Source organism: Streptomyces sp. NPDC001732 (assembly GCF_053596315.1).
In genome coordinates this window covers 1-47,567 of sequence record NZ_JBSFFY010000053.1, presented here as the reverse complement: position 1 = coordinate 47,567, position 47,567 = coordinate 1, and the positions used below count along the sequence as shown (strand labels likewise).

Annotated in this window: 34 protein-coding genes and 8 pseudogenes; 11 read left to right on the top strand and 31 right to left on the bottom strand. The window is 69.8% G+C overall.

Translation table 11 applies throughout. The features are described 5' to 3' along the window. Positions 1 to 395: 395 nt before the first annotated feature. Complete coding sequence (locus ACWCXX_RS31995) at positions 396 to 1,559, bottom strand: ROK family transcriptional regulator (protein ID WP_451133368.1); 1,164 nt, start codon at positions 1,557 to 1,559, stop codon at positions 396 to 398. Between the two features lie 155 nt (positions 1,560 to 1,714). Here ACWCXX_RS31995 and ACWCXX_RS31990 point away from each other — a divergent pair, with 155 nt between their 5' ends. The 3 genes from ACWCXX_RS31990 to ACWCXX_RS31980 all read left to right on the top strand — a co-directional run bounded on the left by ACWCXX_RS31990 (position 1,715) and on the right by ACWCXX_RS31980 (position 5,661). Further along, positions 1,715 to 4,297 (top strand): hypothetical protein, encoded by a 2,583-nt coding sequence (locus ACWCXX_RS31990; protein ID WP_451133366.1) that lies wholly within the window; start codon positions 1,715 to 1,717, stop codon positions 4,295 to 4,297. 217 nt (positions 4,298 to 4,514) lie between these two features. Beyond that, positions 4,515 to 4,715, top strand: a complete 201-nt coding sequence (locus tag ACWCXX_RS31985) for a hypothetical protein (protein ID WP_451133364.1) — start codon at positions 4,515 to 4,517, stop codon at positions 4,713 to 4,715. 4 nt (positions 4,716 to 4,719) lie between these two features. Beyond that, the gene (locus tag ACWCXX_RS31980; RefSeq protein WP_451133362.1) at positions 4,720 to 5,661 is read left to right on the top strand and encodes a GNAT family N-acetyltransferase; all 942 of its coding nucleotides are present in this window, start codon (positions 4,720 to 4,722) and stop codon (positions 5,659 to 5,661) included. 764 nt (positions 5,662 to 6,425) lie between these two features. Here the strand turns inward: ACWCXX_RS31980 and ACWCXX_RS31975 are convergent. The 11 genes and pseudogenes from ACWCXX_RS31975 to ACWCXX_RS31925 all read right to left on the bottom strand — a co-directional run. Next, positions 6,426 to 6,635 (bottom strand): annotated as a pseudogene (locus tag ACWCXX_RS31975) (transposase family protein); the annotation flags it as partial. Positions 6,636 to 6,803: 168 nt separating this feature from the next. After that, entirely contained in the window at positions 6,804 to 8,396 is a 1,593-nt protein-coding gene (locus ACWCXX_RS31970) for a beta-N-acetylhexosaminidase (RefSeq protein WP_451133360.1), read from the bottom strand. Positions 8,397 to 8,410: 14 nt separating this feature from the next. Continuing rightward, a complete protein-coding gene (locus ACWCXX_RS31965; RefSeq protein ID WP_451133358.1) occupies positions 8,411 to 10,054 on the bottom strand; it encodes a DUF4127 family protein in 1,644 nt (547 codons plus the stop codon). Beyond that, on the bottom strand, positions 10,054 to 10,752 hold the full coding sequence (locus ACWCXX_RS31960) for an N-acetylmannosamine-6-phosphate 2-epimerase (protein WP_451133356.1): 699 nt from the start codon (positions 10,750 to 10,752) through the stop codon (positions 10,054 to 10,056). The genes ACWCXX_RS31965 and ACWCXX_RS31960 overlap by 1 nt, the downstream gene beginning before the upstream one ends. Next, on the bottom strand, positions 10,749 to 11,726 hold the full coding sequence (locus tag ACWCXX_RS31955) for an ROK family protein (protein WP_451133355.1): 978 nt from the start codon (positions 11,724 to 11,726) through the stop codon (positions 10,749 to 10,751). Before ACWCXX_RS31955 ends, ACWCXX_RS31960 begins: the two co-directional genes overlap by 4 nt. Further along, on the bottom strand, positions 11,723 to 12,562 hold the full coding sequence (locus tag ACWCXX_RS31950) for a carbohydrate ABC transporter permease (RefSeq protein WP_356091146.1): 840 nt from the start codon (positions 12,560 to 12,562) through the stop codon (positions 11,723 to 11,725). Before ACWCXX_RS31950 ends, ACWCXX_RS31955 begins: the two co-directional genes overlap by 4 nt. Then, complete coding sequence (locus ACWCXX_RS31945) at positions 12,552 to 13,514, bottom strand: carbohydrate ABC transporter permease (protein WP_451133352.1); 963 nt, start codon at positions 13,512 to 13,514, stop codon at positions 12,552 to 12,554. The genes ACWCXX_RS31950 and ACWCXX_RS31945 overlap by 11 nt, the downstream gene beginning before the upstream one ends. A gap of 2 nt (positions 13,515 to 13,516) precedes the next feature. Continuing rightward, complete coding sequence (locus ACWCXX_RS31940) at positions 13,517 to 14,800, bottom strand: ABC transporter substrate-binding protein (RefSeq protein WP_451133350.1); 1,284 nt, start codon at positions 14,798 to 14,800, stop codon at positions 13,517 to 13,519. 29 nt (positions 14,801 to 14,829) lie between these two features. Then, positions 14,830 to 16,425, bottom strand: coding sequence for an FAD-dependent oxidoreductase (locus ACWCXX_RS31935; RefSeq protein WP_451133370.1), 1,596 nt, complete (start codon positions 16,423 to 16,425; stop codon positions 14,830 to 14,832). Positions 16,426 to 16,430: 5 nt separating this feature from the next. Further along, on the bottom strand, positions 16,431 to 17,453 hold the full coding sequence (locus ACWCXX_RS31930; protein ID WP_451133348.1) for a LacI family DNA-binding transcriptional regulator: 1,023 nt from the start codon (positions 17,451 to 17,453) through the stop codon (positions 16,431 to 16,433). Positions 17,454 to 18,301: 848 nt separating this feature from the next. Next, positions 18,302 to 18,610: pseudogene (locus tag ACWCXX_RS31925) on the bottom strand (IS5/IS1182 family transposase); the annotation flags it as partial. Positions 18,611 to 18,630: 20 nt separating this feature from the next. Between ACWCXX_RS31925 and coaD the strand changes: the two are divergent. Then, positions 18,631 to 19,107 carry a pantetheine-phosphate adenylyltransferase gene (coaD, locus tag ACWCXX_RS31920; protein ID WP_451133346.1) on the top strand — a complete coding sequence of 159 codons (477 nt, stop codon included), beginning with the start codon at positions 18,631 to 18,633 and terminating at the stop codon, positions 19,105 to 19,107. A 584-nt stretch (positions 19,108 to 19,691) separates the two neighbouring features. Here the strand turns inward: coaD and ACWCXX_RS31915 are convergent. The 7 genes from ACWCXX_RS31915 to ACWCXX_RS31885 are packed head-to-tail and all read right to left on the bottom strand — an operon-like array spanning position 19,692 to position 28,055. Next, a complete protein-coding gene (locus ACWCXX_RS31915) occupies positions 19,692 to 21,356 on the bottom strand; it encodes an ABC transporter ATP-binding protein (protein WP_451133344.1) in 1,665 nt (554 codons plus the stop codon). Next, on the bottom strand, positions 21,353 to 22,555 hold the full coding sequence (locus tag ACWCXX_RS31910; RefSeq protein WP_451133342.1) for a serine hydrolase domain-containing protein: 1,203 nt from the start codon (positions 22,553 to 22,555) through the stop codon (positions 21,353 to 21,355). Before ACWCXX_RS31910 ends, ACWCXX_RS31915 begins: the two co-directional genes overlap by 4 nt. Next, positions 22,552 to 23,733: an anhydro-N-acetylmuramic acid kinase gene (locus ACWCXX_RS31905; protein WP_451133340.1), complete on the bottom strand. Its 1,182-nt coding sequence runs from the start codon at positions 23,731 to 23,733 to the stop codon at positions 22,552 to 22,554. Before ACWCXX_RS31905 ends, ACWCXX_RS31910 begins: the two co-directional genes overlap by 4 nt. Continuing rightward, positions 23,733 to 24,653 carry an N-acetylmuramic acid 6-phosphate etherase gene (gene murQ / locus ACWCXX_RS31900; protein WP_451133338.1) on the bottom strand — a complete coding sequence of 307 codons (921 nt, stop codon included), beginning with the start codon at positions 24,651 to 24,653 and terminating at the stop codon, positions 23,733 to 23,735. The genes ACWCXX_RS31905 and murQ overlap by 1 nt, the downstream gene beginning before the upstream one ends. Continuing rightward, the gene (locus tag ACWCXX_RS31895; RefSeq protein ID WP_451133336.1) at positions 24,650 to 25,537 is read right to left on the bottom strand and encodes an ABC transporter permease; all 888 of its coding nucleotides are present in this window, start codon (positions 25,535 to 25,537) and stop codon (positions 24,650 to 24,652) included. The genes murQ and ACWCXX_RS31895 overlap by 4 nt, the downstream gene beginning before the upstream one ends. Then, complete coding sequence (locus ACWCXX_RS31890) at positions 25,534 to 26,511, bottom strand: ABC transporter permease (RefSeq protein WP_389002213.1); 978 nt, start codon at positions 26,509 to 26,511, stop codon at positions 25,534 to 25,536. Before ACWCXX_RS31890 ends, ACWCXX_RS31895 begins: the two co-directional genes overlap by 4 nt. Continuing rightward, complete coding sequence (locus ACWCXX_RS31885; RefSeq protein ID WP_451133333.1) at positions 26,511 to 28,055, bottom strand: ABC transporter substrate-binding protein; 1,545 nt, start codon at positions 28,053 to 28,055, stop codon at positions 26,511 to 26,513. The genes ACWCXX_RS31890 and ACWCXX_RS31885 overlap by 1 nt, the downstream gene beginning before the upstream one ends. Before the next feature lie 246 nt (positions 28,056 to 28,301). On the opposite strand from ACWCXX_RS31885, the gene ACWCXX_RS31880 reads away from it, so the two are divergent. Continuing rightward, positions 28,302 to 29,168 (top strand): MurR/RpiR family transcriptional regulator, encoded by an 867-nt coding sequence (locus ACWCXX_RS31880; protein ID WP_451133331.1) that lies wholly within the window; start codon positions 28,302 to 28,304, stop codon positions 29,166 to 29,168. A gap of 244 nt (positions 29,169 to 29,412) precedes the next feature. Further along, positions 29,413 to 30,369, top strand: a pseudogene (locus ACWCXX_RS31875) (IS481 family transposase). On the opposite strand, the gene ACWCXX_RS31870 reads toward ACWCXX_RS31875, so the two are convergent. The 4 genes from ACWCXX_RS31870 to ACWCXX_RS31855 all read right to left on the bottom strand — a co-directional run bounded on the left by ACWCXX_RS31870 (position 30,366) and on the right by ACWCXX_RS31855 (position 34,458). Next, entirely contained in the window at positions 30,366 to 31,247 is an 882-nt protein-coding gene (locus tag ACWCXX_RS31870; RefSeq protein ID WP_451133329.1) for a nucleoside hydrolase, read from the bottom strand. The pseudogene ACWCXX_RS31875 and the gene ACWCXX_RS31870 overlap by 4 nt on opposite strands. A gap of 78 nt (positions 31,248 to 31,325) precedes the next feature. Beyond that, positions 31,326 to 32,192: a carbohydrate ABC transporter permease gene (locus ACWCXX_RS31865; RefSeq protein ID WP_451133327.1), complete on the bottom strand. Its 867-nt coding sequence runs from the start codon at positions 32,190 to 32,192 to the stop codon at positions 31,326 to 31,328. A 2-nt stretch (positions 32,193 to 32,194) separates the two neighbouring features. Then, positions 32,195 to 33,136, bottom strand: coding sequence for a carbohydrate ABC transporter permease (locus ACWCXX_RS31860; RefSeq protein ID WP_451133325.1), 942 nt, complete (start codon positions 33,134 to 33,136; stop codon positions 32,195 to 32,197). Then, entirely contained in the window at positions 33,133 to 34,458 is a 1,326-nt protein-coding gene (locus ACWCXX_RS31855) for an ABC transporter substrate-binding protein (protein ID WP_451133323.1), read from the bottom strand. The genes ACWCXX_RS31860 and ACWCXX_RS31855 overlap by 4 nt, the downstream gene beginning before the upstream one ends. Before the next feature lie 202 nt (positions 34,459 to 34,660). On the opposite strand from ACWCXX_RS31855, the gene ACWCXX_RS31850 reads away from it, so the two are divergent. Both ACWCXX_RS31850 and ACWCXX_RS31845 read left to right on the top strand, forming a co-directional pair. After that, positions 34,661 to 35,671 carry a LacI family DNA-binding transcriptional regulator gene (locus ACWCXX_RS31850; RefSeq protein ID WP_451133321.1) on the top strand — a complete coding sequence of 337 codons (1,011 nt, stop codon included), beginning with the start codon at positions 34,661 to 34,663 and terminating at the stop codon, positions 35,669 to 35,671. A 230-nt stretch (positions 35,672 to 35,901) separates the two neighbouring features. Next, the gene (locus ACWCXX_RS31845) at positions 35,902 to 36,159 is read left to right on the top strand and encodes a hypothetical protein (RefSeq protein ID WP_451133319.1); all 258 of its coding nucleotides are present in this window, start codon (positions 35,902 to 35,904) and stop codon (positions 36,157 to 36,159) included. A 1,158-nt stretch (positions 36,160 to 37,317) separates the two neighbouring features. On the opposite strand, the gene ACWCXX_RS31840 is transcribed toward ACWCXX_RS31845, so the two are convergent. The 8 genes and pseudogenes from ACWCXX_RS31840 to ACWCXX_RS31805 all read right to left on the bottom strand — a co-directional run bounded on the left by ACWCXX_RS31840 (position 37,318) and on the right by ACWCXX_RS31805 (position 45,380). After that, a complete protein-coding gene (locus ACWCXX_RS31840) occupies positions 37,318 to 38,478 on the bottom strand; it encodes a PP2C family protein-serine/threonine phosphatase (protein ID WP_451133318.1) in 1,161 nt (386 codons plus the stop codon). Positions 38,479 to 39,614: 1,136 nt separating this feature from the next. Continuing rightward, positions 39,615 to 41,250: pseudogene (locus ACWCXX_RS31835) on the bottom strand (IS1182 family transposase). A 283-nt stretch (positions 41,251 to 41,533) separates the two neighbouring features. After that, the gene (locus ACWCXX_RS31830) at positions 41,534 to 41,986 is read right to left on the bottom strand and encodes a hypothetical protein (protein WP_451133316.1); all 453 of its coding nucleotides are present in this window, start codon (positions 41,984 to 41,986) and stop codon (positions 41,534 to 41,536) included. 65 nt (positions 41,987 to 42,051) lie between these two features. Next, complete coding sequence (locus tag ACWCXX_RS31825) at positions 42,052 to 42,756, bottom strand: hypothetical protein (protein WP_451133314.1); 705 nt, start codon at positions 42,754 to 42,756, stop codon at positions 42,052 to 42,054. A 160-nt stretch (positions 42,757 to 42,916) separates the two neighbouring features. Continuing rightward, the gene (locus ACWCXX_RS31820) at positions 42,917 to 43,072 is read right to left on the bottom strand and encodes a hypothetical protein (protein ID WP_451133312.1); all 156 of its coding nucleotides are present in this window, start codon (positions 43,070 to 43,072) and stop codon (positions 42,917 to 42,919) included. A gap of 238 nt (positions 43,073 to 43,310) precedes the next feature. After that, positions 43,311 to 43,911 (bottom strand): annotated as a pseudogene (locus ACWCXX_RS31815) (IS5 family transposase); the annotation flags it as partial. Between the two features lie 102 nt (positions 43,912 to 44,013). Continuing rightward, positions 44,014 to 44,163 (bottom strand): annotated as a pseudogene (locus tag ACWCXX_RS31810) (transposase family protein); the annotation flags it as partial. Between the two features lie 260 nt (positions 44,164 to 44,423). Further along, on the bottom strand, positions 44,424 to 45,380 hold the full coding sequence (locus ACWCXX_RS31805; RefSeq protein WP_451133310.1) for a proline dehydrogenase family protein: 957 nt from the start codon (positions 45,378 to 45,380) through the stop codon (positions 44,424 to 44,426). 133 nt (positions 45,381 to 45,513) lie between these two features. Between ACWCXX_RS31805 and ACWCXX_RS31800 the strand changes: the two genes are divergently transcribed. The 3 genes and pseudogenes from ACWCXX_RS31800 to ACWCXX_RS31790 all read left to right on the top strand — a co-directional run. Then, the gene (locus ACWCXX_RS31800; RefSeq protein WP_451133308.1) at positions 45,514 to 46,518 is read left to right on the top strand and encodes a GlxA family transcriptional regulator; all 1,005 of its coding nucleotides are present in this window, start codon (positions 45,514 to 45,516) and stop codon (positions 46,516 to 46,518) included. 65 nt (positions 46,519 to 46,583) lie between these two features. Beyond that, positions 46,584 to 46,886, top strand: a pseudogene (locus ACWCXX_RS31795) (transposase); the annotation flags it as partial. Between the two features lie 50 nt (positions 46,887 to 46,936). Next, positions 46,937 to 47,567, top strand: a pseudogene (locus ACWCXX_RS31790) (IS5 family transposase); the annotation flags it as partial.

Sequence of the window (47,567 nt, the reverse complement as noted above, 5' to 3'; positions counted from 1 at the left end):
CGCGGGTCGGCGACGGCGACGAGCTCGGCGCGCTCGGGGTGCGCCTTGATCCACTCGGCGTACGTCAGACCGCGGTTGCCGGCGCCGACGAGAGCCACGCGGACGGGCCGATCGGATATCGGAAGGTGCATGGACATTCCCAAGAGCTCCCTGGAGGTGAAGGAGAGGCACGCGACGGACAAGGCGTACGGTCGGGTCGGGAGGCGTCTCCCGCGGCGATGTCTGGACGCGGAGCCGTCAACGGTTATCGGGTGCGGAGGACTGACAGGGGCCGGCTGCCGATGCATACGGCGCTTACCGGGGCCGCCTGAAAGCCGGAAGGCGGACCGCGCAGTGGTCTCTGCGATCCGGAACACGGGCTGTCCGGGTCGATGACGGGGGTCCGGAACGGCCGTTCACGGGCGCGCCGCCGTGGGCCGCCGGTTGTGCGCGAGATACGTCGTCTCGACGTGCTCGACGGCTCGGCAGATCGCACCGAGCGCGACCCGGTCGTCGCCGAGCGAGGAGGGCTGGAGATCGGGGACCCGGATGCACAGCGGCTCCAGACGGTTACGGAGGCGGGGAAGCAGGACGTCGGCGGACTGGGCCAGTCCCCCGCCCAGCACGACCCGTTGCGGGTCGATGGTCAGCACCATGGCCGCGAGGCCGAGGGCCACGTCGCTGGCGTAACGGTCGACGGCGCGCACGGCGACGGGGTCGCCCCGGCGGGCGGCGGCCAGCACATGGGCGGCGGCGTTCCGCGGGGATACGTCGGACGGGACGGCGGGACAACACGCCAGGCGGGTGGCGGCGGTCGCCCAGGGGGTGACGGGGAAGCTGCCGATCTCGCCCGCCGCGCCGCCGTATCCCCGGTGCACCCGGCCGCCGATGATCAGCGCCGCGCTGAGGCCGAGACCTGCGTGGATGTAGACGGCGTCCTCGATGTCCCGTGCCGCACCGTGGCGTTGCTCGGCGAGTGCGGCCAGCCGGGTGTCGTTGTCCACCAGGACCGCCCCGGCGCAGCGTTCGTCCAGGTGCTCGGCGAGCCGTACACCGGTCCAGTCGGCGGCCGCTCCCGCGAGTACGACGTCTCCCTCCGGGCCGACGACGCCGGTGGTGCCGGCGCTGATCGTCCAGATCTGGTGGGCGTCGATTCCCGCGTCGTCCAGGCACTCGGTCATCACGTCGCCGATGACGGCAAGCCGGTCGGCGCGCCGGATGTCCGGCGGCACCGTTCGGCGGGCCGTGGTGACGACCGTGCCGCAGAGGTCGGCGAGCACGGCGAGGACGCTGTGGGCGCCGATGTCCAGCCCGAAGACGTAACCGGACTCGGCCCGGAAGCGGTAACGGCGGGCCGGCCGCCCCACCGCGCCGGGCGCGGGCGGGACTTCGGCCGCCCACCCCTGGTCGGTCAGCTCGGTGGCGAGGTCCTCCGCCGAGGCGCGGGAGAGACCGGTGAGCGTGGCCAGCTCGGTCAGCGTCACCGGCGCGCCGGCACTTCTCAGCGCCCGCAGCGCGCCGAACGCGTTGAGCCGACGCAGCTGCGCCAAGTCACCGCCGGCGGGTCGGGATGCGTCCATGTACTCCTCTTGACGTCGTTTCGGCCATAGGGATTAATCAGAGAGTCCACGAAAATATTGCGATGGTCAAGCGTCAGAAGGACGCCGATGTCGCTCAAGCTCGCGAACAAAACGCCCACTTATTTGGAAGACTCTCATAACTTGGAGGGACCACGGTGCCCCGAAAACGCCCTAGAGCACTCCTCATCCTGCTGCTCGCCCTGACCGTTCTGGTCACGGGTCCTGCACCCTTGGCCGCGGCCCGGGGAGGTGGCGGCACCAGTAAATCGGCACTGGACCGGACGTGGTTCGGCCCCGAGGCCGACCTCGGCGTCCAGCAGGAAACGGTCTCCATCAACGACGCCGTGGTGGGCACGGAGGACAGCCGGCCCACGATGTACGCGACGGTCTCCGCCGAGAACGCGATCTTCAACGTCATCGACATCCGGGACAACCGGCTGCTGCGCTCATTCACGCTGCCCGGCGTGCAGCAGTCCTGGCGGCATGCGATCGGCCCCGACGGCACCGTCTACATCGCCGCCATCACCGGCGGCCAGACGGGAGAGCTGTGGAGCTACAGTCCGGCCGACAAGGAAGTGCGCAAGCTCGGCACCGTTCCGGGCGAGAAGTCGCTGTGGTCGATGACCACGGACCCGGAGGGCAATGTCTGGATCGGCACCTTCCCCAACGGCAAGGTGTTCAGATACGACCCGCAGAGCAAGGACTTCCACGACTACGGGCAGATGGTGCCCGGCCAGCAGTACGTGCGCTCCATCGCCTACCACGACGGATCCGTCTACGCGGGCGTGGGCTCCGTCGGTGACGTCATCCGGCTCGACGCCGCCACCGGTACGAAGACGAAGATCTCCGACCAGGTCCCGGCGCTCCTCGAAGTGGAGCCCCAGGAGGTGCCCTTCGCCTACGACATGGCGGTCGTCGACGGCTGGCTGTTCGTCAAGTTCGCCGACCCGCAGATGAAGCTGCTCTTCTACGACCTCGACGCCGGCAAGTGGAGCGACAAGTCCGTCGGCAAGAACACGCCTTCCGACGCGGGGGTCTTCTCCTTCAACCAGCTTCAGGCGCGGGACGGAAAGGTGTACGTCACCAACAACCGCGAGCTGTACGAGATCGACACGGCGACGCTGGAGTCCCGCTCGACCGGAATCGCCTTCGGTACCTCGCTGCGCGGTGCCGCCTGGATACCGCTCAATGATCCGGACCTCCCCGGGACCTCGCTCGTCACCCTGCAGTCGGGCGGCAGGATCACCGCTTTCGACATCGCGTCACGGCGGAGCAAGGCGCTGCCCTCGGTTGTGCGGGGCGCGCCGAACCCGCTGCACAACCTGGAGGCGGCGCCGGACGGCACGCTGTTCATGAGCGGCTACCCCGGCGGCACCGGGTCCCGATTCGACCCGCGCACCGGCCGCACCACCCGCTTCCCGATGGGCCAGGCCGAGGGCATGGTGGGCCTGGGCGACACGATGTACTTCGGCATCTACCCCGGAGGCATCATCTCCTCGGCGAAGCTGGACGCGGCGACCCCGGCCGTCTCCGAGAAGTTCCGTCTCGGCTCCGGACAGGACCGGCCGTACGTGATGAAGGCCCACGACGGCAAGCTGCTCATCGGCTCCATCCCCGACTACGGAAAGCTCGGCGGTGCGCTGACCATCTACGACCCCGACACCGGGGAGAAGAAGACCTACCCCGACATCGTCCACAACCAGAGCGTCGCCGGGCTCGCCCAGCGCGGCGGACGGATCTACGGCTCCACCACCGTCCACGGCGGTCTGGGGACCGACGCCACTGAGTCCGAGGCCAAGATGTTCGTCTGGGAGGTCGCCGGCGAACGCAAGGTCAAGGAGTTCGCTCTCGACCTCCCCGGCCTCGACAGCCCGAAGATGATCAGCGGTCTCGGCTTCGGCCGCGACGGCCTGCTGTGGGGCGCGGCCGACGGATTCCTGTTCGCGATGGACCCGGACACCCTCCAGGTCGTCAAGTACAAGAACGTCTACCCCGAGGTGAAGAACTACGGCATGTGGCGGCCGGTCTACCTCCGCCGGGGCGCCGACGGCCTGCTGTACACCACCCTGGCCGGCAAGCTCACCGTTGTAGACCCCAAGACCATGGACCACGTGACACTCGGCGACTACGACGAGGAGGTCGCCTTCATGACCCTGGCCCGGGACGCCGACGGCCACGAGAACATCTACTTCCTCGGCAAGACGGCGGCGTCCCGGCTGCGGATGATCCCGGTGCGCCGCGGCCTGCCCGGCGCCGTGGCCGTCGGCAACGCCGGCTTCGAGGTGGCGTCGCTGGACGACGGCGCCGTCCCGGGGTGGCAGGGCGGTGGCAGTCTGTTCACCCTCTCCCAGGAGCGGGCGTACACCGGCAGACGCAGCATGAAGATCGTCGATGCGGCCCGGAGCGGCCCCGAGGCGTCGGCGGAGCTGACCAGTGAGCCGGTGCCGGCTGCTGCGGGGGCGTTCTACCGGGCCCGTGCCAAGGTATACATCGAGGACGGAAGCACCGACGATTCGGTGCTGCTGCTGAGCTTCCTCGACAGGGCCGGCCAGCCGGTCGGCCGGATGACGAGCGCACCGCTGCACAGCGCGGACCAGCGGCGCTGGATCGATGCGCAGGCCAGTGGTACGGCTCCGCCCGGTACGGCGTCGGTCCGCGTCTCGCTGTACTCGTCCGCGTGGAACCTCATGACCGGATACGTCGACGCGGTGAGCCTTCAGCAGACCAGGCGTAGGTGACACCCACGCTCGGACACCGGGCCACGGTATCTGTACGCCGTGGCCCGGTGTCGTCGATGCGGCGCTCAGCCCTCGCCGTCGAACTCGCACCGCACGGCATCACCGCCGACACCCTCGCACTCGGCACGGTCCGGACCCCGATCGACGGCGTTTCCCCTTCGACCGCGATGCGTTCGAGACGGCCTACCGGGAGCGTATTCCGCTTGGCTGCTACTCGGTGCCCGACGAAAACGTGGGCGCGCTGCTGCTCGCCTCGGACGCCGGGGCGTACACCAACGGGGTCCGGACCGTCGTGGACGGCGGAAGGCTCGCCGAACAGATGCACCGGATGCGCTTCATCTGCCCCGCCGCGTACGCGGCGTACGACGCTCAGCTCCGTCACCCGTTGGTGACCGGGTCAGCACAGAAGGAAACTTGACGCCATGACACACACCTTGCGCACCCTCGCCCCGGCCGACGAGGCAGCCGTGCACGCGCTATGGGCGCTCTGCTTCGACGCCCCGCACCTCCCGGCGCTGCACGCCCTGGACCCCGACCGCCACCGGCGGACCTTCGTGGCCGCGCGCGGTGACACGGTCGACGCCGTCGTCTGCTACGTGCCGCGACAGCTCCGCGACGCCCACGGCCGGGTCGAACGGGTGGGCGGTATCGGCAATGTCGCCACCCGCCCCGAGGCACGGGGTCGCGGCCTGATTCGCCGACTGCTCACCATGGCCGCCGAGGCCATGACCGCCGAGTCCTGCACATGGTCCCTGCTGTTCACGGCCACTCCCGGGGTCTACGAGCGCTCGGGCTGGACCGGCTTCCACACCTCCTGGACCGAGGGCCCGCTCACCGCTGTCGGCCCACCCGAGCCCCGCTTCCGCATCCGTGCCGCCACCCCGGCCGACGCCCCGCGGTTGGCAGAACTGCACGCCGGATTCAACGCCGCACGCCCACTCACCGCAGTGCGGACGGCCGACGACTGGATCCACCGCGTGCCCGCCTGGTACGGCCCCGGCGCCGAATGGCTCGTCGCCGAGGACAACGGGGGGACGGCGGTCGGCTACACCGTGACCCAGCACATCGGCGAGGCCGTCGAGGTCCGCGAGTGCGCGGTGACGGAAGCCGCACCGGCGGCCCTCGGTGAGTTGCTCGCTGCGGTGGCCCGCCGGGGCCGTGCGGCGGGCGCCGCAGTCGGCCGGGCCCACCTCCCCGAGGACCCGGCCGTCCGCGCTGCCCTGCCCCGGCTTCTCGCCCAGGACCAGGCCCGGGAGCGGACGCAGGCGGTGGGTATGGCCCGCCCGCTCCTTGCCCCGCCGGAGGCGATACGCGCCACGCTGCAGGCCACGGGAGCAACCCACTGGCATGGCGACTCGTTCTGAGCCAACAGTCCCAGGGCCCGATGTGTTTGCCTGCCGTCCACTCAGCAGGGCACGTCACCGGGACCTCGGCCAGAACCGGGCACACTTCGACCCGAGCCCCGTGGGTACAGTGCCTGTTTTCGCCCCCGGGTTTTGAGTGGCTTTGTGCCCTGGGCTGGTCGAGTGTCCGAGGACGCCGGGCAAGCTGCGGAGCGTGCGTGTGGACGAGATCCACCGGCTCAACCCCCGCACCACCAAGGGAGAACACGCCCTGGCCTTTAGCCGTCGGCGCTGCCTGAGGAACGTCGAGGTGTTCTCGCCGAAGAAGAGACAACTCCGGACCAGCAGGCCTGCGCCCCCGCAAACCCGCGCTCACACGGTCTCGCCCAATCCCGGATCTCCCCAAGCACACACCGCTCCCCGTACCTCGACTACACCCCCACGAAACGACAGCTGAGCGGGAGCGAGTCGAGGAACACGTCGGTTGCCGACTCACTCCCGGCGGGCAGCTACGCGGATCCGTTGATCCAGTCGGTTCGGTACGGCATCGTGTCCGTTCCCACCCGGAACTTCACGACCCATCCCTCAGGGATGTCGCCGGAGCCGTCAGGCGTCCCGAGGTCGTACTTGCACTCTGTGGGGCAGGTGAACTTGTCGGTGTCCCGCAGATTCAGTTTCGTGTCGTACACCCGCACGTCGACCACGACCTGGGCACTGTCCTCGAGCTGGTCCTTGACGGTCAGAACCTCGCCGTACGCGTGGAATTTTGTGTAGGAGAGCCGGATCACGTAGGCGTGAGCGGTGCCGACCGACACCCGGAAACCGACCGCGAGTTGGGTGAGGGTGTCATGCCGGCGCAGGTACGCGAGCGTCATCGGGGCCCGCCGCGAGGGACGGAGTTTGCAGCGGCGGTCACCCTCACGGATGACGATGAGCATCGTGACGCGCTCAACGAGTGCGTGCGGGAGGTCAAGTGCGGCAGGACAGGGCACCAACAGGGCTCCTGAGCCAGCCAGCTGAGACGTCGAACACCTCAACCAACGGCACAGGGCCCTGCCTGTCACGACCACTCCCGCCTTCACCCGTCCGGTGGCCGTACTGCTTGCCCCGCAGGGCGGGGGATCAGATCGTTGACCGCGGCGACATACAGCAGCGATCCCCGGTCACCGGGTCACCCCCCACGGCACCTCCACCGATCGGTGGTATCGCCACCCGAGCCCGGACCACCGCGGCGCGTGCGTGGCAAGCCGTACCCGGTATTCCTCCCATCCCCGCCCGTCGACCGGCGACCATCCGATCTCCGCGATGCCGGGGAGCCGCGGCAGCGTCATGTACTGCACCTCCTCGAACGTCGCCACCCGCTCCGTCCACAGCGCGGACTCGGCGCCGTGCACCTGGTTCTCGGCGACGCCGGGGATGTAGGTGGCCGGGTCCCAGGTGTAGCCGTCCTGGACGTCGGTGTAGCCGGCCCAGTCGTGCCCGTACGGCGTGTCGGCGTCGTACTTCATGTCGAAGTACGCCTTCTTGCTGGGCGAGAGGACGAGCTTGGCGCCCTGTGCCAGCGCGCCCTGTGCCTTTGCGGCGTTGGCCCAGAACTGGACGACGGTGCTGGGGGCGATGTCGGCGAGGCCGACCTCCTCCCAGCCGACCATCTGCTTGCCGAGGCCGTACACGGTCTGCTGGGCGCGGCTGATGAAGAAGCGGTAGTCCTCGGGTTTGGTCACCAGCGCCTCGTCGCCGCCGATGTGCAGGTAGGGGCCGGGGGTGAGGTCGGCGAGTTCGCCGAGTACGTCGCCGATGAACCGGTAGGTGAGGTCCTTGTCGATGCACAGCGAGTTGGGGATGCCTTTCTCGCCTGTGTAGAGCGGCGGTGCCACGCCGTCGCAGGTGAGTTCGGCGTAGCTGGCCTGGGCCGCGTTGACGTGGGCGGGCATGTCGATCTCGGGGATCACCATGATGTGGCGTTCCGCGGCGTGGCGGACGATGTCGGCGTACTCCCGTTGGGTGAAGTAGCCGCCGGGGCCGCCGCCGACCTCGGTGGAGCCGCCGTAGGTGGCCAGGCGGGGCCAGCTCTTGATCTCCAGGCGCCAGCCTTGGCTGTCGCTGAGGTGCAGGTGGAGGCGGTTGATCTTGTACAGAGCGAGGATGTCGATGTAGCTCTTCACCTCGTCGACGGTGAAGAAGTGCCGGGCCACGTCAAGCATCGCCCCGCGCCATGGGAACCTCGGGGCGTCGTCGATGTGCAGGGGGGAGATGGTCCACGGACCGGCGTGCGGGGTGGCGGACTCCGCTGCGGCGGGAAGCAACTGGCGCAGGGTCTGCGTCGCGTGGAAGAGGCCGGCCGGCTCGGCAGCGCGCAGGTGGACGCCGCCGTGGGTGACGTCGAGGCGGTAACCCTCGGCAGAGGCGGTCTCGTCGTCGGCGGCCAGGGTGATGGCCTGCGGGGCGGCGCCGGAGGTAACCACCGGGACGGCATAGCCCGTGGCCCGGCGCAGCCAGGTGGCGAGGTACTCGGCCGTGCGGCGGGCCTCGTGGGCCCGGTGGCGCACCACGACGGCGGTGTCGGCGGTGATCTCGAACGGCCGGCCGCCGGTCATCTGCAGCGAGCGGGGCCTGGGGATGAGCGCGGGCGCGGGCGGTGTGACGGGGGCGGTGCGGGCGGGGGCCGCGGCGGCGGTGGAGGTGAGGTGGGCGGCACCGGCGAGGCCGACGGCGCCGGCGAGAAGGATGCTGCGGCGACGGGGGTTGTGCTGCATCGTTCGTTCTCCTCTCAGGCCAGGGTGAGGCGGGGTTCGAGGGTCACCTCGAAGAGGCGGTCCCAGGGCAGTTCGATGTGGATGTCACTGACGTCGGCGAGCTCGGCGGTGCGGGTGGTCGCGCCGCGGCGGCCGAGGAGGAGGTGGTGGCCGGCGAAGTGGTCGGTGAAGTACTGGCGGGTCACCGGGGCGAGGCGGTCTTGGACCCAGCCGTCGAAGAACGATTTCTGCTCAGCCGTCAGGTTCAAAGGGTTCCACCCCTTGGACCTGGCCTCCGCGTAGGCGGCCTTCTGGGTGACGTTCTTCCAGTGGTCGTCCTTGACGAACCGGTAGAGCAGGTACTCCGCGTGCGCCCGGCCCGGCCCGGTCAGCGCCGGTACCCCCAGTCCGCTGGTCGAGCGGCGCAGGAACGCCCAGCGGGCGGTGGCATGGGCCAGGGCCAGACCGAGGGCATTGCCGCCGGTGTTCCAGCCGGAGTACGACAGCAGCGCGGCCAGGTCGACCCGCTGTTCCAACTCGGCCACCAGGTCGTGGTCGGCGCGGTTGACGAAGACCGGGTCCACCACGACGACCGACTCCCCGGCCGCCGTCAGCCCGGCGGCCCGGCGGGCGAACACGGCGAGGTCGGCCGCCCGCCGACTCTCGCTCGCCGAAGGGGTGTTGACCATGAGCACCAGGTCGGCGCGGCCGTTGACGACGGTGCCGCCGACGGACTTCACGTGCCGGCGGATGTTCTCCGCGAACGGGATGCCCTCAAGGTCCGCCGTCCACTGCTCGCCGGAGATCCCGGCGTACTCCACCCGGTAGGTGGGCGCGGTGCCCGCGGCGATCAGCCGGGCGACCAGCAGGGCGTCCACCTCGTCCGCGCCGGGGAAGACCTCGACCCGCCGGCCGACCCCCAGTTGATCGACCAGCTTCTCGAGCTCGACGCGTTCGGCGCGGGCCAGGCCCACCGGGGCAGTGTCGTCCTCGGAGAGCACCAGATGGCTGATGGTGCCGTCGGCGACCCACTCGACCATCTGCCGGTTGACCTCATGGTTGCGGGCCCGCGCCGTCAGGTAGTCGTCGACCACCGCGTCCGGGATGGCGGCCCGGACCGCCTCGAGCCGGGGCCGCAGCTCTTCCTGGCCGAGGTTCTCCACCTGGTCGTACAGCTTGGCCCACTCGACCAGCAAAGCCACGTACTGTTCGAGGTCGGGATTGCCGGGGGTCAGCGCGAGGCGCTGGATGGTGTCGTGGACCACGATCTGCGCGCCCGGCCGGGCGGCCCGCAGCGCAGGGATCGCCGCGACGTTGGCCCGCGCCGACTCCAGGGTGGGCGTGCCGGTGCGGGAGGCGATCAGGCCGCCGTAGGCGAGCATGCTCACCGAGATCACGTACTCGTCGGCGCCGACCGAGCCCAGCCAGCGGGCGACGGCCGCGCCGTCCCCGGGCTGGAAGAACCGGCCGAGGGCCTTGCGCGGCGGCAGTGCGAGGTCGACGCCGGCGACGGCGGCGGTCATGGTCGGGCAGTAGACGTTGACGGGCCGGTCGTCGAGAGGGACGAGGGCGATCCGGCGGCTCGGACGTGAGGCCGCGGTGGCGGCCTGCGGGGTGAGGCCCACCAGCGGGGCGGCCAGGACGGCGGCTGCGGCGGTAAGGACTGTACGTCTTCTCATCAGGGGTGCTCTCCGTTCGCGTCGGCGTGAGCAGGAGCTGTCCGGGCCAACTCCCTGGTCAGGTACAGGGGTGAGGTGATGGCGTTGCCCACCACCACGGCGTGTGCCCCTGCGGCGTAGGCACGTCGCAGGTCGTCCGGGGTGCGGTAGCGGCCCTCGGCGAGCACCGGCACGGCCAGCCGCGTGGCCAGGCGTTCCAGCAGGCCGAGGTCGGGCCCCGGGGTCTTCGGGGCGTGCGGGGTGTAGCCGGAGAGCGTGGTGGCGACGGCGTCGGCGCCTGCGTCGGCTGCGGCGTGTCCCTCCGCCTCGGTGGACACGTCCGCCAGGACGAGGGCGCCGGCGGCGTGCACGGCGGCGACGACGGCCGCGAACGGCTCGGGCCGCGGCCGGTCGGTGGCGTCGATGGCGACCAGGTGCGCCCCGGCCTGCGCAACGGCTCGGGCGTGCCTGCTGGTCGGCGTGATCGTCACCGGTCCGGGGCCGTCCTTCCACAGGCCGATGACCGGCACGTCCACGGCCGCCCGCACGGCGGCGATGTGGTCGGGGGCGTTGGCACGGATGCCTGCCGCGCCGCCGAGGACCGCGGCGGCGGCGACCCTTGCCTGCACGGATGCGTCGCGCATCGGGTCGGCGGGTTCGTCCGGCAGCGGCTGGCAGGAGACCACCAGGCCGCCGCGGAGGGTGTCGAGAACGTTCACTGGGGCTCCGTCTCGGTGGTGTGCGGGAAGGTGACCGACGAGGGTCGGCTGCTGGTGCCGGTCGGCCCGGAATCGGTCGGCAGGCGCGTGGCCCGCCGGATCATCGCCGCCCTGGCCGCGCCGACGGCGACCGCTGCGGCACCGAGCGCGGCCGGGACCAGCCTCACGTCGGCGTGGACCGGTAGTCGCTCGGCGGCGTAGGCGCTGCGGGTGTGCGGCAGCAGTGCTTCACTGGCGCCTCCGGCCAGCACCACCGTCTGCGGGTCGAGCAGCGCCACCAGGCCGGCGAGGGTCCGGCCGAGGGCGTGGCCGGCGGTGGCGAGGACCTCCGCGGCGGCTGCGTCGCCGGCGGCGCAGCGGGCGGCGACCTCACGGCCGGTGACGTCCGCCCCGGTGCGCAGCCGGTAGGCGCGGGCGAGCCCGGTGCCGGAGGCCACGCCCTCCAGGTGTCCGGTGCGCCCGCAGCCGCAGGTCAGCTCGTCGGCGTCCGGCGCCGGAAGATGGGCCATCTCTCCGGCGCCGCCGCGCGCCCCGTGGTCGACGGCGCCGTCGCGGACCAGGCCGCCGCCGAGGCCGGTGCCGACCGCGACCAGCAGCACATGCGCGTGACCGCGGGCGGCCCCGGCCCAGCTCTCGCCGAGGGCGGCGGCGTTGACGTCGTTGTCCACCACGACGGGCCGGCCGATGCGCTGGGCCAGCGCCTCCGCCACCGGGGTGCCGGCCCAGCCGGGCAGGGAGTCGGTGGCGTACCGGACGACGCCGGTGGCCGGATCGATGACGCCCGCGGCGCCGACGCCGACCGGACCGGTGCCGCCGAGTCGCCGGGCCAGGTCGGCGGCGGTCCGCAGCACCGCGTCCGGGCCCTGCGCGGCCGGGGTGTCGGCTCGCGCCTGGTCGAGCACGGCGCCGTCGGGTCCGACGAGGGCGGCCAGCGTCTTGGTGCCGCCGATGTCGATGCCGAGTGTGGCGTTCACTTCAGCCCCGTATGGGCGAGGCCCTCGATGAACTGCTTCTGGGCGATGACGAACACAACCAGCACAGGGATCGCGGTCAGCGACGCCGCGGCGAGCTGGACGTTCCACATGGGCCCGCCGTAGGAGTCCATGTACTGGGTGAGTGCCTGCGGCAGGGTGAACTTCTCCGGCGAGGAGAGGTACACCACCGGTTCCAGGTAGAGGTTCCAGCTCTGCAGGAAGGTGAAGATCCCGACGGCGCCGAGCGCCGGCCTGGCCAGCGGCAGGGCGATCCGCCAGAACGTGCCGAAGTAGCCGATGCCGTCGATCCGGGCGGCCTCCTCCAGTTCATGGGGCAGGCTGATGAAGAACTGCCGCATGATGAACGTGGCCAGGACGCTCGGCGCGCCGAAGATCGGCACCAGGATCAGCGGCCAGTGGGTGTTGATCAGGCCGAGGTCGTTGAACATCTGGAAGAGCGGGACGATGGTGACCTCGCTCGGGATGAGCAGGCCCACCAGTACCACCAGGAACAGCACGTTCTGGCCGCGGAACTTGATGCGGGCGAAGGCGTACCCGGCGAGCGAGGACACGATCATCGTCCCCACCGTCACCAGCGCGGCGATGTAGACGCTGTTGACGTACTGCTGGACGAACGGGCGCCCGTCGAAGACCTCCCGGTAGGCCGAAACCGTCGGGTTGGTCGGTATGAGCTGTGGCGGGTAGGAGAAGATGTCGCTGATGGGTTTGAACGACGACGTCACCATCCACCAGGTCGGGAAGACGAAGGGGATCGCGAGCACGCAGAGCAGGCCGTACAGGGCGACTCGGGCGCGCAGCGGGATTTTACGATTCATAGAAGACCCACCTCTTACGCAACTGCCACTGGAACACGGTGAGCGCCAGCACGATCAGCAGCAGCAGGATGGACAGGGTTGCGCCATAGCCGAAGTGATGGAACTGGAAGGCCTGCTGATAGAGGTAGTAGACGAGCACGGTGGTGGACAGCTTCGGGCCGCCCTGGGTGAGCACCGCGATCTGCGCGAACACCTGGAGCGAACCCACAATGGTGATCACCGACGTCAGCAGGATCGTCGGGCTGATCAGCGGCAGGGTGATGGACCTGAACCGGGTCCACGCGCCCGCACCGTCGACCCGTGCCGCCTCGTACAGCTCCTTGGGCACGCCCTGGAGCGCGGCCAGGAACAGCACCATGTTCAGGCCGACGTTCTTGAACACCTGCACGACGATGACCGAGAACATGGCGGAGCCCTCGCCGCGCAGCCAGTTGGGTCCGTCGATGCCGACGGTGCGCAGCAGGGCGTTGATGCCGCCGTCCGCCTGGAGCAGGAAGCCCCACACGATGGTCCAGGCGACCAGCGATACCACGACGGGAGAGAAGAACAGCGTGCGGAACACCGTCATCCCGCGCAGCTTCTGGTTGAGCAGGACGGCGAGCAAGAGGGCCAGGCAGAGGTTGAGCACCACCAGGCCGACCGAGAACAGGGCCGTGGACTTCAGCACCTGGGGCAGGTTGGCGTCGTCCAGCAGCTTGGTGTAGTTGTCGCCGCCGGTGTAGTGGAAGTCGCCGGCCAGCACGTTCCACTCGTGCAGGCTGAACCGGACGACCAGGGCGATGGGCAGCAGCACGAACACGACGCTGCCGAGGAGTTGGGGGGAGACGAACGCGAGACCGGCGAGCTGGTCGCGTCGGCGCCGGGTCCAGAACGGACGTCGCGTCGGCTGCCCCGCGGTTGCGGACCCGCTCTTGGGCGGGTCCGCAACCGCTGTTCGCGGGGAGACGGACATGGTCACTTCTCCAGCAGCTGGGAGATGTTTCCGCACAGGTCGCCGAGAACGCCCTTGACGTCGGCGTTCGGCTTCCACAGCGGGTCCAGTCCGGCGCGGACCCGCTGGGCGAGTTCGGCCTGGCCGGCATGGCCCGGCTTGACCACACCCTTCTTGACGCCGCTGACCACCACGCTGTCGAGCTGGTCGTTCTTCAGCAGCGGGTTGGTCTTGGCCAGGTTCTCCGCGGTGAGCTGGGAAGCCCGGGGAGGCGGGAAGTAGGCGGCGAGCTTGGCGGAGTTCTGCGGGTTGGTGAAATAGGCGAGGAAGTCCTTGGCCTCCTTGGTGTGGCCGCCCTGCTTGACCACGCCGATGCCTGCCTGGCCGATCACCGAGTAGTCGCCGCTCGGCCCGGCCGGCAGCGGCACCAGGTCCCATTGGAACTTGGCACCCTCCAGCAGCGACGCCCGGCTGATCTGGGTGACGGTCATCGCCGCGTCGCCGGTGAAGAAGTCGGCGGACTCGCCGGGGCCCGGCATCGCCTTGTCCTCGAAGATCCCCTTGTGCAGGGCGGTCATCGCGTCGACCATCGGCTTGCTGTTGAAGGTGCAGGTCTTGCCGTCGGCACTCCAGGGCTCGGCCTTCCAGCCGCCCCAGAAGGTGGCCAGGTTGCTCCAGTCCTTGTACTCGAAGTCACGGATCACCATGCCGGCCTTGCCGGTGGAGCGGTGCACCTCGGAGCCCTCGGCGAGCACGGTCGGCCAGTCCCACTTGCCCGCCTCGATGAGCTGGTCCGGCGTCTTCTGGCCGGCCTTCTTCAGCAGGTCGCGGTTGACGAAGACACCGAACGGCGAGGTGGAGAACGGGTACGCGTACAGCTTGTCGTCGCTCTTCCAGAGCTTGGTGGTGCTCGGGAGCAGGTCGTCGTACTGGTAACCGCTGGTCTGCTTCAGGGTGTCGTCGAGCGGGACCAGGGCCCCGGAGCTGACGAAGTCGGCCGCGTCCGTCTCGAAGACCCACGCGAGGTCGGGGGCGTTGCCGCCGGTCATCTGGGTGGTGAGCGCCGTGCTGTAGGTGTCGAACGGCAGCGGGTCGAACTTGATGTCCTTGATCTCGGGGTGGTTCTTCTTGTACGCGGCGGCGATCTCGTCGAAGAGCTTCAGGTGCGGCTTGTTGGATGTCCAGACCGTCATCCGCAGGGTCACCGGACCGCTGTCGTCCCCCGAGCCGTCTCCACTGCACGCGGCCAGGACGAGCGTTGCGGACATCGCAGCGGCGACCGTGGCCAGCCCTCTTCGTATCAACATGGTGTTCTCCCTCGGTGGTGCATGGAGGCCTAGTAGCCCGTGATGTCGGGCCAGCGCAGCTCGACGCCGGCCGCGGTGAGCTGGTCCTGGAAGGCCGAGAGCAGCTCGGGGGTCTCCCGGACCGCGCGGGGGCGGGTGCCGTGAGTGAGGCAGAAGGCGGCGAGCGCGCCGGCGGCCTCCCCGATGTTCCATTCGACCGGGTGGACCCGGTAGGCGCCGTTGGTGATGTGGGTGGTGCCGATGTTCTTGCCGGCGGGCAGGAGGTTCTCGACCCTCTGCGGGAGAAGTGCGCCCAGCGGGATCTCGAACGGGCTGCAGCCGACGTCGATGTAGTTGTCGCCGCCCGTCGAGGGGTGCAGGTCGATCCGGTACATGCCGAGGCCGACGGTGTCCGGGTACCGCACGGCGCCCCGCTCCCCGCGGACGGCGAGCGAGAGGTCCTGCTCGACGACGGTGTAGTCGGCCCTGATCCGGCGCGCCTCGCGGATGTACGGGGCCTGGGCCAGGCCGTCGGTGCCCCCGGTGATGTCGCCGCGCAGCCGCAGCCCCGGGAATCCGGTGCCGCCGTCCGGGCGGGGCGCCTCGGTCTGCATCCAGTACAGGAAGGCGAAGCTCAGCTCCCTGGCCCGGCGCAGGTGGTCGGCGGCGTCGGGGACGTCGAGGACCGGGCCCTCCAAGTAGTCGATCATCGGCCAGTTGACCAGGGTGATGTCGCTGGGGTAGGCGCCGTCGGTGAAGGTGCCTCGGGCGGCGATCCGACGGAATGTCCACAGGTTGGCGTTGCCAGGATTGACCCGCTGGTCGGCGGTGACCGCCAGCGGGTCGTCGCCGGGGTTGGGGCTGAAGTCGTGCTCGACGCGCTCCAGCGTCCTGGGGTGCGGGTACCCCCAGGACAACAGCCGCCCACCCCAGACGTCGGGCTGGTAGGACCGCCAGAAGTCGTAGTCCGCGGGCTTGTCGATGGTGTGGTCGCCGTCGACGTGGTCCATCGCGAAACACACCGATACGGCCTGCATGTTCAGTGGCTGGGCGACCTGCGGGGCGCTCGGCTCGCCGGTATCGGCGGCGGACTCGAAGCCGGTGACGTACTCGGTGCCGGTGAGCGGCAGCAGCTCGCCGGTCTCGGTGGCGTCCAGCACGTAGGCGGCTGTGGCGTGGACCCTCTCGCCGGTGTCGCGGTGGGTCAGGGTCACCGCGGTCACCCGGTCGCCGTCGGTCTCGGCGGCGGTCGGCCGGTACGGCTGGAGGACGGTGAGCCGCCCGCCGGCGCGGTGGGGCGCGAGCATCGCCGAGATGACCGCCATCGCAACCCGCGGTTCGTGGCAGAGCTTGCTCACCCAGCCCCCGCCAGGGTTCAGGTCGAGGCGGGCCCTGGCCCGTTCGGTGAGCGGGTAGTGCCGGCGGTAGTAGTCGCGAATGCCGTCGCGCAGGGCCCGGTAGCCGGCCGTGACGCCGAACTGCTCCACCCAGGAATGCTCGTCCGGCGGCACTGCCTGGCTGGTGAGCTGCCCGCCGAGCCAGTCGAACTCCTCGGTCAGCACCACGGTCCGGCCGGCGCGGGCCGCGGCGAGTGCCGCGGCGACGCCGCCCAGCCCTCCGCCGACCACCAGCACATCGCTGCGTATCTCAGTCAAGAACGGTCCTTTCTCGGTTCGCCGAGGGTCTGCCCCTCGACGAAGTGGCACGGCAGAAGCCGCTGGAGCGTGGTGGTTGGCTCGTCCTCCAGCAAGGCGGCGAGGAGTTCCACCGACTGCCAGCCCATCTCCCGGCGCGGAATGCGGAAGCCGGTGCACGCGATGTCGGGGTCCGCCGACTCGGCCGGTACGCCGGTCACCACGACCGACAGGGCACCGGGCACGTCGACGCCGCGCTCCCGGGCCGCCCGGATCAGCGCGACCCCGTCGTCGTGGCCCTCGACCACGGCGGTGGTCACCCCGGCGGCGAGCAGCGCGTCCAGGATCTCCCCCGCGGACCGGCCGGCTGTCCGCTCGTGCCGGCCGCTCCCTTGAGTACCGGCGCGGAACCCGTTCATCCGGTCCTCGGCGGACTCCGCTCCCTCCCCCGCCCCGACGTAGGCGAACTCCCGGTGCCCGAGCTGCCGGGCCCGCTCGACCAGCTTCCGGGTGGCGGCGACGTAGTCCGCGCCCACGCAGGGCACCGGGCCCCCCGCGTCGTCGCGTCGGCCGACTGCCACGAACGGGTAGTTCTCGCGATTCAGCCGGGCCAGCTCGTCGTGCGGTATGTCCCGGCCGAGCAGGAGGCAGCCGTCGGCGATCCGCAGCCGGTTGTTCTCGTGGAACACCTTGCGCCGCCCGTCGGTGACCGGAGCGCTGGTGAACAGCAGCAGGTCGCACCTGAGCTGCTCGGCGCACTCCTCGATGCCACGCAGGAACGGGTAGTAGAAGTCGGCACTGGTGCTCGGGAACACCGATTCGTAGGTGAATACGCCGAGGATCTGGTTGTGCTGACGCACCATTCGACGGGCCACCGGGTCGGCCGCGTACCCGGTCTCCCGGATCACGTCGAGGACGCGCTGCCGGGTCTCGGGGGCGATGCGGGTCGTCGCGTCGGTCCTGTTGTTCAGCACGAGCGAGACCACCGCCTGGCTTACGCCTGCGAGGCGGGCGATGTCACGCTGCGTGATCCTTGGCACGGGGAACTCCTCCGGAGGCTACTGAACCCATCGCTGATAATACGTATTATCAGCCGGTGATCAGTGACGCTACTCGGGCTGTTTCACGGTGTCAACGGTCCCGATGGGCTTTGCCGGGGGTCTTGAAGCTCCGGGACAGGGTGGTCAGCAGTTCGGAACACTGGGCGATTTGACCCACTCCCGTGTTCCCGAGGCGGTAAGTGTCCATTCACCCGTTGTCCGGTGTGGTGGCCCCCGAGCTCACCGCACGCATGGCAGGCGGCAATCCCGTGGGACGACGGTTGTGCGGGTGCGTGACGGACGAACTGCGGGCCGGGGAGACGTGCGCCGGCACCTCGGCGTCCACTTCACGACCGGCCTTGCGCGGCTCGTCGACGGCCAGCCCCTGTATGTGGTGCGCCGGCAGATGACGGCGCTCGTGACGACGGTCTGGCACCACGCCTGCCCGTCCTGCCGCTCGGGCCGGCGCCGGGTGACGGAGAGGCCGCCGCCGGCCGGTGCCCCGGGAGTTGAAGGCCCTCGATGCGGCCTCGCTGTTCAGGCTGGAGGAGCGGGCGTGGGACCTCGGTTTGAGCCAGCGGTTGGAGCCGGCGTGTGTGCGAGCCAATGCGGCGACTGAGGGCACCCACTACCTGTGGCCGGTGTTGTGGCACAGCCTGTCCCACCGCCCGGACGTTCCACCTCACCTGCGGTGCGAGCTGTTGATCACTCTGCGTGCGGGAGACCGCGTGCTGAGCCTGTTGGACGTTGTGCCCGATGACTTCGCCCCGCTGCCGAGGGTGACCTCACGGGACGAGGGCATGGAGGTCGGCCGACTCCTGGACAGTTCCCCGAGCGTCCGGGAATGGCTACTGGGCAGGAGTGTCCCGAGTCGGCCGTGAAAGGCGGCGCCAGCGGATGAGTGCGCACCCCGGGCTCAGAAACGCTTCGTGGATGTCGTCGCGGATCTCCCGGCGGATGCGCAGGCGGCGGAACCAGCGCAGGCGGGCGAAGGCGCTTTCCACGACCCAGCGTTGGCTGCCGAGCCCGGATCCGTGCTCGGTGCCCCGGCGGGCGACGAGCGGTTCCACACCGAGGTCCCGGACCGGGCGGCGGTACTTGTCGTGGTCGTAGCCGCAGTCACCGGGCACGATGGCGGGGCGGCGTCGGGGCCGGCCGCTTGTTACTCTTTCCGATCATGCGAGCCCTCTTCCCAGGATCCTTCGACCCGGTCACTCAAGGGCACCAGGACGTACTTCGGCGCGCTGCCCTCCTGTTCGACGAGGTCGTCGTGTGCGTGATGTTCAATTCGAACAAGACCGGCCGCTTCTCCATCACGGAACGGCTGGACCGGCTCCGCGCGGCAGCAACTGACTTGAGTAACGTCACGGTCGACTCCCACACCGACGGTCTGCTGGTCGACTACTGCCGCCGAGTCGGAATCGACGTCGTCATCCGCGGAGTCCGCGGTGTTTCCGACCTGGACTACGAAATGCCGATGGCCCGCATGAACCACGAACTGGCCGGAGTCGAAACGTTCTTCATCGCTGCAGACCCCGACCTGGCCCACATCTCCTCCACCCTCGTCACCGCGATGAGTCAACAGGACCGTGTCCCGAACAATGATTTGAGCAAGCTTCTTCCAGCAGGTGAAGGCGGCAGGGAGGGTACCTGAAGAGTTGATCCGGCGACCGGGGCGCCCTTGAGCAAGGGCGCCTGAAGCTCCAGTGGCGGCTACTTGGTGGCTTCGCTGGCGCGAGCGGTGAGTTGGGAGAGGCGGGGTATGCCCAGGAGGACGGGGGACTGCTTTTCTCTTGCTGGGCTTCGATCTGGGCGATCTTGTCCTCGGCGCCGGCGAGGCTGACCTTGAGTCCTTCGACCTCGTCTCCGACCGCAACACCACCGGCTGACACAAACCCCAGCCCAGACTCCCTGAGTCTCCACCGCGATCACGCACCAGCTCGTAGGAACCGTCACTGTGACGCGAACCGGCCTGGCCCACGGGCGTCTTCCTCCGATGCGTGACGATCGTTTCCTCGGCCTCGAAGAAGCCCGGCTGGTCGGCACAGAATCGCTGCTGACCACCAAGGACAAGATCGAAGCGGTCATCAGGGCCAAGGCCATGATGTGCGGGTACGGGCCGGCCGGCTGGGCGTCGACACTGTCCGTCTCCACGACCCTCAGCCCCCCGGAGCCGAGGCAGCAGCCGTGCGAGGCTGCTGGTCGGCGAGTTGGGGACGGCCAGGACGCGGGATGCGGTCACACGGGCATGCTCTTTCCGGGGATGGCGTCGATGAGTTCGCGGGTGTACGGGTGGGTGGGGTGGTCGAAGATGGCTTCCGGGGTGCCTTCCTCGACGACACGGCCCTTGCGCATCACCAGGACGTGGTGGGAGACGAGGCGGACCACGTCGAGGTCGTGGCTGATGAACAGGTAGCCGAGGCCCAGTTCGCGCTGGAGGTCGACCATCAGGTCCAGGATCTGCTCCTGTACGAGCACGTCCAGCGCGGAGACCGCCTCGTCCATGACGATCAGACGGGGCTTGAGCGCGAGGGCGCGGGCGATGGCGACGCGCTGTCGCTGGCCGCCGGAGAGTTCGTGGGGGTAGCGGTCGGCCACGGAGGCGGGCAGGGCGACCTGGTCGAGGAGTTCGACCACCCGTGCCCGGTGGTCGGCGCGGCGGTCGCCGATGCCGTGCACACGCAGCGGTTCGGCAACGATCCGCTTGATGGTGTGGCGGGGGTCGAGCGAGGCGTAGGGGTTCTGGAAGACCGGCTGGACGGCGTTGCGGAAGGGCAGCAGGCGGCGGCCCTTGAGGCGGGTGATGTCCGAGCCGTCGAAGCGGGCCTCGCCGGTGTCGGACTCCTCCAGGCGCAGCGCGATGCGGGCGGTGGTGGACTTGCCGGATCCGGACTCGCCGACGATGGCCACGGTGCGCCCGGCCTGAACACTGAGGCTGACGCCGTCCACGGCGCGCAAGGGCTCGCGTCGGCCGCGGAGCCTGAACTCCTTGGTGATGTCGCGCAGTTCCAGCACCGGCGGGAGCTCCTGACGGTCCGGGTCGGCGGGCACCGGCTCGATCTTGGGGCGGGCCATGCCGGGGGCCGCCGCGAGGAGCCGCTTGGTGTAGGGGTCCTGCGGGTCGGCGATGACGGTCGTGGACGGGCCGCTCTCGACGAGGCGGCCGTTGTGCATGACGACGATGCGGTCGGCACGCTCGGCGGCCATGGCCAGGTCGTGGGTGATGAGAAGGACGGCGGTACCGAGTTCGCGGGTCAGGGCGGCCATCTGGTCGAGCACGACGCGCTGCACGGTGACGTCGAGGGCCGAGGTGGGTTCGTCGGCGATGAGGACGTCGGGGCGGCAGGCGAGGGCCATGGCGATGAGCACGCGCTGGCGCATGCCGCCGGAGAATTCGTGCGGGTACTGCTTGAAGCGGGCCGCGGCGTCGGTGATGCCGACCCTTTCGAGGAGCTGGGTGGCTTCCTTGCGAGCGGCCTCGCCCTGGGCCCGGCCGTGCACTTCGAGCGCCTCGACGATCTGCGCGCCGACGCTGAGGACCGGGTTGAGGTTGGTCATCGGGTCCTGCGGCACCATGCCGACGCGGGCTCCGCGCACCTGCCGCATGGCCCGGTCGGAGGCTGCGGTGATGTCGAAGTCTTCCAGGTGTATGGTGCCGCCCGCGATCCGTCCGTTCTCCGCCAGCAGCCGGTTGACGCAGGCGGCCAGGGTGGACTTGCCCGACCCCGAGGCGCCGACCACGGCGACGGTCTCGCCTGCCGCGAGGTCGAGGTCGACCCCGTCGACGGCGGTGAAGTCGCCGCCCGCGGTGCGGAAGACCACGGAGAGGTCGCGGATGCGGAGCTTGGGGTTGGTGCCTGCGTTGTCGATGCCCGCGGTCGGGGCGGCATGGGTGGCTTTCATGGTGACTCCTGAGCCTGCGGGGTGGTGCCGAAGCCGGCGGACCGGGACGGTGCGGGGAGCGCGGCCTCCAGGTCGAGGGCCTGGACGATGCCCTGGCGGGCGTCGTGGGCCAGGTCCGCGACGGAGAGGAGGTCGGCGCGGGCGCCGGTGGCGCCGTGCAGCCGGGTGGCGGCCATCGCGACGACCAGGGAACGGTCGGTCGCGGCGGAGAGGTGGGTGCCGGTGAATCCGTCGTGGCCGATCATGGGGACCGGGCCTTTCGGGGTGGTCAGTTCGAACCGGCGGAAGCCCAGGCCCTGGGAGGGGTCGTCGGGCGAGGCGGCGGCGGTGAACCGGGCCCGCACGGCGGCCGGCACGAACTCCTCGTCCCGGGCGAGCGCGGCCCCCAGCCGGAGCATCTCCTCGACCGGGGCGAAGAGCCCGGCGTGGCCGGCCGTGCCACCGAGGGCATGGTGGGTATTGCCGTCGGCAGCGTGGCCACGGACCGCCGTGGTGCGCCAGCCGGTGAAGTCGGCCGGGGTGAAGGGCACGGGATAGGGGACGCCATCGGCGATCATGGCGTACTCGATCTGGTCGCCGTCGGCGCAGACCACCGCCCGGGTGGGATCGACGGGCCCGTAGCCGGTGCGGGTCAGGCCGAGGGGCGCGGCCACCCACTTTTGGTAGGCCTCGGCGATACCGGTCCCGGTGATGCGCTCGATGAGACGGCCCAGGAGCTGGAAGCCGACGTCGGAGTAGAGGCGCCGCTCGCCTCGGGGGTGGCGCAGCGGCAGGCCCTCGGCGAGGTCGAGGGCCTGCTCACGGTTGGTGGCGGCGCAGTACAGCGGCCACCATGGCGTGAGGCCTCCGCGATGGGCGAGCAGGTCGGCGGCCGTGACGAGATCTTTGTCGCCGCCCCGGAATCCGGTGAGGTGGCGGTGGACGGGCTCGTCGAGGTCGAGCAGCCCTGCCGCCGTCAGTCGCATGGCCAGGGCGGTGGTGCCCGCGATCTTGCTGACCGAGGCCAGGTCGAAGAGGGCCGAGGTGGTCAGGCGCTCGCCGGGGGCGGTTTTGGTGGGGAGCGCGGCCCACCCGGCGGCGGCCAGGACGGTGTCGGTGGCGGGGGTGAGCACACCGAGGCACACCCCGGCGGGCGGGCCCTCGCCCGCACCGCCGCTGCGGCGGATCCCCTCGGCGACGGAGGTGAGGTACTGCCTCATGCGCCGGCCCCTCCCAGGACCAGGATGCGGGGCCGTACCGCCGGGGTGGCCGGGAGGGTCAGGGGCGCGGTGCCGGGCGTGAGGCGGCCCAGGACGCGTTCGGCGTCGGCGCCGGTGCAGCTGGGGACGTTGCCGGGCAGGCCGTGCAGCGTCTTCCAGCCGAGCAGCGCGAAGGCGATGGCCTCCTTGGCGTCGGAGGGGGCGGCGAGGGCGTCCGTGGTGTGGAAGCGGATCTGCGGCAGCCGGTCCGTGATCCCTTTGAGGAGGACCGGGTTGCGCACTCCCCCGCCGGACGCGTAGAGGACGTCGAGCCCGGCCTCCTCGACCGTGCGGGCGACCGTCTCGACGGTCAGCTCGGTCAGGGTGGCGACCAGGTCGTTCAGGGCGGGGCGGGCGCCGGTGCGGCGCAGCACCTCGTCGACGTACCCGGCGTGGAAGATCTCCTTGCCGGAGCTCTTGGGGGGTGCGAGGTCGTAGTACGGCTCGTCGAGCAGGGCCGCGAGGAGGGGGTGGTCGATCCGGCCGGAGGCGGCGAGGAGGCCGTCGCGGTCGAAGCTGTCGGGATGCGCGGGGTCGGCCGCGACGGCCGCGTCGATGAGGGCGTTGGCCGGGCCGATGTCCCAGGCGACGGGCTCGGCGCCGGGTGCGAGCACCGTGATGTTGGAGATGCCGCCGAGGTTCAGGGCGCCGGCGGCCAGGCCGCGCTCGGTCTCGGCGGCCAGGAGCATGCGGTCGAGGGCCGGGACCAGGGGGGCGCCCTGGCCGCCGGCGGCGATGTCGGCGCTGCGCAGGTCGGAGACGACCGGCAGCCCGGTGGCCTCGGCGATCCAGGCGGGCTGTCCGAGCTGGAGGGTGCCCAGCGCGGTGGTGCCTTCCACCCAGTGGTAGACGGTCTGGCCGTGGGTGCACACCACGTCGGCCGGGGCTGCGGCGAGCGCCGTGCGGGCGGCGTCGGCGAAGGCCTGGCCGATCCGGGTGTCCAGGGCGCAGATGTCGGCCGCAGTCACCCGGCCGGGGGGCAGAGCGTCGACGAGGTCGGCGCGGAGCTGCTCCGAGTAGGGCACGGTGTCGTGGTGGGTGACGGTTCCGTGCAGGGTGGTGCCGTCCTGCCGGAAGTCCACGACGGCCACGTCGATGCCGTCGTGGGAGGTGCCGGAGATCATGCCCAGTACACGCATCAGTGGTCCTCCAGGATGGCGCCGAGCCGGCCGGCGGCGGCGGTCAGCGCTGCGTTCGCGGTGCCCGGGTCGCAGTCGAGGGCGATCATGGCGATGGCGGTCTTCGCCTTCCAGTCGGCCTCGGCCAGGGCCCGATGGGCGGTGTCTTCGTCGGTGCCGGTGGCGGTGACAACAATCCGGACTGCGCGGTGGCGCAGCTTCTCGTTGGTGGCCTGTACGTCGACCATGAGGCTGCCGTAGGTCTTGCCGAGGCGGACCATGGCGAGCGTGGAGATCATGTTGAGCACCATCTTGGTGGCGGTGCCCGCGCGCAGCCGGGTGGACCCGCGCACGATCTCCTGGCCGATGACGACCTCCAGCGGGTGTTCCACGACTGCGGAGAGCGGGGCGCCCGCGTTGCAGGAGAGGCCCACGGTCAGGCAGCCGTGCTCGGCGGCACGTTCGACGGCTCCCAGGACATAGGGCGTACGGCCGCTGGAGGCGATGCCGACGACGGTGTCGAAGGGGCCGACGCCGAGGGCGTCGATGTCGGCGCGGCCCTGTTCGGCGTTGTCCTCGGCCGCTTCGACGGCGTCGGTGATGGCGCGCGAGCCGCCCGCGATGACGCCGACGACCCGGCCGGGGGGCACGCCGAAGGTGGGCGGGATCTCGGAGGCGTCGAGGATGCCGAGGCGTCCGGAAGTGCCCGCACCGACGTATACGAGGCGTCCTCCTCCGGCCATGCGGGGGCAGGCCGCGTCGATGACGGCCGTGATGGCGGCGGACTGCCTGCGCACGGCTCCCGCGATCTCCGCGTCGCCGTCGTTCATCAGGTGGACGAGGTCGCTGGTGGGCAGGGCGTCGAGCATGACGCCGATGCCGTCCATGCGCTCGGTGAGCAGGGAGTCGAGGGTGGTGGAGTCCGGTTCGGCGGAGCTCATCGGCGGTCTCCGGAGCGGGGGTCGAGGACGTCACGGAGGCCGGCGCTGAGCATGTTGAGACCGAGGACGATGACGACCAGGGCGAGACCGGGGCCGGCCAGGAGCCAGGGCGCGATGCTGCTCAGCGCGCGGGCGTCGTAGACCATGACTCCCAGTGACGCTGCGGGGGGCGGGGTGCCGAAGCCGAGGAAGCTCAGCGCTGCTTCGGTGAGGATCGCCCAGGACATGGTGAGGGCCACCTGGACGAGGATGATGCTTCGGATGTTCGGCAGGATGTGCTGGAAGAGGGTGGCCGTCCTGCGCTGTCCGAGGGCCGCGGCGGCGGTCACGTAGTCGGCGGAGCGCAGGGTGAGCACCGGGCCGCGGGCAACGCGGATGAAGATCGGCAGGTAGACCACGGCGATGGCCAGGGACACGGTCTGCCAGCTCCGGTCGAGCGTGGCGGCCAGGGCGAGCGCCAGGAGCAGCGACGGGAAGGCGAACAGGATGTTCGTCACCACGCCGATGATCCGGTCGGTCACCCCGCCGAAGAAGCCGGCGAGGACGCCGAGCATGATGCCGAGGACGCCGGAGATGGCGACCGAGACGCTCGCGACCAGCAGCGAGCTGCCCAGGCCCGAGGCGACCCGGGCGAACACGTCGCGCCCGAACTGGTCGGTGCCGAGCCAGTGGGAGCCGCTGGGGCTCTGGAGGGCCGCGGCGACGTCCTGGGTGGTCGGGTCGTGGGGGAGCAGACCGAGCACGCCCACGCCGGCGGTGAGCAGGACGATCAGGGTGAGGACGCCACCGATCAGGCTGGACCGATTGCGCAGCAGCGTTTTGAACACGTGCTCGCGCTTGGCCGTCTCCTCCACGGGGGCGGGAGCGAGCGTGGCCGTCGTCATCGCGACCACACCCTGGGGTCGACCAGCCGGTAGACGAGGTCGGTCAGCAGGTTGACCAGCACAAACAGAACGGCGATGACCAGCACCGTGCTCTGTACCACGGAGTACTCCTTCTGTCCCATGCCGATGAGGACCTGGCGGCCGATCCCCGGCAGGGAGAAGATCTGTTCCACGACGACGGCTCCACCCAGCAGGAACCCGAACTGGAGGCCGCTCATCGTCACGATGGGGATCAGGGCGTTGCGCAGCACGTGCCGGGTCTGGAGCAGGCGTTCGGGTACGCCTTTGGCTCGTGCGGTGCGGATGAAGTCCTCGCCGCGGATGTCGAGGATCGCGGTCCGGGTGGTCTGCATGATCGGCGAGGCGATGCTCACCCCCAGGACCAGGGCCGGCAGCAGCATCTGCTGGAGGTTGAGCAGCGGGTCCTCGGCGAGCCGCGCGTATTTCAGTCCGTTGGGGTTCCAGCCGAAGCTGTTGGCCAGCACGGTGGCCAGCACCGTGCTGGTGAGGAACACCGGCGCGGACAGCGAAAGCAGGCTGAAGGTCTGCGCGGTGGTGTCGCGCAGGGCGCCGGGACGGGAGGCGGCGAGGAGGCCGGCGGGCACGCCGATCAGGAGGGCCAGCAGAATCGCCAGGACGGCCAGCTCCGCGGTGACGGGCAGGGCCTGCGATGTCAGGTCCGCGACGCTCTGTCCCGCGTTCGAGGAGACACCGAGGTTGCCGGTGAGGACACCGCCGAGCCACGAGAAGAACTGTTCCACCAGGGGCTTGTCCACCCCGTAGTAGGCCTGCAGCTGGGCGATCTGTTCCGGGGTGAGCTCACCGGCGTCGATGCCGTAGGAGGCGGTGATCTGGTCACCGGGCAGCACCCGCAGCAGGACGAACGTCAGGACCGAGACGCCCAGCAGGGTCAGGACGGCCTCCCCGACCCTGCGCAGGACGGGGTGACCGGCGAGATAGGACAGGGTCCGCATCAGGAAACCTTCGTCTTCCAAAGGCTCTGCAGACCGGCGTCGGTGATCGCTTCGAAGCCGGTCACCCGGGTGTTCGTGGCGATGTAGCTGCGGCCGCTGTAGAGCCAGATCCAGACCGCGTTGTCCTCCAACTCCTTGGCGATCTTGCCGTAGATCTCCTTGCGTGCGGCGATGTCGGAGGTCTCGATGCCCTGGGCGAACAGCTTGTCGAGGCCGGCGGAACGGTAGCCGGCCAGCTTGTTGAAGTTGCCGTCCGAGGTGAAGTAGCGGGTGTACGAGGTGGCCGGGTCGCTGCCGGTGCCGTTGAGGGCGATGGCGGCGTCGAAGTCGCCGGCCAGCCAGCGGTCGACGTAGGCGCTGGAGTCCAGGGTCTCGATCTTCATCGTGATGCCGGCCTCGGCGAGCTGGGCCTGGATGTTCTGGGCCTCGTCGGCGGCGCTGGAGTACAGGCCCTGCGGGACGATCGCGGTGAAGGACACCTTGGACTTGCCGGCTGCGGAGAGGTGCTTCTTGGCGGCGGCGAGGTCATGGTCGGGGCAGGGACGGGCGTCCGGCGAGGAGGCGTAGGCGGGGGAGGTGATCGGGCCGACGACCTTGCCCTGGCCGAGGGCAGCGGTCTTGACGACCTGCTCCCGGTCGATGGCGCACTGGACGGCGAGACGCACGTCGGTGTCCTTGAAGACGGCGGCGTCGGCGCGCAGTTGGAGCGCGTGGTAGTCGAGCTGGTCGACATCGGTGACCTTCACCGAGCTGGACGTGGCCGTCTTGGCGGTGACGGAGTCGTCGAAGATCGCCATGTCGACGGTTCCGGAGCGCAGCGCGGAGGCCATGGCGCTTTTGTCCTCGATGACGCGGAACTCAAGGGTGCTCAGCCCGGGGCGTCCGCGGAAGTAGGTGTCGTTGCGCTCAAGCACGACCGACTGGTTGGCGGTGCGGCTCTTGAAAGAGTACGGGCCGGTGCCGACGGGCTTGGTCTTGAGGGCACTCAGAGACTTGTCCGACGGCAGGATCGAGCTGTTCACACCGCTCAGGGCGGACAGGATCGAGGAGTTGGGCTTGCTCAGCTTGATGACGACATGACCGGCGTCCGGCGCGGTGACGGCCTTGATGTCCGCCAGGGAGGTACGCGCGACCGCCTTGGTGTCCGGGTCGAGGATCTTTTCGAGGCTGTACTTGACGTCCGCGGAATCCAGCGCCGATCCGTCCGAGAAGGTCACGTTCGGCTTCAGCGTGAAGGTATAGGTGAGTCCGTCGTCGGAGACCGCGGGCAGGTCGGCCAGGCCGGCGGCCGGCGCGAGGCGAGAGTCCTCGTCCAGCAGAGAGCTGTAGACCTGCCCAAGAACCTGGTTGGACTGCACGGCAGTTGCCGTCCAAGGCAGCAGTTGGGTGGGGTCCGCGCCGATGCCGAACACCAGCGCCTCGCCGTTGGGGCCGACACCGGTTCCGCCGGCGCCACCCGAACAGGCGGTCGTCGTCATGAGAACCGTCGCTGCGATGCCGCTGGCCAGCATGAGCTTGGCAGCCGGGGCGTGTGATCTGGGCATTGCTCTCCTCTTGCAGATCCGCGGCATCACGTGACTTCCGTGACACCGGATACTGCGGAGCAGCATATTCACAAAAATTTCCATGCCAAGTGTCTAGCGTGTAACTTTTTCCCATGATGCTCTTTTCCCAGGCCAGAGCATGGGAGAGTGTGGGCCTCAGGCACAGGAGTGCGCCGTGACGGCCACCCCGCCGGGGAGTCGGCAGCGCCGACGCGCCTGTGCCGATCAGACACCAGAGGAGTCACCATGACTGCCGATGTCCTGGAGAAACTGCGTCAGGCACTCCCCGGCCTGCGACCGGCCGAACGCCGCATCGCCGAACTCGCCCTCGCCACACCTGCGGAAGCGTCGGAGATGACCATCACCGCGCTCGCCGAACAGTGCGGCACTTCAGCAGCCAGTGTCACCCGGCTCTACCGAGCACTGGACCTATCGGGCTACCCGGCCTTCCGCATCGCGCTCGCCCGCGCGGCCGCCGACGAGCAACGCAGACGACTCAGCTTCGGTATCGAGGATGCCGAGATCAACCCTGAGGACGACGCCCTCGCCGTGGCACGCAAACTGGCGTACCACGAAGCTCGCGCCATCGAAGGTACCGCCGAGGCACTGGACGTCGTGGAGTTGGACCGCGTCGTGGAAGCGATCGTCCAGTCACCCGTCGTCGACATCTACGGATCGGGATCGAGCAGCCTGGCCGGCCAGGATCTGCAGCAGAAACTGCGCAGGATCGGCCGCCTGACCAACTGCTGGATCGACCCGCACCTCGCCATCACCAGCGCAGCCGTGCTGCCCCCGGCCAGTGTCGCCATCGCCTTCTCCCACTCCGGCCGTACCAGCGAGACGATCGCCGCGCTGAGGACCGCAGCAAAAGCCGGCGCGTACACCGTCGCGATCACGAACTTCCAGGACACTCCTCTGGCGTGGCACGCAAGCTCTGTGCTGACCACCGTGTCCCACGAGACACGGTTCCGCCCCGGGGCCATGGCCAGCAGGATGGCCCAACTCGCCTTGGTTGACATCCTGTTCATCCGGGTTGCCCAGCGAAGTCCCGAAGCGGTCAACCTTTCCCTGACGGCCACCTACGACGCAGTTGCCGCACGGCACGACCGCTGAAGCCCGCCCGCCGCTGCCGCCGGACCTCACCCCGACGAGAACGCCCCACCACCCGCGCGGCCAGTGCACCCCCGGCCCGCCCGGAACTCTGGCCCTGTGCAAGGAACTGCCGATGAACACCCCCGACAGGGCGCCCTGCTGTCCCGGGACGGCAACCGTGCCGCTCCAGGTGTGTTGTCCCGGGAGGTTGGTGACACGCGTGCTGGGTGCTTGAACGGGTGAGGGCCTCCTGGGTTCGGTGTGGATTGCGACATCTACCGCCGACTGCCAGGGGGCCTTCGTCTCCCACCGTAATGCCCCGCTGACTCCGACGGGCCGGCTACATCCGGCCCGGTGCGTCGTGGAAGGGGGCCGGCCACTGCGGCGGGCCGCGGAACGTTTCCAGGTCAGCCACACCACCGCGGCCCGGGGGGCCGGCCGCTACCGGTCACACGGCCCGGCAGGAATGGAGGACCGGTCCAGCCGCCCGCACCACCAGCCCCTGCGCACACCCGCCGCCGTCGAGGAACAGGTCATCCGCCTGCGGCGCGAACACCGTATCGGCCCGCTGCGGCCGGCAGCCCGTACCGGCGTCGCCGCTTCCACCGCTCACCGAATCCTGCACCGTCACGGCCTGCCCGTCCTCGCCGTACTGGACCGGGCCACCGGCGAGCCCGTTCGCCGCTACGAACGCGCCCGGCCCGGCGAACTGGTCCACATCGACGTCAAGAAGCTCGGTCGCATCCCCGACGACGACGGCGGCCACAAAGCCCTGGGCCGGGCATCCGGCAACCCGGACAAGGACCGCCGCAACGGCGTCGGACATGCCCACCTGCCCGACGAGACCGCCCCGACCTGCGCATCCTTCCTGATCCGCGCCACAGCACGGTCCGCCGCACGAGGCATCACCGTCGAACGCGTCCTGACCGACAACGCCTGGGCCTGCACCGAGAACACCTGGCGCCAGACCTGCCGTGACCTGGGCATCGGCTCGCGCTGGACCCGCCCCTGGCGTCCCCAGACCAACGGCAAGGTCGAACGATTCCACCCGCACCCTGCTCGATGAATGGGCCTACCAACGGCCTTACACCTCCGGCACCGAACGGCAAGCAGCGTTCTCCGACTGGCTGGACTGGTACAACTACCACCGACCACACACACCGGAATCGGCGGTCAGACCCCAGCCGGCCGCGTCACCAACCTGTCCGGACAACACGACTAGGGCGTGCTTCCGGCCCTCTCGATACGGGTCACGATCTCCTCGGCGACCGCGCCCAGGTCGGCGTCGACGACAAGGCGGACCGGGCCCTCGGGGTCACGGTGGAAGACCGTACGTCCTTCGTCGTCGACCGTGACCGTGCCGTTCTCGGTCTCGTACAGCTCTGGGCAGAGCATCGACAGGGCGGTGATCGGGTCGTGCGGGACGCTCCAGCCCTCGCCTGTGAACCCGGTCCAGGCGTCGATCTCGCGGGCGAGGGCAGCACCGTAGGGGCCGGCGGCACGGATGCGTTCGATGCCGTCGCGGCCGATACGGACCCTGCGGGTGATCTCCAGGCCGGTGATCACGGTCGGGATGCCGGAGGCGAAGACGGTGCGGGCGGCCGTGATGTCACTGACGATGTTGTGCTCGGGCCCGGCGTCAGGCGCGAAATGGCCGCCCATGAGATAGAGGGTGCGTACCGCCGGGGCGAAGCCCGGTTCGTGGGCGATGGCGTGGGCGAGGTTGGCCTGCGGGGCGATGCCCATGATGTCGAGTTCGCCGGGGCGGGCGAGGACGGCGTCGACGAGGAAGCGGTGAGCGGGGACGTCGTCGCGTACGGGCTCGGACTCCAGGCCGGTGAAGGCCCGGCCCTCGTGACCGGCCCACCAGACCTCCTTTCCGGACAGGGTCTCCTCCGCTCCGGGTACCACGGTCAGGTCGTGCCCGGCGAGGGCGGCGAGGCGGTGGGCGAGGCGGGCGCGCAGCAGGGTGTCGCCGTAGACGGTGGTGACGGCCTCGACACGGACCTGCTCGGGCGAGCCGAGCAGGACGCCGAGCGCGAGGGCGTCGTCGACGTCGCTGCCGATGTCAGTGTCCAGGAGGAGGTGGTGGAGAGTCATGCGTGTCCTTGTACGTGTGCGGAACCCGTGGGCCGGCGCCCTGCGGCAGGACGGACGGCGGGGGTCGGTGGGTGGTGGCTACTTGAGGCCGCTGCTCGCGATGGACTGGGTGAAGTGGCGCTGCAGCCGCAGCAGTACGACGAGCGGGATGAGAGTGAGGACGACGGCGGCCGCGAAGACCTGTCCGTAGTCGACGACCATCTGCCCCTGCAGGGTGCCGAGCGCGATGGGGCCGAGTTGCTTGGCGGGTTCGGTGCCGATGAGCAGGGGCCACATGTACGACTGCCACTGGAAGGTGAACAGGGTGAGCCCGGCGCCGACGAGCGCGGGCCGTGACAGCGGCAGGTGGACGCGGGTGAAGACGCCCCACCAGCTGAGGCCGTCGATGCGGGCGGCTTCGACGAGTTCCTTCGGCACGGCGAGGAAGAACTGGCGCAGCAGGAAGATGGCCAGGCCGTTGCCCATGCCGGGCAGGATGAGACCCGCGTACGTGTTCTGCAGGTCCCAGGAGCGGAAGAGCGAGGACAGGGGGATCGCGATCGCGTCGAACGGGATCATGAAGCTGAGCAGGATCACCGCGAAGACCAGGCCTCTGCCCCGGAACGCGAAGACGGACAGTCCGAACGCGGCGCTGGCCGAGACCAGCAGGCCCAGCGCGACGGTGACGGCGGCAACCAGCACGGAGTTGAGGACGGCCCGGCCGAAGTCGCCCTGGAAGAGGGTGACGTAGTTGTCGAGCGTGGCGTGGGTGGGGATCAGGCTGCGCCAGGACAGGTCGTCGAGGCTCGCGAGGACCTGGGAGCCGGGGCGCAGGGAGCCCGCGAGCACCCACAGCAGCGGCAGCGCGAAGAGCACACCGATCACCACGGCGGCGATCATCGGCATGTGCCGGGCCGGCGAGAGCCGCCTCGGCGTACCCGGGGCGGAGTGGTGGAGGGTCGTCATGGCTACTCCTCGCCCTTGCCCTGCATCAGCCGGTACTGCACGGCGACGACGGCGAGGGTGAGCGCGACGAGCAACACCACCTCGGCCTGGGCGTAGTGGATGTCGCCGACGCTGTAGGCGCGGCGGAAGACGTCGTACATGAGCAGGTTGGTGGAGCCTTCGGGGCCGCCACCGGTGAGCAGCTGGACCGGCGCGAACACCAGGAAGTTGGAGACGGTGTCGGCGACGAGCACGAAGGCGAGCGGTCGGCGCAACAGGGGCAGTGTGACGTGGACGAAGCGCTGCCAGGCGTTCGCGCCGTCCATGGCGGCGGCGTCGTAGCACTCCTGCGGGATGTCCTGCAGGCCGGCGATGAGAAACGTCATCCAGTACCCGACACCGACCCACGACATCAGCACGATCAGTGCGTAGAGCGCTTGGGAGGGGCTGGTCAGGAACGGTTGGGACGGGAGGCCGAGAGCGCCGAGGGCCGCGTTGAGCGGGCCTTCGGGCCGGTAGAGGATGCCCCAGATCACGGCGGAGACCGCGGGCGGCACCGCGATCGGCGCGAAGACGAGGGAACGCCACAGGCGTGCGCCTGCGAAACGCCGGTTGAGCAGGACGGCGAGGCCGAGCGCGCACAGCACTTGGAGCGGGTTGACGATCAGGCTGAACAACAGCGTGACGCGCACGCTCTGCCAGAACTGCGGATCGCCGAACAGGTCGCCGTAGTTGTCGAGGCCGACGAAGCGGGTGACGCCGTCGACGAGACTGTGGTGGCGCAGGCTGTCGACGACCGCCAGCCCTGCGGGCAGCAGGCGCAGCACGAGGAGTGCGAGCAGTGCGGGGGCCAGGAAGGCGAGCGCGGTGCGGGCCTGGGAGCGGGGCCGTCGGCGGTGGGCCGGGATCCGGATCTCGGCGGCCGGGGCGGCCGAATCCTCGCCGGCCTTGGCGGTGGTGGTCATCGCAGTCGCTCCCAGGTGCGTACGAGCTCGTCCGAGGCCTTGGTGAGGCGGGCCTCGACCGGTGAACCGTTGCGGATGTCGGAGAAGGCCGATGCCAGTACGGTCTCGAACTGGGTGTAGCCGATGGAGCGCGGTCGGCTGACGGCCGTGTGCTCCAGCTCGTATCGCATGATCGCGGCGACGCCCTCGGTGGAGCGCGTGGCCTTCTTCTCCAGGCCGGCCGCGTACTGCTCGAAAGCGGTGCGGTGGGAGGGGATGAGCGGCGAGGCGGCGACCGTGGCGAGGCTTCCGGCGGTGGTCAGTGTCGCGTATTCCATGAAGCGCAGGCCCAGGTTCTGCCGGCTGCTGTACGGGTTGATGCCCCATGACCAGGAGTCGGTCGGGGTGACGGGGCGACCGCCCTCGAAGTACGGCTGTGGGGCCGTCCCCCAGGTGAGGTTCTTGAGCGTGGCGAACGAGCCCAGGTTCCAGGGGCCGCCGACGAAGAACGGCACCCTGCCGGCGGTGAACAGGGAGGACAGCTGGAAGGACGTGATGCCGCGCGGGGAGAGGCCGTCGGCGAAGAGCTTGCCGTACCAGCGCATGGCGCGCTGCCAGCCGTCCGTGGTGACGGCGGGGGTGAGCATGTCCCTGCCGGTGATGCCGGATCCGCCACCGAGGGATTCGACCAGCGGTTGCAGGCCGTAGTAGGCGTCCGTCTGCTCCAGGACCAGGGCGTAGTCGCAACCCGCCCGCTTCATCGCGCGGCGCCCCGCGTCCAGGGTCTTCTCCCAGGTCCAGCGCTCGGCGGGGCCGGCGGAAGGGACGTCCACGCCCGCCTTCTTCAGCAGGTCCGCGTTGTAGAAGAGGTACTGGGTGGACGTCCATACCGGCAACGAACGCAGGGTGCCGTTCCAGGAGCTGATCTCGTACTGCTCCTCGGTGACGGCCGCGCGGGCCCGTTCGCTCACCGGGGTGAGGTCGGTGAGGAAGCCGCGGGCGCTCAGTGCGGGAATGCGCGGCTGGTCGACGCAGTAGACGTCGATGGCCGAGTCCTCGGCGGACAGGCGCAGCTGGAGGACGTCGTTGAGCTGGGCGGGCGGTACGGCGGTGTACGCCACGCGCACCCCGGGGTGGGCCTTTTCGAAACCGTGGATCACCGGCGCGAACGTCGCGGGGGTCTCGGGCCCGAGGAATCGCACCGTTTCTCGGGAGGGACCGGAGGCGCCGGAGACACCTGACGAGGAGCACCCGGCGAGGATCCCGCCGGACGCGGCGGCGAGGGCGGTGCCGAGCAGCCTTCTGCGGCTGAGGGAGCGCGCGGAGCCCAGGGCACGGTTCATGGCGCCCACTGTGCATCGCGCAGTGCCCCTGGAACGGGAGCTGTGACCATCATGTATCCAAATCGTTTTGTATCCGAAGAGGGAGGCAGAATCATATGCATAGCACCTCGAAGGCGATCACACTACAAAACGTTTTGCGTTCTGGGTAGAGTGAAGCCGAACACGGCGCCGCCGGTGCGCCACAAACCTTCGGGAGGCGGATGTGCACGGCTCGGGCCGCGTCAAGATCGTGGACGTGGCGGCCGACGCCGGAGTCAGCGTCACGACGGTGTCGCACGTGATCAGCGGGCGACGTCCCGTCTCGGCGGCCACCCGCGCCCGGGTCGAGGACGCGGTGCGGCGCTTGGGCTACCAGGCGGATCCATCGGCGCGCGGGTTGCGCACCCAGCGCACCGACACCATCGGGCTCGTGGTGCCGGACATCACCAACCCGTTCAACACCGAGTTGGCGGCGGGCATCCAGGCCATCGCGTACGCGCGCGACCTGCTCACCGTGGTCTGCGAGGCGCCCATGGCGGATGGCCCCCAACTCCCTTCTGTACTCAAACAGTTGGTGGCCCGTCGACTGGACGGCATCGTGCTCGGGCGGTTCGGCGCGCAGCGCGCGGACCTCGACCTGATCGCCGGTTCCGGCGCGCGGCTCGTCAGGCTCGGCACCCGGATCGCCGACGGCCCCGGCGACGTGGTGCGGGGCGCCGAGACCGAGGGCATGCGTGACCTGGTCCGGTACCTGGCCGTCGAGCGCGGCTACCGGAGGATCGGATTCATCGGCGGCGAGCAGGGCGTCGAGCCGGGCGGCGAACGGTACGAGGGCTACCGCCAGGCCCTCGGCGAGGCGGGCCGCGCCGTGCCCGAGGAGCTGACCGTGTGGACCGGCTTCACCCGGGAGGGTGGGCGCGTCGGCGCGGCCCACCTGCTCGATGCCGCCGAGCCGCCGGACGCCGTGGTGTGCGCCAACGACCTCATCGCGATCGGGGCTCTTGACGTGGCACGGGCGCGCGGCCTGGACGTGCCGGGCCGACTGGCCGTCGCCGGGTACGACGACATCGACGCGGCGTCGATGGTGGCCCCGGCTCTGACGACGGTGCTCAATCCGGCGCGGGAGATCGGCCGCAACGCGGCCCGGCTGCTGATCGACCGCCTCGACGGGGACACCGGACCGGCCCGCGAGATCGTCCTCGCGCATCAGGTGGTGAGGCGCGCCTCCGCATGACCGGGCCCGCCCCGGCACCGCTTCCTGCCGCGCTGGTGGGAGCGGACCGCCGACAGCCGGGCGGCCCACGACGATGCCGCGGACACCGGCGCGTGGCCGGCCGACGCGTACGCCAACGACACCGTGGTGACCCGCATCGGGCCCCTGCACGCCGACCACGCCGACCCGGGAGCCGTCGCGGCCCCGGCATTCCGACGTCGTCCGCGCCCCTGCCGCAGCTCGTCGCCACCATGCCGGTCCGTCCCGTGCCGACCGCGTGGCTGGAGACACTGCGCCCTGGCGGGCGGTTGGTCGCCGCCATCACCGGCACCGGGCTGATCCTCGTCGCCGACAAGACGCTCAAGGGCGGCTCGCCCGGCCACATCACCTACGACGGGGCCTCCTTCATGGCCGCCCGCCACGACGACTACGACGATCCGCCCCCGGCGGACGCGGGGTGGGAGGCGGTGGACGGCGACGGGGCGGCCCGATGGCGGGGGTGGAGGTGACGGCCGTCAGCCCGAAGGGGGTCGCTGAGCTGTGCGAGCTCGTCGAGGACGAGCCCGGCCTCGGGAATGTACAGGTGGTGCTGGAGTTCACCGCCTGCCCTCGCGGCTGCAGGACGGCGCGGCCGGGCAGATCCTGAACGTTGTCCGCACCCGGGCGGCCGTGCTGGCCGGCGGCGGAGTGCCGGACGATGCAGGGGTCGCCGTCGAGCTCCGCAAGAACATCGTGCCGGCGCGAACACACGACGTTCCCGCACCGGAACGCCAGATCTGCAGCTGGACCTGTTGCGCGAGATTCCGGAGGACCTGGACACGCTCGAAGCCTTCCGGGCGATGGCCGATCCCGGCGCGAAACTGGAAGTGCGCAGGGAGTCGGACGGGAGGGGAAGGCCACGTCATGACGTCCGCTGCCGAGGAACGGGTTCCGCACCGCAACGTGCTGCGGGGCAGCTTCAACTGCCTCGCGTACGTGCCGCGGCTTCCTCCCACCGCCCACACCCCGCTTCTGCACATGATGACCGAGCAGGAGCCCGGCGGCCCGGTCGTCGCCACGCAGGATGAACTCGCCACCGGCCTCGCCATGGAACGCGGCGTGATCAGCCGGGCCATGCCGCACCTGGTCGCTGCCCGGCTCGTCACCGTGGTCCATCGCGGCCGCTTCCAGCTCCACCCGATGATCGCCGCGTTCAACGACCCCCGCGAGCAGCCGCGGGCAGTGAAGACCCTGCCCCGCGACATGCGACTGGACGTCGGCGACTTCGAAGACGAGTACGAGCGGCGCTTCCAACTGCACCTGCCTCCAGCTGCACCTGGACGAGAAGGCCGGCAAGGCCGAAGCGAAGGCGAAGGGCAACGTCCCACCCCTCACCAGTCGCCCCGCCTCAAGCCAGTCCACCGACCACCGCCGGCCTCGGCAACCCGGTGCCGCCCCCTCGGGTGCGGCACCGTTCTCGTGCCCGGAGCGATGCACGGTTCCCCTCCAGGGGAAAGCCGCAGGTCGGGGGCGTGGGGAGCAGGTGGGCGGCAGCACTGGGCGGACCGGTTTGTTCTGAATCTCCAGAACAAACCGACGACCTACCGCGCGTGCGCACACCGTTCCCCGCTGCGGGAAGCAGGGGCGGCTGTCCTGTGGAGCGGCACTGGTGCGACCGGGGCCCTTTCCTACGGGGTGGGGTGCCACTCGGCCATCACGATGGTGGCGTCGTCGGACATCTTGTGCTCCTGGTGGCGCTTGAGTTGCTGTAGGAGTCGGCGCAGGGCTTCGGGGGCGGGTTCGCCGGTGGCCATGGCGCGGATGACGGTGTCGGCGAGGCGCTGTTCGCCGAAGAGGTCGCCTTCGGGCGAGCGGGCCTCGGTGACGCCGTCGCTGTAGAGCAGGATGCGGTCGCCGGGCTGGAGCCGGGCGCGGTGTGTGGTAGGTGGAGTGTGACTGTGGAAGTTCCAGCCCAGTGGCAGGTCGGGTTCGCGTTGGAGGATGTGCAGGACCTGTCCGCCGCGTACGAGCAGGGGCGGCGGGTGTGCGCAGTTGACCCAGGTGAGGGTTCCGTCAGTGAGGTCGAGGTCGGCGATGATCGCGGTCATGAGCCGGTCGGTGAACCATTCGTCCAGGATCCGGTCGATCTCGGTGACGATGTCGGTGAGTCGGCCGCCGGAGTGGCGGGTGGCGCGGCAGGCCGCGAGCCCGGCTGCGCTCGCTCCGCCGGAGGCCAGGTCGTGGCCCATGGCGTCCAGGAGCGCCAGATGCAGACCGCCGTCGGTGAAGCTGTGGTCGAACGCGTCGCCGCCGGCGTTGTAGGCCGGCTCCAGCACGGCGGTCGAGGTGGCCTGGGCGGTGCCGATGGTGCGCGGCGGGAGGAACGCCCATAGCAGTTCGGCCTGGACGGTCATCGGCTCTCGGCGCTCGGTTTCCATGAGCAGGTCGCTGTAGGACGACTTGGACACGAGCAGCAACGCGGTCACTCCGGCCAGTGCCTCGCAGTCGGCGAGGGACAAGTCGGGGCCGCGGGCTTTGAGCACGCCCAGGCGCTCGACGCCGTCGACCATGGGGATCCACGCGGTCATGCCGTCCTGCGTCAGGTGCGTGCGCTCCATCCGGTAGGCCAGCCCGGCCATGGACGAGTCGATGTCCAGGGCGGGCTCCCCGGCGGATACGGGCTGGGGCAGGGCGATGAGCCGCGTCTGCTGCAGGTCGGTGACGTACACACCGGTGGCCGTCAGGCCCATTGCCCGGCCGGCGTCGAAGACCAGGCCGGCAAGGTCTCGGCCTGAGATCAGCTGCGAGCGTGCCACCAGGTCGGCCAGGAAACTGTTGCTCGCCACCATGGGAAGGGCCTCCCTTCACGGCGGAGCCAGGTACCGCCCGCGCGTCTTGCGCGCCGGTCGGCGCTCTCCACCCATGAGAGTGCCCACGACAGGCTTCGAACATGATCACGTCGGGCGCAGGCGGAGCTCGGCTGACGGTTTCAGATCGTGGGCAGCGGTCCAGCGCTGCATGCAGCAGCCGTGCATGGATTTTACCCGGAACATTGCAGATCTACGAGGTTACGCAGCCGCCGGGACGGGCTCGTGGTCCTGCCTCCTGCCCCTGGAGCAGCGGGCGTGGGCTGGTTGGAGCAGGGCTTGAGCAGCGTGCAGCAACTGACCGTGCTGCACCGGCCTGCTACCCGTGCAGCACCCGCGTGGCGCCTGGCCCATGCGAATACTGCGCGGCACCCGGGACCACCCTGCTGCCCTCCGACGGCCGCCAGGACCGCGTGCCCTGCGCCTGCTCGGCCCTCGGGGGCGGAAGGCCGGGATGCCTGGGCTTGGGTACCACTTCTCCGCGGCATCGCGCTCGGCCGGGGTCAGGATCCAGCAGCCGCACAAGGCATCGGGGATGAGTACCTGACACTGCTGACCAGCTCGGTGGTGACTTGGACGACGGAGTACCAGGGGCTGGCCATCGCGCGGATGCGCACCGAGGGCGGGCGGTCGACGACGAGCTCCTTGCACACATCTTCCCGTGGCGCGGATATCAGCCCTTGCTGTCAAGCTCAGTACCTGGTCCGGTCACGGGGCGGTGAGGACGGTACGGATGCCGATCCGGCGCCAGATGATGTGCGGGTGCCGGGGCAGAGCGCGGGCCCGTACTGTCAGGTAGCGCGTCCTGCGGGGCTGGTGCCCGTGAACCGGGTGAGCTCGTGGATGCCCACGCCTCGGATCCGCTGGACGCGGAAGCCGACACGGTCGACCGCCTCCCGGAGCCGGGTCCGAACCCCCGCGCTGATCGCGGCCGTGCTCGCGGCTCTGCTGCTGTTCGGACGCTGGTACTCGGTCCACGAAACGAAGAACCCCGGCGGCGCCCAGCCTGGGATCGGCGGCGACAACTGCCCCAGTGACGACCAGTGCCCAGGCCCCGCCACTTTGCGAATATGGGGTGCCGGTAAGAACGCTGTCATCGATCCTGCTGGCTTATTCGGTCACGCGGCGAGGGAGAGGTCGAGGCGGGCAAGGTGGCTGACGCGGGTGCGGTCGAGTGGGTGGCCGTTCCACCAGGCATCGAGGCGTACGAGGTTGAGTGCGACGGCGGAGAAGACGTGTTCCAGGTGGGTCTTCTGGAGACCGAGGTAGCGGGCACGTCTCATCCCGGTGACCGCGACGGCCTGGTGGATGGTTCCCTCGATGCCCGCGGGTTCCGTACTTGGCTCGCCACTGCTCGTCGCCCTGCTGGAGGCGGGCATGGTCGAGGACTTCTTGAACCTCGCGGGGTTGCAGGGAGAGGGTTCGACCGCCGGTCTTCGAGCTGGTGCACTGGTCGCGCACCGGGCAGGGATGGCATGTCTCCTTGTTGAACTTGATGACGATGGCCTTGGTGCCGCGCAGGGTGGCGGGGCTCCACCAGGTGCTGGTGTCCCCGCGTGGGCAGGTGGCCTGCCGCTTGTCCCAGTCGATGGTGAACGCGGTGCGGTCGAACCCGGCGCCGGCACGCGCCTGGGGCGAGCTGTTCATCAGGACCGGGGTTACCAGGGCGACCCCGAAGTTCTTCTTGATGCCTACGATCAACTCGGCGGAGGCGTAACCGGAGTCGAGGAAGTGCTCGGCGGGCAGGAGATCGCGGGCGGCGAGCATGTGATGGACCGGTTCGGTCATTTCCGCGTCGGTCACTGTGGCGTCGGTGGTCGCGATGCCGGTGATCAAGCGCGGCGGCGGTCCGTCGGCGCCGGGGATCAGCGCCTGGCCGTCGGCTGCCGGGTCCCGATCATCGGCATCGTCGCAGGACTCACTGATGTGCATCTTGTAGCCGGTCCACCAGGAACCCTGCTTGAGGCCATAGCGCGCGTCGGTGTCGTACGGAGAGGCCAACCGCAGTCTGCCGGGCGGGAGGTCTTTACTCTCCCGCCGCTTCACCTCCGCTCCGGCCTCGGACACGGTGTGGTGGTAGTTCTGCACCCACATCGTGCGCAGGACCTGCACCGCCGGGAGTTCGCGCAACCAGGCCGGAGCATCAGGGGCATGCACCGCCGCCAGCAGCGCGAACCCGTCCCGGCCGTGTACCAGGGCCATCTCCTCCCGCTTGCTCGTTGAAGCCGGCGGATGCCAGGAGTGAGTCCGCGGGCCGTAGCGTTCGGCCCATTCCCGAACGGGCACCGCCCCTGCCAGCCAGTCCGGGGCCGCGCAGGCCAGCGCCTCCAGCGTGGCCCGCAGTGTCTCCCCCGCCAGCTCCAGCCTGTTCAGGTCGCGTACCGCCGCCAGCACGCGGGTGGAGTCGGTGCGCTGCTTGCCTCCGGCCTTCACCAGGCCCCGGTCCTTGAGCGCGGTCAGCAGCAGGTCGAGCACCTTCTCCTCCATCCCGTGCTCAACCAACCGCGTGCGGAACTCCGACAGCACCGAGGCGTCGAACCCGGGATCATCCAGCTCCAGGCCGAGCGCGTACTTCAGGTCCATGCCGTACCGCACCCGATGCGCTGCCGCCCGGTCGGTGAGGTTCTCGGCGAACTGCAACACCGTCACCAGCGCCAGCTGGCCCGGTGACCAGCCCGGCCTTCCTCTGGTTCCGAACGCCTCAGCGAACTCGGCGTCCGCGAACAACTCGCCCAGTTCGTCACGGACCCGCATCGCCAACGGATACGGGCCCCGTGCCGCCACCGCTCGCGCCACCTGCGCGGTCAGCTCGGGCACCTTCGGCCACGGCCTCGGCCGCATCGACATTCCACACCCCACCCGCGACCGGAACGCCAAGACGGCCGCTGCTGTCCTGACCAACGAGCCGCCGGACCCGCCGGGCACGGAATAAGCCAGCAGGATCGATGACAGCGTTCTTACCGGCACCCCAAGATCCCCGTGAGTTCAAGGAAACCGAAGGTCCTTCAGCCTGAACCCACAGGTTCACCGGTCTGCTTCAGGTGGGAAGAACCGTGGGTTCGGTTGGAACACGAGGATGCCGTGCAAGCCGAAAGGCCTCGGCCGTGACGTCGGCGTCGACCTGCGCCTGTGTTCTGTCGCCGTATTCAAGGACGTCGTAGTCGTCGTCCAGGTTGGCGAAGTCGCTCGGCCAGAGGCAGCTTGTGCCCGAAGTGCTGATGGACCTGAAGGCCAGTTCGCGTGGCGTCAGTTCACCGGCCAGCATCCGGGCGGCAAGTGCTCGCGCGGCGGCTTCCTGTCCGGCAACGCCACGCGTTGGGTGGTAGGTGAGGCCCAGTTCGTCGAGTGCCGGGGGAAGGAGGTCGGGGACGTCGTAGTCCGCCTCCGCGCGTGTGCACGCGGCCGAGATCCGCAGGGCTGGACTGTCGAGGTCGGCAACGAGTGCATCACAGGCAGCAGTGACGACGTCGGTTGCGCGGATCTCGCCCATGCTCCAGAGATCGGCACGATCCTGAAGCTGGCGAACCGCCTCGCGGAGGAGGGCACGGATGGACCTCACCTTCTGGCTTCGGCCGCAATCCAGTTTTGCCAGACGTGGATCGTGTTGGGCACCTCGGGGCGATCGAGGAGCCAAAGAACGTAGCCGGCGTGCCGTCGTGCCCAGGGGTTGTCAGACCGAGCGGCAGTTTCCAGCCTGCCGCGCAGATCCTCACTGTCGACGGCTCGAGCAACGCGCAGGTACTCGCGGTCCTTGCAGCGGTAGGTCCGCTGAACGACGATCCCGACCAGGTCGGTGAGCTTCGTCCTGACCGTCTCACCGTGGTCAGCGACCGCCACGGCCCGTATGAGGTCCTGTTTCGTGCCCCACTTCTTGGCATGCCGGGTCCACTCCTGCGGATACCTCGCCTCCCATTCCAGGAAGAGGAGGGCATAGGGCAGACCCTGCCATGTCCTGATGTCGCCGGGTGGGCGGTTCCACAACGCGTCGGGCAGCGAATACTTCCCGGCTTCGACGTAAATCTCATGTGCCTCCAGGAAGGCCGGATCCTGCCACCGATCCTGTTCGCCAAGCGGCAGCGGCAAGCGCCACAACGCATTGAACCGACCAAGAGCATCCCGCACGTTTCCCTGGGCATCAGCAAGACGGACCAGCGCCGCAGCCCGTTCGGCGGGATCGTCCGCTATCAGCCCGAACGCCCAGCCCAACCGCGCGTCCCACGCATGGGCTTCATCAACGCCCGCATCCGCTTCCTTCGTCACGCAGGAGATCATCCCCTAGTCACTACACAGAGGTGGATCGCCCCTCGCATTCATCCAGAGCGCAGATCGGTCGGACAGGGCGAGAGAGATTCAGGAATCCCGAAGTCAGGTCAGTGGGCAGTCGGGCCCCCGACGAAGGAAGAACCCCCTGGCCACAGGATCAAGTGCTCCGTGGAGGTTCGGGGAACTCGCGGGATGTCGCATATATGTGCTGGGCGTCCGCCTCGATCCGCTCGCTGAACGGGTCGGCCTCGCCGGTCAGGACTGCCAGGAAGAACGACGCCGTACCGCCGTCGAAGACGGCCCGGCGATTCACCTCGTATGGTGTCTGCCTCCGGAAGACGGCGGCCCGCCAAGGGTCGGGGGCTCCCTCGTGTGGCCAGAACGCGACATCACCACCCGCCGAGTCCGCGAAGGGCAGCAGCTGCGGCGGGTCACCTTCGGGCAGAAGAGCACTCAACTCTTGACGGTCTCGCTGGGAGAGAACGGGATCGACTTTGTCCAAGAGGTCTCCCTACGGTGACCCGGGGCCCGGGGCGTGCTTACTGATCGTTTCAGAAGGAGGTTCGGAGTCGTCTCAAGCAGATGATGCTGCAGGCGAGTTGGAGCAGTCCGAGGTGGAGGTCGGCGCGTATCTCGTAGCGGGTGCGCAGGCGTTTGAACTGGTGAAGTCAGGCGAAGGTCCGCTCGACGACCCATCTGGTCCTGCCCAGGCCGGAGCCATGGGCTGTGCCCTTGCGGGCGATCTTCGGTGTGATGCCGCGGGCCCGGAGGAGGCGGCGGTACTTGTCGTGGTCGTAGCCGCGGTCGGCGAACAGCCGGCCCGGCCGGCGCCTCGGCCGCCCGCGGACCCCGCGGATGGGGGTATCGCGTCCAGCAGGGGCATCAGCTGAGTGACGTCGTGACGGTTTCCACTGGTCAGCGAGACGGCGGGCGGGGTGCCGTGCCGGTCGGTGATCAGGTGGTGCCTGCCGCCCGGACGCGCGCGGTCGGCCGGCGAAGGTCCGGTGTGAGCCCCCCCTTGAGGGCCCGGACATGAGAGCCGTCGACTGCCGCGTCCGTCATGTCCAGCAGGCCCGCGGCCCGCAGCTCGGCCAGCAGCACCTCGTGCAGCTGCGGCCAGACACCGGCCCCGATCCAGTCCCGCACCCGGCGCCCGGCCGCCTGGCGCAGCCGGGTGGTGATCCGCGCCCCGGCTGGTATCTGGGCGACGCTCTCAGTAAACGACTTCCTCGGGCACTTTGGCTCGTGGCACCACCAGCGACGCTTGTGCCACAACAGCACCAGCCCGCGCTCCCCATAGAGAAGATCCCTAGGACGGGTCCGGGCCGTACCCCTCACCTTCCAGGCGAAGGCGCCGCACTCCGGGCAGGCACGAGCCGCTTCCTCCGCCGTGGCCAAATGCACCCGGCGGGTGCCGTCCTCAAGCCGCTCGACCCGTATGACGGACACCCCGTCGAGGTCGAGCAGCAACGTCGCTTCGTTGGGCAAGCCCGTGACTCCTGCTTGATCTCTGCCCGGAGAACAGAAATGGTCACGCGCTCGATGGCGAGGCAGCAGCGGCCCGGGGCTGTCATTGCGGCGGATCGGCTCTGACCGTCGGGTCACTGGCGCTTCGCAGGGCAGTGTGCTCAGGCGTCATGACGTGGGCCCGGATCAGGTGGTGGTCATGCGGCCGCGTCGACGAGGGCTTGGAGCAGGCGCTGGGGGTCTTCGGCGATGCGGTTGCATACGTAGAGCCACCATTCCGTGCCGAAGACGATGTACTCCCGGGTGGGGTGGCCGCGCTCGGCCATGGCTTGGAGGCGGTCGGACCCGAGGCCGAGAAGGGTCTCGAACTCCCAAGGATCGGAATCGGTGCCCTTCCCTCCGAGGTGCTGGTCAATGCGGTTGATCAGGTCCCAGTCGTGGGTAGCGAAGGAGCACAGATGGCCCGAGTCGGCCAACTGTTGCGCATACGCAAGATAGGCGGCGGTCAGGGCCGGGGCCTCGCGCCGGTGGGCGATGGCCTCAGGTTCGAGGAAGGCGCCCTTGACCAGACGGATGCGGCCGGGACGGGAAAGCAGCTCCAGCAGATCGTCTGCGGTGCGATACAGGCGTGCCTGGACGGTGAGGCCCACATGGTCGAACCGCTCGCACAGCTTGCGGTGCAGGGCAAGGACCTCGTCGGTCCGGTCGGAGCCTTCAGCCGAGATCACCATCTCCCGCCCGGTGTCGGCGGTGGCCTGGGCGATGCGGGAGGCATTGGCAAGGGCAAGCTCCGCATCGACGGCGAGGCCGATGTGGGACAGGTCGAGGGAGATCGAGCACCCAGGTGGCAGCAGACGGGCTGCGGAGAGGAACGTGTCGGTCTCTTCCGTGGCTCGCTGCGGGTCGCGGCAGCTCTCGCCCATGTACTCCACGTTCACGCGGTGGCCGGCGGCCAAGACCTGCTGCGCCCGATCCAGCGCGTCGGGCAGGGTTTCACCGGCCACGTACCGCCGCGCAACTTTGCGGGCCAGAGGGCCGAGGACCGGGTCGGCTGGGACGCGCCACTTCAGCTCCTCGTCGAGCGCGAGCCCACGCAGGACTTGGGCAGCCTGTGACGAGAGGGCAGCGTTGGTGGCGGGGGTCTGCGTGGTCATGCGCTGTGCCTAGCTGTTCGCGGGATGGATGAACGCCTGCGAGCCTTCCAGACCGGTGCTCCCACCTGAGAGTGGCAGAAACGTCAGGTAAGCTGAAATTCCTGCCACCGCCGTAAGAAGGCATCGGGAACCTGTGCTTCACGACGTCGCCGTCCTGGCCCTCCAAGGTGCCCACGCGTTCGAGCTGGGCGTGTTCTGCGAGGTCTTCGGGATCGACCGCAGCGACGACGCGCTGCCCGCGTACGACTTCGCTCTTGTCTCGGCCACCGGCGACAGCGTGCCTACCCGCCACGGCTTCGAGGTGCGGGCCCGGCACGGCCTGGAGCGGCTGGCCTCGGCGGACCTCATCTGCGTCCCGGCCTACGACCTCAATGTGCGCCAGCCGGACCACCTGACCGAGGAACTGCGGGCTGCTGTGAAGCGTGGCGCCCGGGTCCTGAGCATCTGCACCGGGGCCTTCCTCCTGGGCGAGGCCGGGCTGCTCGACGAGCGACGCTGTACCACGCACTGGCGCTACACCGACGAACTCGCCCGCCGCCACCCGCGTGCCCGGGTCGAGTCGGACGTGCTCTACGTCGACGAGGACCCGGTCATCACCGGCGCCGGCACCGCCGCGGGCGTCGACACCTGCCTCCACCTCATCCGCAAGGAGCACGGCAGCGCCGTCGCCAACGCAATCGCCCGCCGCATGGTCACACCCCCGCATCGGGACGGCGGCCAGCACCAGTACCGCCAACGCCCCCTCCCCCGGGAGGGGACCGGGTCCCTCGCCCCTGTCCTGGCCTGGGTGGAAGCCAACCTCGACCAGGACCTGACCGTCGACGCAATGGCCTACCGTGCCCACCTCTCCCCGCGGACCTTCGCCCGACGCTTCCGGCAGGAGACCGGGACCACGCCGCTGCAATGGCTGACCGGACAGAGGGTCCTGCTCGCGCAGCACCACCTGGAGACCACGGACGACCCAGTAACCGCGATCGCCCACCGCACGGGCTTCGGTACCGTCGACAACCTCCGCCACCACTTCGCCCGACACCTCGGCACGACGCCCCAGGCATACCGGCGGGCGTTCAGAGCCCTGCCCACCAGCCGACGATCCGCGCCCCTCACAGTTTCACAAGGGCCGCGCAGTACTGACTGATCGCTGTCCGGTCTTGAGAACAGAACCCGGTCGGCAAGCCCGTCACTCACCGTGACTGCACGGCGGCGGCCCAGACGCTATGCACCGCTCAAGATCGAAGACCCGGAAAGCTCCACGCCGACAAGGGCTACGACTACCGCCACCTGCGGCAATGGCTGTCTCATCGGGGTATCCGGCACCGCATCGCCCGCAAGGGCATCGAGACCTCGCAGCGGCTCGGCCGGCCCCGCTGGACCATCGAACACACCATGTCCCGGCTCGCCGGCTGCCGACGACTCCACCGCCGTTACGAACGCAAGGCCGACCACTTCCTCGCCTTCACCAGCATCGCCTGCACCCTCATCTGCTACCGCAGAATGACCAAATGAGATGACTTCTAAGACCGTGTCCTATGTGGTGATCACTCGTTGAGCTGTTCATGGGGCGGGATACGTGGAGTTGGATTGTTCCGGACGGGCTGTGGGAGATCGCGAAGCCGTTGATCCCGCCGTCGAGGGTGCGTCCGCAGGGCGGCGGGACGCGGGACACGCCTGATGAGACCCTGTTCGCCGCGATCGTCTACGTGCTGGTGAGCGGGTGTGCGTGGCGGGCTCTGCCGCCGTGCTTCGGGATCTCGAAGTCCACTGCGCACCGGCGGTTCGTCATCTGGTCCAGGGCCGGTGTCTGGGGCCGACTGCACGAGGCGGTGCTCGACCGTATCGACGAGTGCGGACTGCTCGACGTGACCCGGGTGGTCCTGGACTCCGCCCACGTACGGGCCAAAAAGGGGGCGAACTCACAGGCCCGAGCCCCGTGGACCGGGGTAAACCGGGTTCCAGGATGCACGTCCTGTCGGACGCGAACGGACTGCCCCTGGTCGTCGGCATCTCCGCCGCCAACACCCACGACAGCCAGGGCCTGAAGCCCAGGGTGGCCGGTCTCCAATCGAGACACGACCCCCACCGCGGCTGGCACTACAAACCCCGCAAACTTCACGCGGACAAGGCATACGACATCCCTGAACTGCGGAAATGGCTGCGCGGGAAACGGATCGGCGTCCGCATCGCCCG

Coding starts and splice junctions, on each gene's coding strand:
- ACWCXX_RS31860 (WP_451133325.1), bottom strand. CDS start 33,136: ATGACCACCACCGCCAAGGCCGGCGAGGATTCGGCCGCCCCGGCCGCC.
- ACWCXX_RS31865 (WP_451133327.1), bottom strand. CDS start 32,192: ATGACGACCCTCCACCACTCCGCCCCGGGTACGCCGAGGCGGCTCTCG.
- murQ (WP_451133338.1), bottom strand. CDS start 24,653: ATGAGCTCCGCCGAACCGGACTCCACCACCCTCGACTCCCTGCTCACC.
- ACWCXX_RS31910 (WP_451133342.1), bottom strand. CDS start 22,555: ATGAGGCAGTACCTCACCTCCGTCGCCGAGGGGATCCGCCGCAGCGGC.
- ACWCXX_RS31830 (WP_451133316.1), bottom strand. CDS start 41,986: ATGGGCGAGATCCGCGCAACCGACGTCGTCACTGCTGCCTGTGATGCA.
- ACWCXX_RS31940 (WP_451133350.1), bottom strand. CDS start 14,800: ATGTTGATACGAAGAGGGCTGGCCACGGTCGCCGCTGCGATGTCCGCA.
- ACWCXX_RS31855 (WP_451133323.1), bottom strand. CDS start 34,458: ATGAACCGTGCCCTGGGCTCCGCGCGCTCCCTCAGCCGCAGAAGGCTG.
- ACWCXX_RS31915 (WP_451133344.1), bottom strand. CDS start 21,356: ATGAAAGCCACCCATGCCGCCCCGACCGCGGGCATCGACAACGCAGGC.
- ACWCXX_RS31950 (WP_356091146.1), bottom strand. CDS start 12,562: ATGAATCGTAAAATCCCGCTGCGCGCCCGAGTCGCCCTGTACGGCCTG.
- ACWCXX_RS31805 (WP_451133310.1), bottom strand. CDS start 45,380: ATGACCACGCAGACCCCCGCCACCAACGCTGCCCTCTCGTCACAGGCT.
- ACWCXX_RS31845 (WP_451133319.1), top strand. CDS start 35,902: ATGCCGGTCCGTCCCGTGCCGACCGCGTGGCTGGAGACACTGCGCCCT.
- ACWCXX_RS31895 (WP_451133336.1), bottom strand. CDS start 25,537: ATGACGACGGCCACGCTCGCTCCCGCCCCCGTGGAGGAGACGGCCAAG.
- ACWCXX_RS31995 (WP_451133368.1), bottom strand. CDS start 1,559: ATGGACGCATCCCGACCCGCCGGCGGTGACTTGGCGCAGCTGCGTCGG.
- coaD (WP_451133346.1), top strand. CDS start 18,631: ATGCGAGCCCTCTTCCCAGGATCCTTCGACCCGGTCACTCAAGGGCAC.
- ACWCXX_RS31840 (WP_451133318.1), bottom strand. CDS start 38,478: ATGGTGGCGAGCAACAGTTTCCTGGCCGACCTGGTGGCACGCTCGCAG.
- ACWCXX_RS31885 (WP_451133333.1), bottom strand. CDS start 28,055: ATGCCCAGATCACACGCCCCGGCTGCCAAGCTCATGCTGGCCAGCGGC.
- ACWCXX_RS31905 (WP_451133340.1), bottom strand. CDS start 23,733: ATGCGTGTACTGGGCATGATCTCCGGCACCTCCCACGACGGCATCGAC.
- ACWCXX_RS31980 (WP_451133362.1), top strand. CDS start 4,720: ATGACACACACCTTGCGCACCCTCGCCCCGGCCGACGAGGCAGCCGTG.
- ACWCXX_RS31890 (WP_389002213.1), bottom strand. CDS start 26,511: ATGCGGACCCTGTCCTATCTCGCCGGTCACCCCGTCCTGCGCAGGGTC.
- ACWCXX_RS31870 (WP_451133329.1), bottom strand. CDS start 31,247: ATGACTCTCCACCACCTCCTCCTGGACACTGACATCGGCAGCGACGTC.
- ACWCXX_RS31880 (WP_451133331.1), top strand. CDS start 28,302: ATGACTGCCGATGTCCTGGAGAAACTGCGTCAGGCACTCCCCGGCCTG.
- ACWCXX_RS31965 (WP_451133358.1), bottom strand. CDS start 10,054: ATGAGAAGACGTACAGTCCTTACCGCCGCAGCCGCCGTCCTGGCCGCC.
- ACWCXX_RS31970 (WP_451133360.1), bottom strand. CDS start 8,396: ATGCAGCACAACCCCCGTCGCCGCAGCATCCTTCTCGCCGGCGCCGTC.
- ACWCXX_RS31945 (WP_451133352.1), bottom strand. CDS start 13,514: ATGTCCGTCTCCCCGCGAACAGCGGTTGCGGACCCGCCCAAGAGCGGG.